This is a genomic window from Polaromonas sp. P4_F6 (genome assembly GCF_056401275.1).
The window spans coordinates 57672-111690 of sequence record NZ_JBFUJQ010000012.1; the positions used below are offsets into that span (position 1 = coordinate 57672).

Here is a 54019-nt window from a genome sequence, read left to right on the forward strand (position 1 = left end):
AGGCCGCCAGCGACAGAAAAGCCACCTTGGCCGCGTCGCCCAGGCCGAACCACACCGAGATCAGCGGTATCCAGGCGAACAGCGAGATCTGCTTGAGCGTGTGAAAGCTCGGCCCCACGAGGTTTTCAAACAGGCGCGACAGGCCCAGCGCCGTGCCGAACACCAGGCCCGCGCTGGCGCCTATGGCAAAGCCGGCGAGGTCGCGCCACAGGCTGGCGCGCAGCGCGTCCCAAAGCTGGCCGGTGACGGCCTGGTCCAGCGCCGTGGCCCAGACTTTTTCCACCGGCACCAGCAGCGGCGAGCGCGACCAGCCAAAGCGCACCGCGGCCCACCACAGGGCCAGCAGCAACAGCGGCAGCACCCAGCCGCGCAGGGCGCGCGGCACAAAGTGGCTGCGACGCGCTGCCGCGGGCACTGCATTGGAAGAGGAAGATGCGTCTGCCATATCGCTCCTCACAGCCCCACGCGGCGCCAACGCAACAGGCGCGACTCAACCAGCGCCAGCAGCTTGTCGAGCACAAAGCCGACCAGGCCCACCACCACCACGGCCGCCATCACCACGTCGAGCTGGAACAACTGGCGGCCGTAGACAATCATGAAGCCCAGTCCTTCCGAAGAGGCCAGCAGCTCCACCACCACCAGGGCCAGCCAGGCGTGCGTGAGGCCGTAGCGTATGCCGTTCCAGATCGGCGCGAGCGCGGCCGGGAACACCACCTTGCGCAGCATCTGCCAGCGCGTGAAGCCAAACACCCTGGCCACCTCCACATACTGCGAGGGCACGTTCTGTATGCCCTTGTAGGTGTTCAGCGCAATCGGCACCAGCGCGGCCTTGGAGATCAGGATGACCTTGAGCGCCTCGTCAATCCCCACCAGCAGCATGAGCAGCGGCAGCCAGCCCAGCACCGGCACCTGGCTGAAGGCCTTGAACAGCGGATAGACGTAATCCTTGAAGGTGGGCGACAGCCCCATGGCCACGCCCAGCAGCAAACCACCCGCCGCGCCCACACCGAAACCGGCCAGCACGCGCCACAGGCTGATGCGCAGGTTGTCCGCCAGCTCGCCGCTGTTGAACAGCTCGGCAAAGGTCGCGGCCACCACCTGGGGCGCGGGCAACACCTGGGGCGCCACCCATTCGTAGCGGGCCGCCAGCCACCACAGCAGCAGCACGGCCAGCGGCACCGGCCAGGCCAGCAGCACGCGCAGCCCATGGCCGCGCCAGGCCGGGGGCGGCCGGGAGCCGCCGCTGGCGGGACGGCCGGGGCGGGGCGCAGCCGAGGGTTGCACGGCCGGGGCCTGGCCGCCTTCGGCCGGTGCCAGGCGCAATGCGGTGATGCTGCTTTGGGGCATGGCCTGGGTCCTCACGCCAGGGTCTGCCGGCCCTGCGGGTCGAGCCGGGGCCAGAAGTTTTCGAGTTTTTGCGCCTGGAGCGCACGCTTCAGGTAGCCGCGCCCTATCCAGCCGTCCACGTCGACCTCGCGGCGCGCGAGCTTGTATTTCACGAGCTGGCGCGAAGCGTCCTTGTAGAGCCAGACCAGCAGCGGGTCGAACTCCGGCGCCAGCCGCACCTTGAGCGGCTGGCCCAGCAGGTCCTCGCGCCAGGCTTCATAAGGCGTGCCGGCCTTGCTCCACTGGCGCAGCACGTCCTCGCGGTTGTTTTCATCCGAGCCCCAGCGCGCGCTTTTGACCAGCACGTCGACCACGCGCTGCACCGTCTCGGGCCTGGCCTTGTCGAAGTCCTCGGTCACCAGCACATGGTTTTGCCGCGTGAAGATGGGCGAGTCGTCGCGGCTGGTGTAGAGGATTTTCGCCACGCCCTGCTCGCGCAGCCTGAGCAACTCGATGCCGCCGAAGGCCGCGTCGATATCGCGCGTGGCCAGCGCGGTCTGCATGCTTGCGTAGTCGAGGTTGTAGGCCTTGAGGTCTTTTTCGGCGAGGCCGTTTTTCTCGAGCAGGCGGTTTGTCGGCAGCTGGCCGCTGGTGCCCTTGAACAGCGCCACCCGCTGGCCGCGCAGCTGGGCGATGCTGCGCAGGGGCGAGTCGGGCGGCACCGCCACATACAGGTTGTTGCGGCTTCCCGAGGACATCAGCAAACGCGTCTTCAGGCCGCTGGCGCGCGCCAGGATGGCCGGCAGATCGCCCTGGAAGGCGAAGTCCAGCTGCCGGTTGATCAAGGCCTCGTTGACCGCCGGGCCGGCGCCGCGGAAGAAAAACCACTCGATGCGCACGCCGTCTTTCCTGAATTCCTCGTCCAGCCAGCCCTTCCAGTGCGCGATGGAGCCGGCATTGCCGGCCGAGACCGGCGGGTTGCCCACGGGCGCGGCCGAAACACCGAAGCGGATCACCTCCAGCTTCTGCGCGCGGGCGCCCAGCGAGGCCATGGCCAGGCCAGCGCCCAGCGCAGCGCCGGCCGCGCTGCGCAGCCAGCCGCGGCGAGCCGGGGTCAATGGGAAATTCATGGTGCGTGCACTTCTCAAAAGAACTCAGGCCGCGGCCAGCGCCGAGGCGGCCTGCGTGTAGCGGTTGGCGGGGCGCGGCAGGCCCAGGTTTTCGCGCAAGGTGCTGCCCTCGTACTCGGTGCGGAACAAGCCTCGCCGCTGCAGTTCCGGCACGACATGGTTGGCGAAATCCTCCAGCCCGCCCGGCAGCCAGGGCGGCATCACGTTGAAGCCGTCGGCCGCGCCGTTTTCAAACCATTCCTGCAGCTGGTCGGCAACCTGCGAGGCCGTGCCGTAAATCGACCAGTGGCCGCGCGCCGTGCCTATGCGCTGGTAGAGCTGGCGTATCGTGAGCTTCTCGGTCCTCGCGAGCTCGGTCACCAGCCTGAAGCGGCTCTTGGGGCCGTTGGGTTCCGGCAGGTCGTCGGGCAGCGGGCCGTCCACCGGGTAGGCCGACAGGTCCACGCCGCCTATCACCGTGGACAGCAGCGAGACACCGACGTCGGGATGGATCAGTTCCTGCAGCTGTTCGAATTTTTCTTTCGCATGGGCCTCGCTGTCGCCCACCACGGCGAACACGCCCGGCAGGATCTTGAGGTCATCCGGCCGGCGGCCGTATTTGGCCAGCCGCGCTTTCAAGCCCGCATAAAAGGCCTGCGCGCCGGCCAGCGACTGCTGGGCGGTGAAGATGACCTCGGCCGTGCGCGCGGCCAGCTCCTGCCCGGGCTCGGACGAGCCCGCCTGCACGATGACCGGATAGCCCTGCGGCGCGCGCGCCACATTGAGCGGGCCGCGCACCTGGAAGTGTTTGCCCTTGTGGTTGAGCACATGCAGTTTGGCCGCGTCGAAGTACTCGCCGCTTTTCTTGTCGCGCAGGAAAGCGTCGTCCTCCCAGCTGTCCCACAGGCCGGTCGCCACGTCAACGAACTCGCCGGCGCGGTCGTAGCGCAGCGCATGCTCGGGATGCCTGTCGAGGTTGAAATTGAGCGCTTCGGCCTCGTTGGACGAGGTCACCACGTTCCAGCCGGCGCGCCCAGCGCTCAGGTGGTCCAGCGAGGCGAACTTGCGCGCCACGGTATAGGGCTCGTTGTAGGTGGTGGACACGGTGGCGATCAGGCCCAGCTTGCTGGTCACGGCCGACAGCGCCGACAGCAGGGTGAGCGGCTCGAAGCCGGCCACACGCGCCGTGCGGTGCAGGGTGCGCGAGGTCGCCGCGTCGCGTATGCCCACGCTGTCGGCCAGGAAGACCGCGTCAAACTTCGCGGCCTCCGCCGTCTGGGCGAGTTTTTTGTAGCTCTCAAAACTCAGCGCCGCATCGGCGGGCACGCCCGGGTGGCGCCAGGCGGCGACGTGGTGGCCGGTGGCCATCAGGAAGGCGTTGAGGCGAATCTGCCGCTTGGTGTCCGGCTTGGTGGTGTTGCTCATGGTGTCAGGCTCCGAGGATTTTTCCGTTGGCCTCGAACACCGGCCAGTAGTTTTCAAGCTTGAGTTCGCGCAGCGCCGCGTTGAGGAAGCGGCGGTCTATCCATTTGTCCGCGTCGAATTTCGCGCGGGTCAGCTTGAACTTGTAGGCCTGCTCCACCGCATCGCGGTAGCGGGCGGTCAGGAAGGGATCGAACTGCGGGTTGAAGCGTATGCGTAGCGGCTCGCCCTCGTAGTCCTCCTTCCATACCTCGTACGGGAAACCGGTGCGCGCCCAGATGCGGAACACCTCGTCGCGATTCAGGTCGTCCGAGGCCCAGCGCGCGGTGCGCACCACCGCCTTGGCCACGCGCGTGGTCAGTTCGGGGAATTTTTCGGCGAACTCGTCGGTCACCAGCACATGGCCCTGGCGCGTGAAGATGGGCGAGTCGCCCTTGCTGCTGTAAACGATTTTGGCCGTGCCGTTCAGGCGCAGCTGGATCAGGTCCAGCCCGCCGAAGGCGGCGTCGATGTCCTTGGTCACCAGCGCCGCCTTGGACGTGGCGGTGTCCAGGTTGATCAGCTTGACGTCTTTCTCGCTGAGGCCGTGGGCCTCGAGCAGGCGGTTGATGGGCAGCTGCGCATTCGTGCCCTTGAAGATGGCCACGCGCTTGCCGCGCAAATCCTTGACCGACTGGATGGGCGAATCGGGCGGCGCCGCCAGGTAGATGTTGGAGCGCACGCCGGTGGCCAGCACCAGCCGCGTCTTCAAGCCCGCGGCCCGGCCCACGATTGCCGGCAGGTCGCCCTGGAAGGCGAAGTCGAGCTGGCGGTTGGTCAGCGCCTCATTGACGGCCGGGCCCGCGCCCTTGAAGAAGAACCACTCGATCTTGATGTTGTCTTTTTTGAACTCGTCCTCTATCCAGCCCTTGGCATGCGCGATGGAGACCGAGCTGCCGTAAAAGCCCGGCGGGTTGCCTATGGCCGGCTGCGCCACGCCGAAGCGGATCACGGTGGGCGGCACTGCCTGCGCCCGCGCCGCGGCACCGCCGGCCAGCAGGGCGCCGGCACCCAGGCCTTGAAGAAGTTGTCTGCGTTGGATGTCCATGTCCTGTTCCCCTTGAAAGAAAAGCCGGTACCCAGCACCTCCCAATCCCCAGGAGACACGACCACCCCATGTTTCGGTGCCTTGACGGGTACCGGCTTTCAAAAAATGCCCGCTTGCGCTCAGGCAGTGCATGCAGGTTAGCGGCCGCCCCCGCGCCGTACAACGACCAAGATCGCCTAAAGATATGTAGAAAACTTTTCCCGCGCAGCACATGCGGCGCACGCATGCGGGGAACGCGGGCAGGCGCATAAGCACATGCGGAAAAAATTCCGCGCGCACGCCTGAAGCAGGGGACACTTCGCGTCTTCACCATCCCAATACTTCACCGCCCCAGGAGCGTCCCATGTCCCACGTCATCAGCGCGGAACGCGCTTTGGCCTCGCCGCAGTTTTATGTGCTGGACGTGCGCGACAAGGCCGCCTACGAAGCAGGGCACTGGCCGGGCGCGTACTGGCTGGACATCCGTTCCTGGGAAGCATTGGCCAGGTCGGATGAAGGCGCGCTGGAACGCACCGAAGCCTGGGAAGCGGCCATAGGCGCGCTCGGGATAGACGGCACGCGCGAGGTGCTGGTATATGACGACGGCCGCATGACCGAAGCCGCGCGCGCCTGGTTCATCCTGCAGTGGCACGGTGTGGCCGTGCGGGTGCTGGACGGCGGCTGGCCCGAGGCGCTGCGGCTGGCGGGCTTCGTGCTTTCGCGGCAAACGCACGAGCCCGCGGCCGCGCGCTATGCAAGGCCCGCGGGCCACCTGCCGGCCGCCGGGCTGGCCGGCCGTGACGCGCTCAAGCGGCAACTGGGCGGCCAGGTGCAGGTGCTGGACGTGCGCACAGCGGCCGAGTACCGCGGCGAAGACCTGCGCGCCAACACCCGCGGCGGCCACCTTCCCGGCGCGCGCTCGCTGCCGCACGCCGGCCTGCTGGGTGGGCGGGGCCGGCTCAAGTCCGCCGGGGAATTACGCGAGCAGTTCACGCAGGCCGGACTGGACGCGGACCGGCCGCTGGTCACCCACTGCGACGCCGGCGGCCGCGCGGCCCTGGCGGCGCTGGCCGCGGTGCAGGCCGGGCTGCCGGATGTGTCGGCCTATTACCTCAGCTTTTCGGATTGGGCCAAGGACGACAGCTGCAGCGTCGTCAGGCCCTGAGCCGCGCGACGGGCGGCAAGCAGGGCTGCTACACCGCTTTCCAAGCCCGCAGCGGCACGCAAGTCTGTAGCCGCGTCACCGCCTGGTCCATCAGCGCCGGATGCAGCTCATGGCCCAGCGAGCGGGCCACGTCCAGGGTTGCGTCGGCGCCCAGCTCCATCAGGTGGTCAAAGTCGCTGCGTGTGCGCGCCAGCGGCACGATCTCGTCGTTCTGGCCGTGCAGCAAATGCAGGGTGGTCAGCGCGGGCGCGCGGGCCGGCCAGACCTGGTAGCCGCCGCCAAAGGACAGCAGGCGGCCCGCCAGGCCGTCATGCGCATCGCTGAGCGCCAGCGCCAGGCTGGCGCCCGCGCCAAAGCCGGCCAGCGCGGTGTCCGACTGCAGCACCTCAAAGCGCTGCTGCTGCGCGCGCAAATAGGCGGCCAGCACTTCCACGCGCGCGGCCAGGGCTGCCGCATCGTCCAGGCCAGCCGCGGCGGCACCGGCCGCATCGGCATGCGGGCCCGTCAGGCCTTCGGGGATCAGCACGGCGGCCTCTGGAAAAGCGCCGCCCAGCAGATTGCCCAGCTCCAGCATGTCGGCGGCCGAGCCGCCCGCGTCGTGCAGCAGCACAAACAGCTGGCGCGGTGTGGCGCCGGCAGGCAGCAGTTCAATGGTGACGGTGTCCAGGGGATTCATGGCGGGGCAGGGCGGTTAAAGAGGCTGAAAAGGGGCTGAAAAAAGGCACTTGGGGCCTTCGCGGCGGCTTTCAACCACTTTAGCCGAGCCCGCTATGCCGGGGCCGTTTCGCCGCTGTGCGCGTCCTGCATCACCAGCGAGGCATGCAGGCCTATGCCGGCCGCCACGCCGCTCGCGCAGGCAAAAGTGATGCTGTGCGGCACGCGGGCCATGTCGCCGCCCGCATAGACACCGGCCACGCTGGTCTGGCCCCAGGCATCGACACGCACCACGGGCCCCATGGGCGTGTCGTCAAAGGCGCAGCCCAGCGCCGCGGCCAGCGGGCAGGCCATGCGCACCTGGGCGCCCACCAGCAGCGCCTTGAGCGGCAGCCGGCGGCCGTCCTTCAGCAGCACACCGTCCAGCGCGGGCGCGGCACCCTGCAATTCGGTGATGGGCGAAGCCTCGACCTTCACCTTGCGCGCGGCCAGCGAGGCCCTGTCTTCGGGCGACAGCTGCACCAGGCCTTGCGTGAACAGCGTCACCTCGCCCCAGTCGGCAAACAGCAGCGCCTGGTGCACCGACATGGGCCCGGCGCCCAGCACGCCCACCGCGCCACCGCCGATTTCATAGCCATGGCAATAAGGGCAGTGCACCACGGTCTTGCCCCAGCGTTCCTGCAGCCCGGGTATCTCGGGCAGCACGTCGGCCACGCCGGTGGCCAGCAGCAGGCGGCGACCGGTGAACCAGCGCATGCCCTCATCGGCTTCCACCACAAAACCGGTCTCGCCGCTGTCCACGCGGCTCACGCGGCCGCTGAAGAGTTTCACCGTCGGGTAGCCCTGCAGCTGCTGCCTGGCCTCGGCCAGGACCTGCGCGCCCGGCTTGCCGTCATGGCCCAGCACGCCGTGCGATTCGGCGGCAAAACGGTTGCGCGGCAGGCCCGCGTCTATCACCAGCACCTGCCGCCTGGCACGCGCCAGCTGCAGCGCGGCGGACAGCCCGGCAAAGCTGCCGCCCACAATGATGGCGTCATGCAGCATGGGGGGCCTCCGGCGAGGGATGGCGCGCCGCATGAGCGGCCATGGCACGGTTGAAGTCGGCCGACAGGTCGGCCAGCGTGACCTCGCCCAGGCGCTTCATCAGCAAGGCCTCGGCCTCGCGCAGGCTGCCGGCCAGCGCACGCTGCACCGACTGCTCGATGACGCAGCCGTCGGCATGCGGGCCGTCGCCATCCGCCGCGCCGCCGGCATCACCAACGGCCATCTGCACATCAAGCAAGGTGACCGATGCCAGGTCGCGCGCCAGCACCCAGCCGCCGCCGTGGCCGCGCTCGGACACCACAAAACCCGCCTCGCGCAGGCCGGCCATGGTGCGCCGCACCACCACCGCGTGCGTGCGCAGGCAGGCCGCGAGTTCCTCCGAAGTCATGGGCCCGCCGCGGTGGGCCATGTGCAGCAGGGCATGCAGCACGGCCGAAAGCCGGCCTTTGGATTTCATGTAACTTATCATGTTGCATGATTCTAGGGATGCGGCCGGCAAGCGCCGGCCGGGACGCCCCAAAGCCCCACGCGGCCTGGGGCCAATGCCGCCGAATCCGGTGCCGTCCGGCCCGCCGGCGCCGGCTGGGCGAAAATCAGCGCTTTTATGCACGGGACATGCATCCCGGATACCCGGAAAAACACCATGAAAATCGCAAAAGACACCGCCGTCACACTTAGCTACAAGGTGGCGGACGCCCAGGGCAAGCTGGTTGAGCAAAGCAACGCGCCCATGGTTTACCTGCACGGCGGCTACGGCAACACCCTGCCCAAGATCGAAGAAGCGCTGGACGGCAAGGAGCCGGGCTTCCAGACCGTGCTGGCGCTGGAGCCGCAGGACGCTTTTGGCCTGCGCGACGAAAGCCTGGTGCAGACCATCCCGCGCACGCAGTTCCCGCCCGGGGTCAAGGTCGGCGGCCAGCTCGAGGGCCGCGGCGAGGACGGCCGCCGGCATGTCTTTAACGTCACCAAGATCAAGGGCGACACCGTCATGCTGGACGGCAACCACCCGCTGGCCGGCAAGGCCCTGCGCTTTACCCTCAAGGTGACCGACGTGCGCGCCGCCTCCGAAGAGGAAATCGCCCACCGCCACGTCCACGGCGAGCACGGCCACCACCACTGATATTTACAAATCGCCACTGGTCGCCGCCAGCCAACCGGCCGGCGGATGGAGGCCGGTAATATTGCCCGCGTTACCCGTAGTTACGGCTAAAAGACGGCCGTTGTCCTAAAGTGGGACTCAGCCTACACATCCCGAAGGAGCCCGACGACAGGTAGGGCGCGGGATGGCGGCTAACTTCATGGATTAACTTCGGGGGCTCCATGGTCATCAACGCGTTTCTTGTCGAAGACAAGCCGGAAATACGCAATACCCTGGTCGAGGCCATGGAAGAAATCGCGCCGCTGCGCTTTGTCGGCCATGCTGATTCCGAGACCGGCGCACGACAGTGGTTAGGCTCTCACCAGGATTGGGACCTGGCCATCGTCGACCTGTTCCTCACCGAAGGCTCAGGCTTCGGCGTCCTCAAGGACTGCCAGCGCCGCAAGCCCAGCCAGAAGGTCGTGGTGCTGACCAGCCACAACCAGGAGAACCTCATGATTCGTTGCCGTGAGCTCGGGGCGGATGAGATTTTTGACAAGTCGCATGATGTGGAGAAGCTGGTGAGGTTTTGTCAGCGGCACGCTGACAGCCTCGATGGGGTCTTGCCGCCTACGCAGTGAGCCGGGTCTTGCTCCAGCGGGGCGCTCCCCCTCTGACTCCTGCTGGCCGGGAGTGGCCCGGCGGCCAGTAACTTTCTTTTGCTTCGCCAAAAGAAAGTCACCAAAGAAAAGGCGACCCGCAGTCTGGGTCCCTCCGCTGCGCTGCGGGCAACCTGCGCTGCTCGACTGCGGAGGGGGTCTGGCTAAACTCGCTACGCTGCGCTTCGCTCAGACAACGCCAGCCCTTATCCCTCCTCCGTCTGCGCTGCTCGGCCCAGCCAGGACGGGGCAATCGGGATCGGGAACCGAATACCAAAAGACAAAGAAGACCAATACAAACAAGGACACGCCATGGCGTGTCCTTGTGGTTTTAGGTATTGGTATTTTTCTCCCACCCCTTGAGGATGCGCCGAGGAGCGCAGGGCCAGACGGATCAGGGCTGGCGTTGTCTGAGCGGAGTGAAACGCAGCGAGTTTAGCCAGACCCCGGCTGGACCGAGCACCGCAGGTTGCCCGCAGCGAAGCGGAGGGACGCAGCAACCAGGGTCGCCTTTCTTTTGCTTACTTTTCTTTGGCGAAGCAAAGAAAAGTGAGTTGCCGCCGGGCAACCCCCGGCCAGCAAGCCCATGCAGTGGGCACGCTGCCGGCGCAGCCAAGTCTTCAATCAGCAATCGTCACAACGTTATTGGCAAAGCTGATCCGGTCCGCCTCACCGGGCACCAACTGGATCGGTGGTACGTTGGCAAGCGTGATCGGGTTGGCCACGCCGCCAACCTGACCACGCTGAACCGTCCGCACGACCTGGCTCCCCGGCAGCGGCGCACCGCTCTTCAAATGCGCATACATCATGTCCATGGCCTGGATGAAATAGCGGTGCAGCGGCACCAGGCGCGCGCCATAGCCCGGAAATCCCAGGAAGGCGTCGAAGTGCTGGGCGTTGGTGACTTCGATGTAGGAGAGCTTGCTGGCTTGGCCCTCGGCCATTTTGTTGAGGCCGAAGTAGGGCCGCGAAGTCAGTGCCACCGGCACCAGGGTGTCGGAGCGGCCGTGCACGATGAGGGCCGGCTTGCCTTGCAGGTTGGCGGTGCGCAGCACCTGCTGTATGCCTTCGCGCACGCGCAGGCTTGCGGGGCTGTTGCCGGCCACCAGGGCGCGCAGGCACAGCGCGCCCTGGCTGTTGTAGTCCTGCACATTGCCGGCCGACACCGAGGCTGCGTCGAGCAGCGGGCCGCCCACGCTGAGGTTGTTGACGATACTGACGCCGGCCGTGGGCGGCACGCCGTTGCCGGTGCCGAAGGAAGTCGCCAGCGCGGCGGGGGACACCGGCACCGGTACATTGGGTGTGGGCGAGGTGGCCGGGGCGGTGGCGGCAAAGCTGTAGCCGCAGAGGTTGTCCTGCACGCCGAAACGGCCATAAGCATTGGCATAGGTCAGCGCCACCGGCAAGGTGGCGAATGAATAGTGCGAGGCCTGCAGGTCATTGCTTTCGGGCTGCCAGCCCGCGGCCTGCAGCACCGCCATGGCGCCGGCCGCCTGCTCGGCCGGGGTGTTGCCGTTGACAATGCCCTGGGCCTTGAGCGTCGCGCAGCGGTTCGCGGCAATCGCCGGGTTGATGGTGTTAAACACATTGGTGGCGGGCGAGAGCAGCGCGGCGCAGGGCTGCAGCAGATTGGCCAGCGTGGTGTAGTCGTACAGCGGCCGGCCGGTGCCGGCCAGCGTGACGTTGCCGTGCCGCACGCTGAGCCGGTTGTCGGGCACCAGCTGCACCTGCGGCTCGCCGACCGCCACGCCGCTGATCAATCCCCGCGTGTCGAGTTCGGCCGCGGCCAGCGCCGCGCCCGCGCCGTTGGACACGCTGGAGGCGATCACGATCGTGTTGGCCGGTGTCAGCGTGCGCAGGCGCGACACGCCGTCGCGCGCCGGCGCGCCATAACGCTCGTTAAGCACATAGTAGGCAAACTCCACCGCCTGCAAGGTAAAGCGGCCCCAGTCTTTTTCGGAGTTCTGCTGCGAATGCGCATGCTTGACGGCGAAGCGATTCGGCGTGGCCGCGTTGAAGGCCGTGCGCTCGGCCGGGCTGATGGCGGCCGTGAAGTTGGAAGTGATGCCGGCCGCCACCGCATCGGCGCGCAGGCCGTTCTGCAAATGCACCGTGTTGTTCTGCAGGTCGTGCATGCCGCTGCCCGTGCCCTTGTCGGTATAGGCCACGGCGCAGCCGTTCTTCAAACCCCATTCGCCCGAGGAGCCTATCGCGCCGTAAACGCCGCGCGAGCCGCTGGAGGTGCCGGTGACGATGCAGGCGCTGGCCGGGTTGAAGCTGGCCGGCACCTGCACCATCATGGTCACATTGTGGCGGCCGCTGCCGTCGTCAGAGTAGGCGATGTATTCGCTGCCGGGGATCTTGCCTTCGCCGGTGGTGACGACGCCGCGCGCATCCACATTCGGGCCGTAGAGCGTGCCGTAGCCGCCGGCCGGCGAGATGTCGAGGATGGCGCGGTAGTTGTTGTAGATCGCAATGCGCCGCAGCTCGGCCGGCGTCGGCTTCAGCGGGTCCGCCGGCTGCGGCGCCGCGCCGCCCAAGCCGGTCTTGCCCAGGCCCGCGGTCAGCAGGTCGTCATTGCCGCCGTCATACACACCGACGCTGATGGGGCCCAGAAAGGCCGGCTTGGTGTTCTTGGGTTCGCCCGCGCCGCTGCCGCAGCCGGCCAGCAAGGCGGCCGCCGTGAGCAGGCCCAGGCCTGTGGTGATGGTGTTTTGCATCTCGTCCTCCGTGGTGTTGTCCGGCTGCTGCCGCGACCATCATCATCGGGTCAAGCGCCGTGATTTGCACGACGGGGACGATTTGATTTGTAAGGGTTTTGCCTCTATCCCCGCCAAGGCCTGTTTGGTGCAGCCATGTCCACAGACGTCTTGTTTTCAATCTGCGTAATCTGACGATCAAGAAATTCATCCACAGATTACGCAGATTTACGCAGATGAAGACATCGGGATGTCACTATGCAAAGTCGTGTGGCCACCTATGGGATGGATAAAGTCGGGAGTAAATTCTTCTCTTTAATCTGTGTAAATCTGCGTAATCTGCGGATAAACCAGCGGCCGCCGAATCCTACTTCGCGTCGCTATACACCGTAGCCCGCGACACCCCCATGTGCGCAGCCGCGATCTCCGCGCCGCGGCGTATCTCCAGGTAGCCGGCTTTCTTCAGGTCCTGCACCAGCTGCTTGCGGTCCGCCGGCCGCAGCGAGCGCGCGGTGGTGGCGCGCGCGGCGGCGAAGTCGTCTATGCACTGCTGGATGCGGTCGGCGTTCGCCGCGTCCAGCGTCTCGGTCACGGCGCTGCTTTCAATCGCGGTGAACTGGCCCATCGCGGCCTGGAAGCCGTTGAACAGGGTCAGGTCCACATTGAGGCAGATGGCGGCCACATAGTCGCCTTCCTCATTGCGTATGCCCACCGAGGTGCTTTTGACCTTGCGGCCGTCGGCGAACTGGTTGGCGTAGTTGGCGATCACCGCCGGGTAGTCCGGGTCCTGGATGCGCGCCAGGCCCAGCTCGGTCGCGGGCTGGCCCACGCGCCGGCCGCTCAGATTGTTTTCAATCGCGAGGATGGCGTTTTTGGGATGCGTGAGGTCGTGCACCACCACCTCGCAAAAGGGCGCAAAGGTCTTGCCCAGGCCTTCGGCGATGTTTTTCAGCTCGGCGAGCAGGTGCTTGTTGCTGGGCTTGCTGGCGGGCTGGGGGGGCTTGGCGGGTGCTTTGGGCATGGCGGTGGTTTTCAGAATTCAGACAAATTGTCTGGTGGCCCATCGTATCCGAGTGTGTGGATTTGCAGGTCGCTGCCCCCCACCCCCGCCCTCCCCCAGCGGGGGAGGGAGTGAGAGCAGGTGTTTGACGATTTGTCTAGTACTGGATATATTATCCAGAAACTGGACTTTGTTTCAAGCACCTGAAAGCCCCCCCATGCAAGCCCACTACCTAGACCCCCGCACCGGCAAACACTACCCGCTGACTGACCGCCGCTGGCGCTCCGACGCCGGCAACCCGCTGATGCTGAGCGCGCTGCCCGGCATCAGCCGTGACGACGTCGACACCCGCGAGCGCTCGCTCTGGCGCTACCGTGCCGCCCTGCCGCTGGCCATAGACAGCCGCGCCAGCATGGGCGAGGGCTGCACGCCCCTGGTCGAAAAATCTTGGGGCGGGCTTTCGCCCTTGTTCAAGCTCGAATGGTTTAACCCCACCAGCAGTTTTAAAGACCGCGGCGCCAGCGTGATGGTGTCCTTCCTCAAGCAGCTGGGCATCAACCACATCCTCGAAGACAGCTCGGGCAACGGCGGCGCGGCGATTGCGGCCGCGGGCGCGGCGGCCGGCATGCAGGTCAAGATCCTCGCGCCCAGCTACACGCCTAGCCCTAAGGTCGCGCAGATACGCGCTTTCGGCGCCGAGGTGCAGCTGGTCGAGGGCCCACGCGAGGAGTCCGAGTACGAGGCGATTCGCCAGTCGGAAAACATCTTCTACGCCAGCCACAACTGGCACCCTTTCTTTTTACAGGGCACCAAGTCCATCGCCTATGAACTCTGGGAAGACCTGGGCTTCAAGGCGCCCGACAACGTCATCATCCCGGCGGGCGCCGGCAGCAATGTGCTGGGCTGCCATATCGGTTTCAGCGAGCTGTTGGCCTCGGGCCAGATCAGCAAGCTGCCCAGACTCTTTGCGGCCCAGCCGCTCAACTGCTCGCCCATAGACGCGAGCTTCAAGGCCGGCAGCGATGGCCCCGTGGAGCGCGCCGTCAAACCCACGATTGCCGAAGGCACGGCCATCAAGCGGCCTATCCGCCTGCCGGAACTGCTCAAGGCGATTCGCGAATCGGGCGGCGGCACCTTGGCGCTGGCAGAAGCGCAGATCGCCGCGGCCGTGCGCCGCCTGGCCGGCATGGGCCTGTATGCCGAGCCCACCAGTTCCTCGGCTGCCGCGGCGCTGGAGCTCTTGCAGGCCTCGGGGGCGATCAAGGCGAGTGAGACCACGGTGGTGCTGCTGACCGGCACGGGGCTGAAGTCCACGCAGTTCATGACGGAGCTGTTTGGCGGCTAACGGCCCCGGAAAAACCCCTCCACCCCAGACTCCAATTCCCCCCCATAATTTCCCTGTCTACTAAAGGACTACAAATGCCAGCACGGGCCCAGGCCGCGCGGCAATGACAACAACACCATTTCCTTGGAGGGAAAGAACCATGATGACTTTGGGATTGAAGGCGCTCGTCGCCAGGCTGGCGCTGGGCATGTTTGTTCTGTTTGCCGGCGGCCAGGCCATGGCCGCGGGCTCGCTGGCCATCGATTCGCTGCAGGGCGAAAAATACGGCTTCTCGTTTAACCACCCCAGCACCGACCAGGCCGACGCGCGCGCCATGCGCGAATGCGGCAGCGACTGCGCCGTGGTGCTGCGCTTTGGCGGGGGCCAATGCGGCGCCTATGCCGCCGACCAGGCCAAGGGCTCCAACGCCTATGGCTGGGGCACGGCCGCCAACAGTTCCAACGCCCAGGCTCGCGCCATGTCTGAATGCCGCGAAAGAGGCGGCTCCAGCTGCAAGGTGCGCTCCTGGGGTTGTGATGCCACCAAGACCTCGGCCGAGGCAGCGCCCACACCCCAGGGCAGCGGCAACAGCAATAACACCAGCAAACCGGCCGCCGGCGGCTTCGCCATGCTGGGCGAATGGCTGGTGGACTATGTCTCGCCCACCGGCTACACCGCCAACGGCAGCCTGCGCGTGATCCAGAGCACCGGCAACGGCAGCTACCGCGGCGTGCTGGTGCTGGCTTTTGTCAACACCGAAGGTATCGCCAAACGCGTGCAGCAGGATGCGGCCATCACCGTGCAAGGCAACAGCGTCATCATCAACGGCAGCAACCCCGTCTACCTGCAGGGCACAGGCGTCTACAACGCCGACAACTACACGCTGACCATAGGCAGCAACAACCTGCTGCGCGGCAATAACTCGGATTCCAAGGGTGTGGGTGGCGCGGTAGTAATCAGCCGAAAGTAGGCGTTTAAGCAGTTCCCCGTTTCACTCCCTCCCCCGCTGGGGGAGGGTGGGGTGGGGGCCGGTGGCCTCTAATTCAACGCAGCGATATAGTGGCAACTCACCCAAAGGAAACCGCCATGCTGTTGCTGCTAACCGAAGTCTCCTGGCTGCTGTTTATCCTCACCTCGCTGGTCGTGATCATCACGCCCGGGCAAGACATGGTGCTGGTCATGTCACGCTCCGTCGCACAGGGCTCCGCGGCCGGCGTGGCCACCGCCGCGGGTGTCAGCGTCGGCCTCATAGGCCACACCGTGCTGGCCACCCTGGGCCTGGGCGCGATCTTGCGCACCTCGGAATGGCTGTTTGTCGCGCTCAAACTGGTGGGCGCCGCTTACCTGATTTACATCGGCATAGGCCTGCTGCGCAGCAAGGACAGCACGCTGCAGGTCGAAGGCGCGGTACCGCGCTCCATGGGCCGGTTGTTCCTGGACGGCGCGCTGTCCAATGTCTCCAACCCCAAGGTCGCAGTCTTTTATTTTGCGTTTTTGCCGCAGTTTGTGACCCCCGGCGCCAGCCACCCCACACTCGCCGTCTTTGCGCTGGGCCTGAGTTTTGCCATCCTGACCTTTGTCGTCAAAGGCCCGGTCGGCTACGGCGCCGGCAGGCTTTCGGGCTGGCTGCGTACCCGGCCCGCGGTGCTCAAATGGGTGTACCGCAGCAGCGGCGCCATCCTGGTCGGGCTGGGACTCAAGCTGGCGTTTGAGCGCCGGCCTTAAACGCCACCCCGCGATTTGCGAAAAAAGTCTTAAAAAAAGCCGTCGCGCACGCGCAACAAACCGCCGCAACAACCAGCAAACGCAACTGCGCTTTTGCCCCTCTTGAAATTCGCGGGCGAATTCCTAATTCCTCCATCCGGGCGCCGAGCCGCCGGTCCGGCGCCATTCATGACCATGTTCAACCTGAATGGAGGTAATCGCCATGTTTCGATCCCTGTTTCCCTACGACATGTTCGGGGAGATGGACCGCCTGCAACGCGAGATTCAGCAGGCGCTTGAGCTGTCTCCCAACATACGCGGCTTCGGCCGCGGCGGCTTTCCCGCCCTCAACATAGGCGGCACGCCGCAGACGGTGGAGGTCTATGCCTTCGCCCCCGGCGTAGACCCCAAAACCCTGGAAATTGACCTGGAGCGCGGCATGCTCACCATCGCCGGCGAGCGCAAGTCCGAGCTGCCCCAGGCCCAGGCCGGCGCGCAGTCCACGCTGCACATCAACGAGCGTTTTGCCGGCAGCTTCCGCCGCGTGATCAGCCTGCCCGAAGACGCCGACCCCGACGCCGTCGAGGCCAGCTTCAAGGACGGCCTGGTCCACATCAGCATCCGGCGCCGCGCGGCCGCACAACCGCGCCGCATCACCATCCACTAACTGACACAGATTGGCAAACAAGGAAAGGAGGCCAAGCATGTTCGGCAGCAAATCCACCCAAACCACCAGCAACACCACCAACACCACCAACCCCGCCAACAGCGGCTACGGCAACGCAGCCATGCAAAACGGCGACCCGTCCACCGAGCTCGCGCGGCAGTCGCAACAGCGAGGCCGGCAGCCGGCGCGTTATGCCAACGCCACGCTCACGCCGCCCGTCGACGTGGTCGAAGACAGCACCGGCATCACCCTGTATGCCGACCTTCCCGGCGTGCCCAAGGAGAACCTCAAGCTGCAGGTCGAGGCCGACACCCTGACCATTGAGGCCGACTCCGCCCTGGCCGCGCCCGAAGGCCTGCAGTCCAGCCACACCGAGGTGGGCCTGGGACGGTTTCACCGCGTCTTCAACCTCAGCAAGGAGCTGGACACCGAGAACGTGACGGCCGAGCTCGCCCAGGGCGTGCTCAAGCTGCGCATCCCCAAGGCCGCGCACGCGCAGCCGCGGCGTATCAACGTCAAGGTGGCTTAAGCGGGGTCAGTAGAGGCGCAACCCTCACCCTGAACTTATTCCCTCTCCCCCTGGGAGAGGGTTAGGGTGAGGGCTAGCGGCCTTCAAGCCAACACGGCGAGGGGGCACACCACCAGCCCCACCTTCCCCCAGCTAAGGCTTCTTGGCCCCAGCCTCAGCCAGCGGGTCCGCATGCCGGTGCACCAGCTTCCAGGCATCGCCCTCCAGCCGAAACACCTCGGTCACCCGCAAGGTCATGGGAATGGTTTTGGCCTGGCCCTTCATATGGGCCTGCGCTTTTTGGTAGCCCGTCCAGTAGGCGACGGTGTCACCCGCCGCCATGTCCAAAATTTCAAACTCCGTCGTACTGCCCGGCTCAAACAGCTGGGCATCGTGCTCATAACGCGACCACACCGCGTCCGCGCCCTGCACGGTACCGCCGCCCGGCCCCATAAAGGTGGCCGGCGATGCATGCGCAACCACACGCGCAAGCGGCGCGGCATTGCCGCTGACATAGGCGCTTGCGGCATGCTGGCGCGCCTTCATAAAGGATTGGAAGTCCTGGTGCTGGCTCATGGCTTGTCCCCTTAAAGGGAACAAGGTAAGCCGGGCGCGCGGGGCGTGGCGTAGGACAAGGGAGGAGGGGGAAAGCGGAGAAGTCGGACGGGAGCGGGGTTTTGGTGAATATTCACCTGCGAGATGGGTGCGTTTTGGTTATCGGAACCGCAGAAGCACCCTAGCTGAGACACGACTTCAGGTTCATGATGGTTGTCACAAAGTGTTAGTGAGACCAAGCTCGGCAACTATGAAGGGAGTTAACTCATGGAGATCTATAAAAATTTGAATAGAGACTCTGGTGTCTCGCGCTATGAAATAAGAGCGGACTCTATTGCCGTTGAATTTATCAAAGGAAGAAAAGTCTACGTATACAGCTATGCAAGCGCGGGGACTGCAAATGTCGAGCGGATGAAGTTGTTGGCTTCAGCAGGCAGAGGGCTAAACACATTCATCATGAATAACGTGCGCCTTCAGTATGTGCGTTAAGCATACATGCTGGAGTGACCGCGCTTAGGTGGCTATTCACCAAATATTAAAACGAGAAGCATTAAATGGAAAACACTGCTCATAACCCCGATCAGCACATGTTTGGGTTGCGACAGATCGCAACAAACGGCAAAAAGCGAATTGGACTTTTAATCGGTGCGGGGGCGCCGGTGAGTATTGATGTTGGAACTAACGGTGAGTGGGAGCCGCTTATTCCGAACATAGCCGGCCTGGAGGCCATCGTCCTGGCGAAGTTAAGCGCTCCTCATAAAAAAGTGTATGAGCTAATAAAAGAATCCATCACAAATCCAAATTTAGAAAAGATACTTTCCAAAACTCGGATGCTTGCTGAAGTCGTGGGAACGAGCAAGATCTTCGATTACAGCTCGGCAGATTTCCTGGATCTATCAAAGTGCGTCTGCGGCGTAATACGTGATGTGGTGAGCAAAGATCTCCCCATGCCACCTAACCCCTATTCCGAGGTCGTCTCTTGGATCAATGGAATAAGCCGCAAGTACGGCGTAGAGATCTTTACAACTAACTACGACCTACTTTTTGAGACCGCGCTGGAAAGAGCCAAAACGCCATACTTCGATGGCTTCAGTGGATCAAAGAACGCATTCTTTGATCCATCAAGTATTTCCAAAAATGATTTGCCACCCCGATGGGTGAGACTGTGGAAACTTCATGGATCCATAGGCTGGGAAAGCAATGATATTGGTGAAGTAGTGCGCGTCCCCAACTCTACAAACGCCAATATGGTTTATCCGTCACACATTAAGTATGACCAAACACAGGCTGCGCCTTTTTCCTCACTCTTTGAACGCCTCAAGGATTTTTTAATGGCGCCGGACACATTTTTGCTGACAAGCGGATTCTCATTTGCCGATGCTCACATATCTTCCAAATTACTTGAATGTCTTCTAGCAAATCCATCCTCTGCTCTTTTCGCATTTCAGTTTGGAACTCTTGAAAATGAGAAGAACGTTACTGAATTGGCAATGAAGTGCCCTGGTATTAGCGTATTTTGTAGCGACGGCGCAATCATTAACGGCATTCAAGCCAAATGGAAGATCGGCACTCCGCCGACAAAGAATTGGCACGAAATAAGGGCTGAATACTACAAAGACAACAAATTTCTGCTTGGTGATTTTAAGAAGCTCGCTCGATTCCTTGCCACTGCGGGAAGCGATATCTCGCAGGATGCAATTGCCGAAGAAGACGTGGCGCCAGCGAAATGATTAATCAACCTACTCTGCTGGGAATAGTCACTGGAGTGTCCAGTTCATCGGTTTCCGTCGATCTCGCCATTTCTGTCGAGTCGGGAATAGTAGTGCTTGAAGGGCGAAACTATCGAATTGGGCAAGTAGGAAGTTTCGTAAAAATCCCCCTCGGATACAACCACCTGTATGGCGTCATTTCTGAATCAAACGAGTCGTCGACCGTCGACACCGAGATAGGTATTTCCAAGGATCGGAAATGGATCAAGGTGGAACTGGTTGGGGAGTCGCTAGGCGATTCTTTTGATCGCGGCATTAGCGAATATCCAAGCATCGGCGACCAGGTTCATTTTGTCGTGGACAGTGACCTTAAGAACATCTTTAGAAGAACCTCTGGAAACCAGTTCAATGTCGGACGACTTTCTAGTTCAGAGGGTATCGGAGTAAGCCTTGATCTAGATAAACTGGTTGCAAGGCATTCGGCCATTCTCGGCTCGACTGGTTCCGGAAAATCCACAAGCACAGCTAGTTTGCTGCGGTCAATGGTTTTGCGCGGCGAGGAAGCCACTCTCCCTTCCGCGAGAATTCTTCTCATTGATATACATGGTGAATATGCGCCCGCGTTAAAGGATGTGGCAAAAGTCTTTTCAGTATTGCCTTCTGACGAAAATCAACTCTATATCCCGTACTGGTGCATCTCACCGGACAAGCTTCTTGAATTTCTATGTAACAGCCCAAACGAATCACAAAAAGCTCAATTTCTGGACAAAACCGTAGAGGAGAAAAAACTCTCAATACAAAAAAATGGTATTCCAGATATCGATCAAACTAAGGTGACTAGCAGCACTCCATTGCCATACCGCATAAAGAAGATGTGGTACGACCTGTCTTATGAAGATACCGTAAATTGGTCGGACCTGAATATGACCATCCCTGCATACGCGGTTGATGGCATGGGAGATTTTTCAAAATTAATTGCACCGAAATTTCAGCCACCGGGATCGGGTCCGGCTCTACCAAAAAAGGGCGGCTCGGGGATCATGAAGAGACAACTGGACATGATGAAATCCCGTCTGGTTGACACTCAATATTCATTTTTGCTTGACCCAGGGCCGTGGAGTCCGGATGCGGATGGAAAAATCGAGCAAGACTTGGATGCCTTGATTGAAGATTGGATCGGCCATGACAAGCCAATCACAATTTTTGATCTCTCAGGGATGCCATCTGCAAGGCTTAGTCTGTTGCTAGGTGCTGTGCTCGACATAATTTTCGAAGCTGCAATTTGGGGAAGAAGCCTGAAAGAGGGGATGCGCGAGCGGCCACTTTTAGTAGTGCTGGAGGAGGCTCATCGGTATTTGGGTAGAGCGGAGCCCGGGCTGGCGAAAGAAATGGTCCAACGAATAGCCAAAGAAGGTAGAAAATTTGGTGTTGGAGCGATGATAGTAAGTCAACGCCCTTCCGAGATCGACGAAACTATTTTGTCGCAATGCGGGACGATTATTTCCCTAAGGATCAACAACTCCACTGATCGTGGAATCGTTAAAGCTGCAATGTCCGAAGGGCTTGCAGGAATAATTGACTCCCTACCAGTGCTGCGAACTGGTGAGGCAATTATTGTGGGTGAAGCGGCACAGCTTCCCACCCGCTGCCGCTTCAACATGCTCCCAGAAGATAGATATCCAAACAGCAGCGATCCCAAGATTGCTGAGCGTTGGAGCGAACCGCTAGGGGAAGAAATATATGCGGACTTAATAGCCGCGTGGCGCAACCAAGAAACCAAACCGAAGGATTAATATGCAACGAAATCCGGTGAGTTCTTCAAATTTGGCGTCCGTTGGCTATGAGCCATCCAGCTCAACTCTAGAAATTGAATTTAATACGGGGCGTGTCTATCAATATTTTGATGTCCCGGAGCATGTCTACCAAGAATTGATTTCCGCAGCATCAGTTGGCTCATACTTCGCTAGATCAATAAAAAATTCCTTCGCTTGTTCGGAGGTGTAATTTCGACGTGGCTTGCCACAGCTTTACTGAACTCCATTGGAATACCCATCACACCTCGGCAAAGTTCCCCACGCCGTCTCCCGCCTACGCACAGCCCGTCTGGCGCGCGCCTCCAAACCTTTTTTAGCCCGCGGCGGGCCGCGCAATGTGCGTTGTGCCGGTTGCCGGCTGGTGCCCAGCCATTGCATGTGTGCCCTGCGGCCGGTGACGCCTGGCGTCAATGCCGGTGTCTGCCTGGTGATGGCGGATATCGAGGCGCTCAAGCCCAGCAACACGGGCTGGCTGATTGCCGATGTGGTGGCCGACACGTTTGCCTTTGGCTGGGCGCGCACCGAGGTGGAGCCCGGCTTGCTGGCTTTGCTGGCGGACCCGCAGTGGCAACCCTATTTAGTCTTTCCCGGCGAGTTTGTAGCGGCGGAGCGGGTGGTGACCGAGTTGCCAACCATCGCGCCAGCCGATGGCAGCAACAACAAACACCAAGCCAAACGCCCGCTGTTTGTGCTGCTGGACGCAACCTGGCCCGAGGCGCGAAAGATGTTTCGCAAAAGCCCTTACCTCAACCATTTGCCGGTGCTGAGTTTGCAAAGCGAGCAGCTGTCCCGCTACAAGCTCAGGCGCTCGCAACGCGATGAGCATTTCTGCACCTCGGAAGTCGCGGCTTTGTGTTTTGCGCTGGCCGGTGAGGCGCAGGTGGCCGAGACGCTGGAGGCTTATCTGGATGTTTTCACGAACCACTACTTAAAAGCCAAGCAGCAACAGCCTTTGGATTTGGAAGACGCGGCGCACCGGCGTTTAAGCGGGCTGCAATCAGGGGCAACACCGTTGCCTCCCGCAGGTGCGTCCTGATGTGCAGCCCCCTGGTCCTGCTGCATGCCTTGTCCCTCATCGGGCTGGTGGGCGCGTTCATCGGTGGGGCGCTGCACGACGGAAAGCTGCAATCCCATTTCGAACAAAAGCATCCCGAGGTGTGGGCGGACCTGGCCCAGCGCAAGCTCTGGTTTGTGGAGGGTGACATGCAGAGCGCTGCCATGCAGCAGTACCTGTGGCGAGGTGAGCATAAGAAGCTCCAGGATGCAGAGCTCGACTCCATGGTTTTCAGAGGCTGGCTATGGGCCGCGCTTTTTCTTGGCAGCGCGGTGGCCTTGATGTTTGTTCAAGACCGGGTATCCACGGACACCTACCGCGCTTGCCTGGGCCTTCTCTAGGCAAACGCAACTGCCATATATTTACTGACCCAACTTCACCAGACTGCCCATGCACCCACGCCTTCAGCTTCTGAACACCACGCTTGCCACTTTCACCCTCTGCCTGCTGCCGCTGGCCGCCGCGCAGGCGCTGACCGAGGCCGAGAAGCCCTATGTGGGCGGCTACACCCAGGGCTCGGTGGATTCGCGGGCGCAGCTGATGCTGCTGGATGACAACACCTTTTGTTTTGCTTTTATGGGCGGCTCGCTGGACATGCTGGCGGGCGGACGCTGGAAGGCCGAGGGCAATGGAGTGCGCCTGGAGGAAGTGCGGCAAATCGGCTCTGTCTTCCCCGCCTTTGGCCGCGCGGCGGCTGAGCAGAAGGCGAGCGTGGCGTTTGACTTTCATGGCAGCTCGCTTTCTGACGCAACGTCACCGGTGTTTGCCACCTCGGGCGACGAGGCGCTGCCCACCACGATGCGTCCGCTGTTCAACGCCGACCACAACGGCTGGTCTTCAAGCTACAAGCTGCCGCCCATGCCGGCGGCGCAGGTGCGCTACTTCTACATGGGCGACGTGGAAGGCGATGACATGCGCCAACCCAAGCGGCTGCGCGTGGTGCAGTACCGGCGTGGCGATGTGAACATGCTGCGCGTGGGCTACAACCGCGCGTTTGGCAGCCCGCCGCTGGACTTGCGCGCCACACTGAAAGACGACGAGGTGCTGCATGTGGACGGCCGCCGCTTTGGCGTGCGCAAGGAACTGCCGGAAAAAGCGCTGCAAAGGATTCGCACCGCCTGCATACAGCCAGCGCTGGCTGAACCCAAACGCCCCAGCGAGGAAGAAGCCGCAGAGATAGCGGCCGGACGCGCGACCTCCGTGAAACCGCCGCCGCTGGTGCCGGTAAAAACTTTTTATCTGCCACTGACGGCGATACAGGGCGCGCCTTACTTTCCTGACGGGGACAAGTAACACCCGGCCGGGCCGGTGAGCCTGGAGCCCGCCGTTTTTTTACGCGTTGACCAAGCCCAGGAAGGACGCCGGATAACGCAAGCCGGCAGCAGCATCAGGCGGGAAAGCCTTGTCCAGCTCGGCGAGTTCTGCGGTGCTCAGCTCCACGTCGAGTGCCGCGATATTCTGGTCCAGATAGGTGCGGCGCTTGGTGCCGGGAATCGGGATGATGTCTTCGCCCTGGGCCAGCACCCAGGCCAGTGCGATTTGCGAAGCGGTCACGCCCTTGGCGGCGGCCAGGCTTTTGACGGCGTCTACGAGGGCCAGGTTGCGCTTGAAGTTCTCTTCGGCAAAACGCGGCGAGAACTTGCGGCGGTAGTCGTCGGCGGGCAGGTCTTCGGGTTTGCTGAAGGCGCCGGTCAAAAAGCCGCGGCCCAGCGGCGAGTAGGCGACAAAGGCCACGCCGTTTTCGCGGCAGGCGGCCAGGGTGCCTGTGGCTTCGGGGTCGCGTGTCCACAGCGAGTATTCGCTTTGCAGCGCGGCAATCGGGTGGACCTTGCAGGCGCGCGTGATCGTCTCGGCCGAGGCTTCCGACAAGCCCAGGTAACGCACCTTGCCGGCGCGCACCAGCTCGGCCATGGCGCCCACTGTCTCTTCAATCGGCACGGTTTTGTCGACGCGGTGCTGGTAATAGAGGTCTATCTGCTCTATGCCAAGGCGCTTGAGGCTGGCCTCGCAGGCGGCTTTCACGTACTCGGGCCGGCCGTTGACGCCGCGCACTGCGTCATTGGCCGGATCGCGGGTGATGCCGAACTTGGTGGCAATGAACACGTCCTTGCGGCGGCCGGCGATGGCCTTGCCTATCAGTAGCTCGTTGGTGTGCGGGCCGTAGATGTCGGAGGTGTCGAGAAAGTTGAGGCCTTTGTCCAGCGCATGGTGGATGGTGGCAATGGATTCGGTGTCGTCGCGGTTCGCATAAAACTCGCTCATGCCCATGCAGCCCAGGCCGATGGCGGAAATTTGCGGGCCTTTGCGGCCCAGGGTACGGGTTTTGATCATGGTGTTTGTCCTTTGAGTGGGTTGGAGGATGAATGGGGTTATGGGGTTCAGGCGCGTTTGGCGAGCTTGGCGGATTGGGGCTGGTCGCGCATCTCTTCATAGAGGCGGATTTTTTTGCGTATATAGGCCAGGGTCTCGCGCTGGGTGCGTATCTCGGCCTCGAGGCGCTCGGCGTGGGCCTCCAGCAGGGCCTGGCGCTCGGACATGCTGGCGGCGGAAGAATTGCCTATGCGCAGCAGCTGGGCATAACGCTGCATGTCGCGCATGGACATGCCGGTGGCGCGCAGGCGCACCAGAAAGTCCAGCCAGCGCATGTCGGCATCGTTGTAGCGGCGCGCGCCGCTGCGCCTGTCTATGGGGGCGATCAGGCCTATCTGCTCGTAATAGCGCAGGGTGTAGGCGCTCAGGCCCGAGGCCTGGGCGGCTTCGGCGATGGTCAGGGAAACGGTGGGTGCATCAGTCATGGCTTGACTTTAAGACTTCGAGCGCGCTCTAAGTCAAGCGGGTCCGCCGAAAAAACCCTGTTGGCATTGTTGGGTCGTTGTGCCGAGGCCTGTGCCTTGAATGCAGGCCCTTAATTTGAATTTATCCGCAGATTACGCAGATTTACACAGATGAAGACATCCGACCACAGGATAAAAAAAGCTTTGAAAATCTTGCCGGCATTGTTGGGCCACCTTGCCAAGACTTCCGTCTTGAATGCGGATCCCTTGTTTTTAATCTGTGTAAATCTGCGTCATCTGCGGATTTGAAATCTGCGGACCCGAATTCATCCGCAGATGACGCAGATGAACGCAGATAAAGACATCCTGAGCAACAGGATCAAAAAGACTTTGATCTGTCTCGCTCGCCGGCGCTCAGCGGGTAATCACCACCAGCACACTGCAGGGCGCATGCGCGATCAGTGATTTGGAGACCGAGCCGCGCCACCAGCGGGCGGCCCAGCCTTCGAGGTGCTTGTGGCCGACGACGATGAGGTCGGCGTCCATCTGTTTGGCGTAGTTCGCGATTTCATCGACGGTTTCGCCGTAGAGCACTTCGCCCTTGGCCTCATGGCCGGCTTCTATGAGCCGGCGCAAGCCGTCGTTGAGGATGCCCTGGTATCTTTGTTTGTCTTCCTCGATGATGCTTTGTTCGTAGATCACGCCTTCGGCGGCGACCACGCGCCGCTGCAGGGACATCACGGCGACCAGCGTCAGGGAGGCCCCGCTCCACTGCGCGATCTCGCGGCAGTCCAGCAAGGCTTTCTGGCCGGGTGTGGAACCGTCGTAAGCCAGCAAAATTCGTTTGTACATGATGTGTCTCCCGAATGAAGTGACTGGGCGATTCCAGAATAGGCCTGCCGTGGGTGCCGGTCAAATGATCGCCCCTGCGCCAGCAGGGTCGCCGCACTGGCGGTGGGGAATTACACAGGCGACAATCGGAACTCAGCCCCGATTTTTCCGACGACTTCCCCGACCCCACAAAGCAGCCCATGACCCAAGACCCCCAGCGCGAACAGGAACTCAAGAAGATGGAACTTTGCGATTCCTGCGCGGGCATACAGCGCCACTGGCGCAAGGCGCCCGGCCACCCGGAGCTGGTGCAGGGCGACCCGCGCCATGAAACGCGCCGCCATGGCCTGATCACCATCACACGCTACAAATGCGACCGCTGCGGCACGGCCTGGGAATACGAGAACGACAAGACCAACCAGAAGGCCGGCTGGTCGGTGGTGGGGCGGTAGGACCGCCCGGGTTCGGCTGGCTTAAGCCCGCGCGAACGGAATTTCAGCACGCAGATTAATCTGTGCACTCGCAGATCATTGAGTTGGCCGTCGGATCTGGTACGGCAGGTGTGGCGCTTGGCTGCACCACCTTCTCAAGATCGAAAGGACGATACAGAAGCAAGAGGTCCCTCACCAGGTATCGCAATGCAGCTTCGTCGCTGAACGAGGTTTTTAGGGACTTGGCAACCCAGATGATCAATGCATTCCACAGCACTGCACTCAGTACCTGTACGCCTATAAATACGACGAAAACTAGTGCTGTGATGGTCAACACACCGCCCAACAATTGATGAACGTCTTGGCTATCCAAGGCTTCAAAAATGGTGGGTAAGTCTCCGATTTTTAGGGTTAGCGCGGTAAACACGGTTAGCCCGGCTAAAAACACGGCCAGTAAGCGTTGTTTTGAGTCTGGATCGTAGAATTTTCTAAAAATGAGGCCCCAATCAATCTCACTAGGCCTGCGGAACTTCTTTCGCATATCAATAAGGCTGCTGATCTCGTTGGCGACTCGAAGAAATTCGTCTGGCGATACAGCGAGATATTCACAGAGAAGTTTGCTCCGGAATGCCTCCAAGTCGGACGAGTTGACTTTCTGACCTGGTGGCACGCCAAACAACGCGGCATCCTTCCGGCTTGATATCCAGCCACCCACGAGAATGAGGGCAAGCTCTAACGCGATTACCAAGGCAAACTGCCAACTCAAAATATTGGGAACCCTCTGGAAAGTCCACACCAATGAGGCCACCCACGCAACAGCAAGCGTCATCCATGCCCACATCCACGGCTCGCGCGGGCCTGGATATAGATGCCAGCCTTCCACATGCCGGAAGTAGTTCTGGGCTACTTTGTAATAAGCATTCACGATTCGTCCTCTCTTAAAGTCTGCGGTGGAGAAGTATGGGGTAGAGCGTGGAGATGAAGCAGAGACTGCTTTTTATGCGCGTCGTATTGCCAAAGATGCCGCCCTGACTAATGGCCGCACGGCAACAGGTCGCAGACGCGCGTGCTGGCCAGCGGAGCGGGTGGGGTCGATTCCGGCCGCAGCCGCTTCTCGAACTCTTATAGATGGAGATATCAGGCGCTATCGGTTTCGACCAGAGCCAGCAAACCCTCAAAACTGGGCGCAATGCGTTGAACGCTGCCTTCTGGGTCGATGGGGTCAAAGCAAACAACCGGCCACTGCCCGGGGATACGCAGATCGAAGGCAAGCAAATCACCGCCTCCATTGCCTCCAAAGACAAAAACGCCTTCCATCGTGTACGTGCCACTGCGCCAGTAGCCAAGAGCAGATTCTGCCGGCTCCAGGCAGAAAACCAGTGGATCAACGCAAAGGCCAACCTCCCCGCCATTGCCCATACGGAGAAGCTCCAGATAAGCTGCAGGCAATGGCCCAACGGCGGTCTCAAGTTCCCGGAGTACTTCGGGAGCGGCGCCCACAGAAAACAGCCAGTTGGGAATGTCCGTATTCATAACGGTCACACACCACGAAGCGCTTCCTGGATGGACGACTTCATGACTTCTTCATCCTCAACCAGCTGTCGATAGAGTTCGAACGGCAGCTGGCCATCATTCACCTGCGCCTCAATGAACCGGGCCAGCCTCCACTCGTCCGGATGCGGTTTGTCAAAGTCGAAATCCACGCCTCCGGCGTCCGGTGTTTTAAAAACATGAACTCCGATCCCGTGTGGGCGAACAAACCAGCAAGTGTTTGGGATCTGTTGAAAGTGCCTGTTCGGGGCCCGCAGTATGTCTTGCGGATCTTTGAGGTTGAAGGAACGCACGAGGAGCTCCTTGGCCCACGCAACATTTGCGTACCAAAGGGGGATAGCGCTTCGAGCGAGTTCAACTGGCGATGAGTTCATGATGTCGAAGGTTGGCGTTGGGCGGCCGAAGCTGTCTTTAGATGACAGCGCTGAGGAATCATAGGGGATGAACGCAGGAACCCGCTAATTGCGCGGTTCAGCCGGCGACAGGGCGGCACACGCTGGGAATACGAAAACGACAAAACCAACCAGAAGGCCGGGGCGCTGAAGGACCCCTGCTTTACGCAAGTTTCACGCGATTGCGGCATTGGCTGACGCCGGAAACTCCGGATGCGGTGCAGCATCGAAGGGATGATGAAAGCCCTCGACCCACAACACTCACTGCAACGGCGCCGCTTATTGGCTGCCACCACACGCCTGGCCATAGGCGGCGCGGCCTGGTTCGCGCTGTCTGGCGCGCGCGCCCAGCCCAGCTACACGGTAACGACGGCGCAGCTGCAGGACGCGATTGCCAAACGCTTTCCGCTGCGCAAGCGCGCTGAGGGCATCCTGGACATCACGGTGCAGGCGCCGCAGCTGCGCATGATGCCCGAGCTGAACCGGCTGGGCGCGGTAATGGCCGTCGAAGCCGGCGGCCCAGCGCTGCGGCGCGCCTACCCCGGTACCTTTGACCTGGACTTCGCGCTGCGTTATGAGGCCAGCGACATGACCATACGCGCGCACGAGCTGCGCGTGAACACGCTGCAATTCGAGGGCGTGCCGCCCGAGGTCTCCCTGCTGCTGGCCAGCTACGGGCCGCAGCTGGCCGAGCAGGCTCTGCAAGGCGCGGTGCTGCACACCCTCAAACCGCAAGACCTGGCGCTGCCCGACAGCATGGGCGTGCAGCCGGGCAGCATCACGGTGACGGCCAGGGGGCTGGTGATAGCGTTTGTGAACAAGCCCGTGAGCTGAGTCCCCGTTTTTTTAAAACTCAAAGCGCGGTGAGGCCCGGCTTAGCAGTTGCACCCTGGGCTCGGTGGGCCAGACGGCCGTCAGTTCCTGCGCCAGGGTGCTGAGCAGCCGCGCCACATCTTCGGCCGCCGAGGCATGCAGGGCTTCAGCCACGATGAGCACGGCGCGTGTGCCCGCGCTCACGGCGGACAGGCCGCTTTGCCGGTTCGTCCAGCGGCGCGCATGGGCGTTGGGAAGCGGTTCGGCGGCGTCGGCGAATATCACCTCGCCGGGTTCGGGGTGTTCGATCTCGCCGCCAAAGCTCAGATAGTTCTCCGCGCCTGTGGCGTAGCGCACTTCAAGCTGTTGCGCCACCCTGGCGATGTCAAACACGGCAACCGGGATCGCAAAGGCCAGCGAGATAGCGTTGCACAAATCGACCAGCGGATGCAGCGGGGGCAAAGCATTCTCCTTGCGAAAGCGCCGCAGCAGCGACTCGGAGGCGCAGCGGTATTGCGTGGGCTTGAGGCCCATGCTGGAAAACACCCGCCGCCAGGCCTGCACTTCGGGAAACTCGCTTTCCGGGCCGGCGGCCAGCCGGGCTTGCGCGATGGCGTTGAAGCGGGCGACCTGCGGGGCGACGTCCACATTCGCGCTGATGCCGCCGGCATGCAGCACGCCGGGCACCAGGTTGGGGTAGTCGGCCCAGAGGGCGTCTGAATGGCGAAAGAACATGTACGGCGCTCCGGTGGTCTGTGAGGAGGAGAAACACCGCGCAGGCTGGCCGCGCGTGCCGTGGCCGCGGTCGCCTGTTGCCAGGCGCCGGGCGTGAAGCCGAACTGGCGCGTGAAGAGGCGCGTCATATGGCTCTGGTCGGCAAAGCCGCAGGCGGCGGCCGCCTGGGCCAGGCCGGCGCCGCCGCGTATCAGGCTGCGCGCGCGCTCGGCGCGCTGCTGCAGCAGCCAGGCGTGGGGCGTGAGGCCAAAGGCTTTTTCAAAATGCCGCAGCAGCTGGAAGCGGCTCAGGCCCGCCATGCTTGCCATCTCGGCCAGGGTGGGTGGCGCGAGCAGGTCGGCGGCGATGCGCTCGCGCACCTGGTGGATGTGCGGGCTAATGGCCGCGACAGCCGTGACAGGTTTGGCGGGACGCTCAGCGGCCAGGGTGTGGCGTTGCGTGAGCAGTTCACAGACGCGCGCCAGCGACTCTTCGCAGGCGAGTGCATCGATGCCGGCACTGCCGCCGCTCCATTGCTGCAGGCGCAGCAGCAGCTGCTCCAGCGCCAGCCTGAGCCGCGCATCCTGGGCGACGGGGCGGGTCAGCTCCAGCGCGGCCGCATATTGCACGCCCATCGCGGCGGCCATGGCGGCGGGCTCCAGGTACAGCATGCGCCAGCGCCGCGAAGGCCCGCCCAGCGGCTGGCCGTCATGCACCTCGCCGGGGTTGCACATCAGGATGTCACCGGCATAAGCCTCAACCTGGCCGCGGCCGCTGGCCGATGTTTGCGCGCCCTGCTGCAGCCAGCCCACACCAAAGACGGCATGCGAATGGCGGCGGTAGTGGCGCGCGCTGTCGATGTGCGTGCCATACACGCCGTCCCAGGGCGTGGCCAGGACGCGGCATTGGTGCGAGGGCGGGGCGGGCATGAAGGGGATGATGCCACCGGCCAGGCCGGTGCGCCATGCCTTGCGCGGCCGCGGCTTCAGTGCCGCTGGAGCTGCTCCAGCGCCCCGTGCCAGTCTTCCACGTGGTAGCTCAGCACGATTTTGTTGTCCTCGACGGTGTGGATGTCGATGGCCATGATCTCGAAGCCGCGGCCCGTGAAGGGCGCCCCCATGAAGGGCGCGACGGGCGTGGCGGTGGCACGGCCGCGAACCACAAAACGATTGCCGGCCTGCAGGATTTCCTCGACCTTCCAGCTCAGGTTGGGGAGGGCGCCGCCCACCCGCTGCAGCTGCGCGAGGAACTGGTCGCGCGTCTTCACCGGGCTCGCGTAGTCGCCTATGCTTTGCCAGCCAGGCGAGAGCACCCTGGCCATGCGTGCCGGCAGGTCGGGGCTGGTGGTGCCGCTCAGCACTTCGCTGTAGAGCGCCAGGACCACATCCCGGTCGGCGGCCTGGACCGCGCCGGCGAGGCCGCTTGCCAAGGCAAGGGCCGTGAGGGCTTTTTTCATGTGTTGACTCCGTGTTGTGGGTAAACAAGCCGTTCAGTGCGATGCCCGCACGATGACCTTGCCGCGGGCATGGCCGCCCGCCACCTGTTCCAGGGCGGCGCGCGCGTCGTCGAGTGGGTGGATCGTGTCCAGCACGATTTGCAGCTGCTTGGCCTTGAAGGTCTCCAGAATGCCGGACAGGGCCTCGGCATCGTGCTGGAAGAACACAAAGGTGCCCGCCTGCTTGCCGCGGGGCTTGACGGCGAAATCGACGGTGCTCACCACCGCGCCCCGGGGCGCGAGCACCTGCCATGAACGCTCTAGCGTGTCGCCGCCCACTGTGTCGAGGACCAGGTCCACCCCGCGCAGCAGGCCGGCGAAGTCCTGGCGCTGGTAGTCGATCACCTCGTGGGCGCCCAGCTCCCCGGCCAGGCCCAGGTTGCGCGCCGAGGCGGTGGCGATGACATGCGCCCCGGCCTGCCTGGCGAATTGCAGGGCGAAGCTGCCGACACCGCCCGCTGCCGCATGGACGAGCACGCGTTGCCCGGCTTGCAGCTTGCCGGCGCCGAACAGGGCCAGCCAGGCCGTGCCCGCGGCGGTCGGCAACGCGGCGGCCTGCTCGAAACTCATGTCGGCCGGCATGGGGCTCAAGGCCTGCGCGGGGACGACGGCCGCCTGCGCAAACGCACCGCCGGCGATGGGCTCCAGGCGGCCCACCACGCGGTCGCCGGGTTTGAACCGGGCCACGCCGGGGCCCGCCTGCAGGACCACACCGGCCAGGTCGGTGCCCAGCGTGTAGGGCAGGTTCACCGGGAACACCTGGTGCATATGGCCGGCCAGCATCTTGAGGTCCAGCGGGTTCACGCTGGCGGCTTCAATGCGCAGGGACACCTGGCCTGGGCCGGGTTCGGCCGGCGGCAGGTCTTCGAGCACGGCCAGGCTGGGGTTGCCGAATTCGTGGATGCGCAGCGCTTTCATGGCGTGTCCTCGGTGGCTTGCTTATCAAGTGCCGGAAAGGCGCCCAGCTGCTGGAACAGGCCGAACCAGTCCTCCATATGCCAGGTCCGCTTGATGCGCTCGCCCTCGAATTCGTGGAACTCATGGATGCGAAAGCTGACCTTCCTGCCGGTGGCCGCGATGCCGAAGAGGGGCCCCAGGTGGGTGCCGGTGATCTCGGCGCGCACCGCGGCGCGGCCCTGGTCCATTAGCACGTCGTGGGCCGTGATGCGCACGTCGGGCAGCGCTTCGATGAAGCCGCGGATGATGGGCTTGAGGCCTTCGGGCCCGGGGCCCTGGCCGGGCGCCAGGGGAATGTCGTCCCAGTCGGCGGTGACAGCGTCATCCATCAGGTCGGGGTTCTGGTCGCTGAACGCGCGGTACAGCAGGTCTATGGACTGGCGCCGGGCGTGCTCCTGCGCGCTGCGGTTGCCGGGGTTTGAATGGCTCATGAAGTGATCCTTGTTGGGGTGGTGAAGTGGTGAGGCAATGGCGGAATTCTGGGCACCGCGCTACCATCTGTCCAACAAATGATCTGTATAAATGAGTATTTGATTTATGGATTTTCATGGGATAGACCTGAACCTGCTCGCGGCCTTTGACGCGTTGGTGGAGGAGCGCAACGTGACCCGCGCCGCGGTGCGCATGGGCGTGAGCCAGCCGGCGATGAGCGCCGCGCTGTCGCGCCTGCGCACGCTGTTTGAAGACCCCTTGTTTCTGCGCAGCGCCGAAGGCCTGCTGCCCACGCCGCGCGCCAGGGACCTCGCCGGGCCCGTGTCGGATGCGCTGCGGCGGCTGGAGGCGGCCCTGGTGAAAAAGCCCGAGTTCGACCCGGCCCAGGTGACCATGGATTTCACCCTGGGCCTGTCGGACTACCCCGCCTTCGTGCTGCTGCCCGCGCTGTTGAATGCGCTGGAGAAAAAAGCGCCCGGCATCTCGCTGAGCGTGCGCAGCTTCAGCAGCCGGGACAGCGCGGTCGACCTGCTGGACGCCGGCTTGATCGATGCGGCGGTCGGCGTGCCGCCCACGCAGGCGGAAAGCCGGATACTGACCCGCCCCATCCTGTACGACGACTTCGTCACCCTCGTGCGCCGCGACCATCCCGACGCGCGGCGCGGCATGAGCCTGAAAACCTTTTTGTCGCTGCCGCATGTGCTGGCCTCGCCCGAAGGCGATCGCCATGGCCTGGTGGACGAAGCGCTGGCGCAGCTCGGCAAGCGCCGCAAGCTGGCGCTGAGCCTGCCGCAGATGTTCGCGGTGCCGGCGGTGGTCGCCCAGACCCGGATGACCGCCACGGTCATGAAGCGGGTGGCCCTGCATTCGCCGGCCCGGCGCATGCTGGTGCTGTTTCCGCCGCCCGTCGCGCTGCCGCAAGTGCAGTTCGACCTTATCTGGCACCGGCGCAGCGAAGCCAACCCGGCCCAGGCGTGGCTCAGGGCATTGATGGAGTCGCTGGCGAAGGCCTTGTAGCCTTGCGCCTTGCCCCGCGGGGGGAAGGCAGGGATGGGGGCCGGCGGCCGGCGGCGCAAAGCTATGATCCAGCGCAGAGGGGGCGCACCGCCACAGGCCAGGCCTGCGGTGCGCCGGAGGGCAAGTGAAGCAGGACCCGGGCGGCCGGGCTGGCCACAACACAAGAACCATGATGAAAAGAAACACCAAACTGGCCCTGGGGGCCGCGGGGGCCGTGCTGCTGCTGGCGGTTGCGACGGCCGTGCTGATCAGTGTGGACAGCCGGGCCTGGCGCGGCAAGCAGGACAAGGCGATGGCAGCCGCCGTGGCGACTGCCGTCACCGCGCCGCCGGACACCAGCAAAATCCTCGCGGGCATGCAGGAGGTGCTGGCCGGCTACCGCAAGATCATTGTGCTGTTTGCCGATGAAAAAAGCCTGGGCGTGAACGAGCGCGCCATGGCCAACCAGGTGGGCCAGGGCCTGTTCCATGAAAACCGCGAGCGTGTGGCCGCTCTGGAGGCGCAGATGGCGGCGCTGGCCGCCTCGGGTAACGCGCAGCGCTTTGACGCGATGGCCGGGCTGCTGGACTACATCGAGAGCGACAAATCCCTGTTCGATGCGGACCGCCTGGCCTTTCGCGAACTGCTGCGCAGCCTGCAGGCCGCGGTGGCGGCGGACTCTTCACTGCCGGCGATCAAGCTGCACAAGCGCATAGGCGAGGACCTGGACGCGCTGCTGGAGATAGAGCGCAATTACGAGAAAGAAATCCGCCTGGTGTTCGGCCGCTTTGAGCCGCGCGCGATCGAGCTGAAACGCGAGCGCTGGGAAGACTATGTGGCCAGCCTCAAGAAGCTGTACACGCGCGCGCAGATTTTGAAAGACTTCGGTGTGGTGATGCCTTACCCGGCACCCAAGGCGCCCACGCGCAAGGCCAAGGGCGAGGAAGAGGGCGAGGTCTTCGGCTACAGCCTGCCGCCCAAGACCGTGGTGCTGACCTTTGACGACGGCCCGCACGGCGTGTACACGGCGGAGATCGCGGCGATTCTCAAGCAGTATGGCGCGCCGGCCATCTTCTTCCAGGTGGGCAGCAACCTGGGCACGGTGGGGGCCGACGGCAAGACCAAACTCGGCCCGCGCGCCGAGGTGAGCCGCAAGCTGCTGGAGGCGGGCCACACCCTGGCCAACCACAGCATGACGCATGCGCAGCTTTCCAAGCTCAAGGGCGACGGGCTCAAGTCGGAGGTGCTGGGCACCGACGAGCTGCTCAAGGCGGTGGATGCGCGGCGCTCGCCGCTGTTTCGCTTTCCGTACGGCGCGCGCAATGACGAGGGCCTGGACCTGCTGTCGGGCGCGCAGCTGCGCTCGGTGATGTGGAACATCGATTCGCTGGACTGGGCCGACCCGGTGCCCAGCTCGATTGTGGAGCGGGTGCTGCGCACGGTGGAGAAGGAAGGCCGCGGCATCATCCTGTTCCACGACATCCATGAGCGCACGGTCAAAGCCCTGCCGGCCATCCTGGACCGGCTGGTGGCCGAGGGCTACCAGTTCGCGAACTGGGACGGCAGCGGTTTCAGCGTTGCCAAGGGCGCGGCGGCGGCGGCGGCCCCTGTGGCGGCCAACCCGGGCTACAGCGACTCATGGGCCGTGGTGATAGGCATTGACGACTATGCCCACTGGCCCAAGCTGCAGTACGCGGTGCGCGACGCGCGGGCGATTCGCGAGACGCTGGTGCAGCGCTTCGGCTTCAGCGCCGAGCATGTGCTGTCGCTGGAAAACCGCGAAGCGACGCGGGCCGGCATACTCGCGGCCTTTAACGACAAGCTGGCGCGCAGCGGCATGAAAAAGAACGACAGGCTGTTTGTGTTCTTCGCGGGCCACGGCGCGACGCGCCAGCTGAGCTCGGGCCGCGACCTGGGCTACATCATCCCGGCCGATTCGGACCCGAACAAACTCGCGACCGACGCGGTGCCCATGACGGAGCTGCAGAACATCGCCGAAAGCGTGACGGCCAAGCATGTGCTGTTTGTGATGGACGCCTGCTATAGCGGCCTGGGGCTGACGCGCGGCGCGGGCAGCAGCAACTTCTTGCGCGACAACGCCAAGCGCCTGGGCCGGCAGATGCTGACGGCCGGCGGCGCCGACCAGCTGGTGGCCGACGGCGGGCCCAACGGGCATTCGGTGTTTACCTGGACGCTGCTGCAGGCGCTGGCCGGCAAGGCCGACCTCAACGGCGACGGCCTGATCACCGCGACCGAGCTGGCCGCTTATGTGGCGCCGGCGGTGTCGGCCGTGTCGCGCCAGACGCCGGCCTTCGGCAGCCTGCCGGGTTCGGAAGGCGGTGACTTTGTGTTCGCGCTGCCGGTGGAGGCGGAGTTTTTGAGCGCGCAGACCAGCCAGCTGTCGGGGGACGCGATTGCGCTGAACAGCAAGCTGGATGCGACGCGGCCGGCTGTGCCGGCACCGGCACCCGCTGCCGAGAGCCCCGCCGCGCTGCCGGTATCGGCCACGGTGGTGGTGAAGGATTTGCAGGGCGGCGAGCAGAAGATCGTCACGCCGCTGGCCGTGCCGAGCTCGGCGCGCCAACTCGCGCAGCGCGCCAACGACCGCGGCCTTCAGCTCTACAAGGAAAAGCTGTATGCCGAGGCCGAGGCGCAGTTCACCGAGGCGTTGAAGCTGCGGCCGGATTTTGCGCTGGCTGCCAACAACCTGGGCTTTGTTTACTTCAAGCAGGACAAGTTCAAGGAAGCGGCGCGCTGGTTTGAGAACACGGTGAAGATGGACCCTTCACGCGCGATTGCCTACCTGAACCTGGGCGATGCCCATGTGAAGGCCGGCGACGGCGAGAAGGCGAAGAAAGCCTTTCGCGCCTACCTGGAGCTGGCACCCACGGGGCCGGGCGCGGGCCATGCGAAGCAGGAGCTGGAGAAGGGTTGAGCCGCGACAGGCCAGGCGGAAAAACAAAAAGGGGCAGCTGAAACAGCTGCCCCTTTTTTTGCGCGCTTGCTTACTTGCTTGCGGCGGCTTTCACGTCGGTCTTGGCTTCTGCCTTGACAGCGTTGGTGTCGAGCTTGGCCTTGGCCTTGTCGGCGCCGGTTTCCACTTTCAGCGAGTCGACCTTGGCGTTGGCGTCAACCTTGGTGGAAGCGGCTTTGGCATCTGCCTTGATGCCGGTCTTTTCAGCCTTGGCGTTGGCCTTGGCCTGGTCGTCAGCGTCGGCCTTGGCAGCTTTGGCTTCGGCCTTGGCTTTCACCTTGGCAGCCTTGGCATCGGCCTTGGCGGTTTTTGCGGCCGCGGCTTTTTCAGCCTTGGCGACCTTGGCGTCTGCCTTGGCATCAACCTTGGCTTCGCTCTTCACGGCGCCGGCGACGGCCTTGTCGGCCTTGGCTTCCGCCTTGACTTCAGCTTTGGTAGCGGCCGGAGCGGCAGGTGCGGTGGGGGCGGGGGTTTGTGCGAAAGCGATGCCAACGAACAGGGTGGCGATCAGGGTAGCGAGCAGTTTGTTCATGAGAGAGAGTCCTTTGGATATGGAAGGTTGAATCGTTGATATCACGTAGCCTCGTGTTCAACGGCATGGCGCCGCGCGCTGTTGACCCCGCACACACACCGTTGCACTTGAGGGCTTGCGCTTAACCTTTTTTGTCGCTGTGCGGCGACAAGTGCGTGGCCAGCATGGCCGCCATGTAGGATGTGGCGCATCGAGACTGCAGGACAAAAGCGAACGGCATGCGCAACACAACACCCTCCCAAAAAATCGTCATCGCGGGCGGCGGCGTGATCGGCAGCGCGATCGCCTACTTTCTTGCAAGCCATCCGCGCTTTGCCGGCGAGGTCACGGTGATAGAGCGCGACCCGACTTATGCGCAGGCCTCGTCGGCGCTGTCGGCCAGCTCGATACGCCAGCAGTTCTCGCAACCGGTAAACATCGCGGTCTCGCAGTTCGGCATTGAATTCCTGCGCAACATTCACCAGCACCTGGCCGTTGACGGCAGCGTGCCCGAGATCGGCCTGGCCGAACGCGGCTATCTTTATCTGGCAACCGATGCCGGCGCGGCCACCTTGCACGAGAACCATGCGACGCAGCGCGCCATGGGCGTGGAGGTCGCGCTGCTGGAGCCCGCGCAATTGCGGCAGCGCTTTCCCTGGCTCAATGTGGACGACCTCGCGCTGGGTTCTTTGGGCCTGGCGGGCGAGGGCTGGTTTGACGGCTACGGCCTGCTGATGGCCTTTAAACAAAAAGCGCGCAGCCTGGGCGTGCAGTATGTGAAGGCCGAGGCCACGGGCTTTGTGCACAACGCGGGCCGCGTGACGGCGGTGAGCTTGCAGGACGGCGCGCAACTGCCCTGCGACTGGGCGGTGAACGCGGCGGGCGCCTGGGCGCGGCCGTTGATGGCAGGCACCGGGCTGGACCTGCCGGTGTATGGGCGCAGGCGCTGTGTCTATGCCTTTGCCAGCCCCGCGAAGACGCCGGGCTGCCCGCTGGTGATAGACACCAGCGGCCTGTGGTTCCGGCCCGAGGGCGATATCTGGATTTGCGGCCTGCCGCCTGCCGAGGGCAATGACGACAACGATGCACCGCTGGACGTGGACCACGAACTCTTCGACCAGGCCTGGCTGACGCTGGCGCACCGCGTGCCGGGTTTTGAGGCGCTGCGCCTGCAGCGCGCCTGGGCCGGCTATTACGAATACAACACGCTGGACCACAACGCGCTGCTGGGGCCGCACCCGCTGCTGCCGAATTTGCTGCTGGCCAATGGCTTCAGCGGCCACGGCCTGCAGCAGTCGCCGGCCGTGGGGCGCGGCCTGGCGGAATGGATCAGCGAGGGGGCTTACACCAGCCTGGATTTGTCGCCGCTGGCGGCCGGGCGGCTGGTAAGCGGTGAAGCCCTGGTTGAGAAGAATGTGATCTAAGCCAGGCCGCCGGTTCACACCGCGAACAACTTGCCGCTGAACACCCAATGCAGGGTACGCACCGAGAGCACGGCCAGCACCAAGGTCATCACCACCCGCAGCAAAGTGGCGGAAAAGGCAGGTTTGCGGGGGAAAAGGCCGAGATTGAGGCGTATTTTGATAAATACGCCTCATTTTTTGATGCGTATTTGCTAAAATACGTCTCATGGCCTCCCAAACCTCGTTTCCCAAGCCGGCCTATGTGTGGCAACAGTCAGGCTGGCCGGCGCTGGTGTTTGACGCCAGCGCTCTTGAGCATGACCTGAACATTGCGCGCCTGGAGCAAGGCCGGTTGCTGGGACAAATGCAGGCTATCGGGTTGGCGGACGCGCAGGCGATCACCGGCGAATTGTGGGTGCAGGAAGCCATGGCCACGGCAGCTATTGAGGGTGAAAAACTCAACCTGGACGCGGTGCGGTCCTCCGTGTGCCGGCGGCTGGGACTGGCGGACCTCCCTACGCAGGACCGTCACGTGGAAGGCTTGATCGAGCTGATGCAGGACGCGACGGATGGCTATCAATCAGCGCTGGATGAAGACCGCTTGTGCCGCTGGCAGTCGGCCCTGTTCCCCGGCGGCACATCGGGCCTGCGCAGAGTCGCTGTGGGGCGCTACCGCGACCATGCGGACGAAATGCAAATCGTCAGCGGCCCGCTGGGACGGGAGAAGGTGCATTACATCGCGCCGGCATCGGGCGACGTCGCGGCGCAAATGCAGCTGTTTCTGGCTTGGTTTGAAGACACACGCCCCGCGCAGCGCACGGCGACCCAGTCCGTCGTCCCTTCCATCAACGGCATCGCCCGCGCCGCCATCGCGCACCTGTGGTTCGAGTCGATACACCCGTTTGAAGACGGCAACGGCCGGGTCGGACGGGCCATCGTCGACATGGCGATCGCCCAGGACATCGGCTCATCGGCGCGCCTGTTCGGGCTCTCGCGGCAGATGTTCGAGTCAAGGGAGGCGTACTACGACGCACTGAATCAGGCGCAACGGGGCGGGCTGGACGTCACGCCCTGGGTCCAGTGGTTTGTGCGCGCCTTCACGGCCTGCTGCCTCAGATCGCAGGCCGTGGTGACACAGGCGCTGCAAAAGACGGCGTTCCGCCTGCGCGCCTCCGGCTTGTCCCTGAATGAGCGGCAGAGCAAGATATTGGCTCGCCTGCTGGAGGCGGGCGACGGCGGCTTCCTGGGCGGCATGACGACCGACAAATACAGCAAGATCACGGGCACCTCCAAAGCGACGGCAAACCGCGACCTCACGGAGTTGCTGCAGCATGGCTTGCTCATGGTGACCGGCGTTGGCAAGGCAACACGCTACGCCGTCAATGTGGAAGGCTGGAATCAGGACAAGGCGCCGGCCTGACCTCAGGCCTGGAGCCGTTCTTCTTCTCTTCTTACTTCTCGCTGTCCAAATGCGCCATATGTTCAGCGGCATAGCGCGTGCCGGCCACGGCATCAGCGGGCAGCGCAGCTTCAATACGCTGGAGCTCTTCGCCGCCCAGCGAGAGCTTGAGCGCACCCAGCGATTCGTCGAGCTGCTTCAAGGTGCGCGAACCGACCAGCGCCACCATGTCCACGCCCAGGGCCTTGCCGCGCGCGAGCACCCAGGCAATCGCGACCTGCGAAGCCGTGGCGCCCAGGCCGGCGGCGAGTTGCTGCAGCACATTGACGAGCTGCTGGTTTTTGGCGGCGTTGTCGCCGGTGAAGCGCGGCAGGTGGGTGCGGAAGTCATTCGGCCCAGTCGGCTTGGAGCCCGAGAGCAGGCCACGTGAGAGCACGCCGTAGGCCGTGACGCCTATGCCCAGCTGCTTGAGCACGGGAAAGATGTCGGCCTCGGGCCCGCGGCTGAGCAGCGAGTATTCGATCTGCAGGTCGGTGATCGGGTGCACCGCGTGGGCTTTTTTGATGGTGTCGGCGCCGACTTCGCTCAGGCCGATGTGGCGCACAAAACCGGCTTTGACCATGTCGGCGATGGCGCCAATCGTGTCTTCAATCGGCACATTCGGGTCCAGCCGCGCGATGCGGTAGATGTCGATGTGGCCGGTGCCCAGGCGCTGCAGGCTGTAGGCCAGGAAGTTCTTGACGGCGGCGGGCCGACCGTCCATGCCGATCCAGCCGGCGCTGGGGTCGCGCATCGCGCCGAACTTGACGGAGACCAGCGCCTCATCGCGCCGGCCTTTGAGCGCGCGGCCCAGCAACATCTCGTTGTGGCCCATGCCGTAGAAGTCGCCGGTGTCTATCAGGTTGATGCCGGCGTCGAGCGCGGCATGGACGGTGGCGATGCTTTGCGCCTCGTCACTGGCGCCGTACATGCCGGACATGCCCATGGCGCCCAGGCCTATGGCGGAAACGGATTGCGGGCCTTTGGCGCCCAGACGGGTTTGGGCAAGGGTGGTGGTGTTCATGGGGAGCCTTTCGTTGAATTCGGAGTCAGTGCATGGATGCTTGGGTAGAAGGACTGTATTGATTTCAATTACAGGAATAAACTGCCAACTACTGAAATAACTGTTACCCAATTCAAGAACAATAAGGTTGGATTCATGAGTGTTGACCGCTACAAAGCGATGGAAGTGTTTAACCGCGTGGTCGAGCTGGGCAGCTTTACCGCGGCGGCCACGGCGCTGCACATGCCCAAGGCGCGCGTGACGACGACGGTGCAGGAACTGGAAGCCCATCTGGGCGTGCGCCTGCTGAACCGCACCACACGCCGGCTGAGCCTGACGGACGACGGCGCGCTGTACCACCAGCGCGCGCTGGCCATGCTGCAGGACATGGGCGAGCTCGAAGGCGCGCTGCGCCGCTCTGTGGCCACGCCGGCGGGTCGGCTGCGCGTGGATGTGCCGGCCGCCGTGGGCCGGCATGTGATCTCGCCGGCGCTGCCGGAATTTTTCAAGCGCTACCCGGACATGGTGCTGGAGCTGGGCAGCAGCGACAGGCCGGTGGACCTGGTGGCCGAGGGCGTGGACTGCGTGATTCGCGGCGGCCTGCTGCACGACGAGACCCTGGTGGCTCGGCCGCTGGGCCGGCTCAAGGTGGTGACCTGCGCCGCGCCCTCTTACCTGGCGCAGTACGGCACGCCGAAAACCCTGGAGGACCTGGAGCAGCACCGCTTCGTGAACTTCCATTCGGCCAAGACCGGCAAGATCTTTCCATTCGAGTTCTCAAAGGACGGCGAGCTGCGGCAAATCAACCGCCCGCACTGGGTGACCTGCAACGACGCCGACAGCCATATGAGCGCGGTGCTGGCCGGCCTGGGCCTGTCGCAGCCACCGCTGACCCGGCGTACCTGCGCGCTGCTGGCCAGCGGCGCGCTGGTGCGCGTGCTGCCCGACTGGCAACCCGAAGACCTGCCCATAGTGGTGATGTACCCGCGCAACCGCCACCTGACGGCCAAGGTGCGGGCCTTTGCCGACTGGGTGGCGGAGGTGTTCAAGGCGGAGTTCGCGGCAGGCGCCAAGCTGTACCCGCAGTAGCGGCGCAGCCTCAGGCGACCGCGCGGCTCAGCTTGACGGGCGCGAAATCGACCGGCACCGCAAACGCCACGTTGACGTAGTTGGTGAAGAGGTTGAGCGCCACATGCGCGAGGATCTCGACCAGCTGCTCATCGCTGAAGCCGGCCTTGCGAAGGGCCTGCACGTCGGCCTCGGACACGTTGCCGCGTTCGTTCACGAGCTTGAGCGCAAACGCGAGCGCCGCGGCGGTGGCCGGGTCGGCGGATTCGCCGCGCTGCGCGGCGGCTATGGCTTCAGCGCTGACGCCGGCCTTGCGGCCCAGCGCGGTGTGGGCGGCCAGGCAGTATTCGCAGGCGTTGCGGTCGGCGACCGCGACGGCAATCTGCTCGCCGAGTTTGGCATCAATCACACCGCCACCCAAGGCGCCGAAGGAGCCCCACATGCTTTTGAGCGCGGCCGGCGAATTGGCAACGGCCTTGAACATATTGGGCGTGGCGCCGAAGGCCTGGTGGACCTGGTCGAGCAGGGTTTTGCGCTCGGCGGTGGTGGCGCTGCGGTCTATCAATGGGATGCGTGACATGGTGGAGTCCTTGAAGGGTTGGAAGTGAAGGGCTGAACATTTCGTGCGGCGGGCCTGAAGGCCTTGGCGGCACGGGATGCAGTTTCCCGCGACAATCTGGACTGATTGGATCAATTAATCCATCAAATCATCCTTATCATCCAGACATGCCCAACGCAAGCCTCCCCATGAACCCAGGACTGGACCGGCTTTCTGCCCTGATGGACCGCTTTCGCGTGCGGGCCCACATGTTCCACAACGGGCCGCTGTGCGGCGTCACGCATTTCACGCCCGAGGCCGGGCTGGGTTTTTTGCATGTGATGCGGCGCGGGACCATGGTGGTGACGCACCGCGCGGGCACAGGCGCGCCGCGCCGCGTGGAGGTGACCGAGCCCAGCCTGGTGTTTTACCCAAGGCCTTTGGCACACGACTTTCACAATGCGCCGGTGGAAGGCGCGGACTTCACTTGCGCGACGCTGGCTTTTGACGGCGGCGCCGGCCACCCGCTTGCGCGCGCCTTGCCGGCGCTGGTGGTGCTGCCGCTGGCGCGCGTGCAGGGGCTGGAGCACACGCTGGCGCTGCTGTTTGCCGAAACGCAGCAGGTGCGCTGCGGCCAGCGCCTGCTGGCCGACAGGCTGTTTGAGGTGTTGCTGCTGCAGATGCTGCGCTGGCTGCTGGACCATCCACCGGAAGGCGGCGCGCCCGAGGGCCTGCTGGCCGGCCTGGCCGAACCGCGCCTGGCGCGCGCGCTGGCCGCGGTGCATGAAAAGCCCGGTGAGGCCTGGAGCCTGGAGCGCCTGGCGCAAGCCGCCGGCATGTCGCGCAGCGCCTTCGCGCTGCTATTCAAGCAGAAGGTCGGGCAAACGCCGGCGGACTACCTGGCCACCTGGCGGCTGGCGATTGCCCAGGCCGAGCTGCGCGGCGGCCAATCCCTCAAGGCGATTGCCGTGCAGCTGGGTTATGCCAACGCCTCGGCGCTGTCGCGCCTGTTTGTGCAGAAGACGAGGGTCTCACCGCGTGAATGGGCCAAGGGAGCCAAGGCGATTTCCTAGCGGCCCTGCGGCACCAAGGCCAGCAGCACAAAACCGCCGGCCAGCGCGAGGTTCTTGAAGAAGTGCAGGACCTGGTTGCGCAGCGCTTGCGGCGTCGCGGCCCAGAAGTTGTGGGCGATGAAAGCATCGGCCAGCAAAAAGGTCGCGGCGGCCAACGCGAACCAGCGCACCTGCCAGCCGAAGGCGAGCGCCAGGCCGGCAGCGACCTCGACCGCGCCGATGGCGGCGCCCATGTAGTTGCGCTGCTTTGCCGAATCGAGGAAGTGTGAGGCACCGGGGCCTATGAAGGCCAGGGCCATCAGTGTCCGGGCCAAGGCCGCGATGAGAGCGGGGTTCATGGTGTGCTTTCTGAAGAGATTTGAGTGAGGGGCGGGGTGCGGCTTGCGCCACCCGCCCCGGCACGAGTCTCAAGCCGCCCGGCGCACCGCAGGCTTGAGCATGTCGGCGATGCCTATGCGCCGGGCGAATTCCTCGCGTACACGTTCGGCCACCACCGTGACTTCAGCGGCGCCGTCGTCGATGAAGTCGGTGACCGAGCGGAAGGGCCGCGTGCCGGCGGGCAGGCCGACGATGCGGGTGATGTCGTCGGCCACGGCCTGCGGGTCGGCATGCTCGGGGCTGAGGGCCGAGAGGCGCTCGCCGACTTTGTCCATCACCCCGTCATAGCGGGCATAGGCGGCTGTCGTCGCTTCATCGGCCGGCTTGCCGGCGCTGGGGAAGTGGTCCGTGCCTTTGGTGAAAGCACCCGGCACGACGATGGAGGTCTCTATGCCGAAGCGGGCGAGCTCGTAGGACATCGTGACCGCCATCGAATCCATCGCGGCCTTGGCGGCGGCATAGGGGCCAAGGAAGGGCGGGAAGCCGCCGCGCACCGTGCTGCTGCTGACCCACAGCACCAGGCCCGCTTCCGCCTTGCGCATGACCGGCAGCGCGGCGCGGTTCACGCGCTGGCTGCCCAGGAAGTTGGTGTCCAGCACCTTGATGATTTCTTCGGGCGTATAGGCCTCGGCGGGGCCGACGACCAGGTGGCCGGCGTTGTGCACGATGACGTCGAGGCGGCCTTGCTCGGCCACGATGTGCGCCACGGCGGCGTCGGCAGACGGCTGCGAGAGCACGTCGAGTTCAACGGCGCGCAAGTCAAAGCCATTGGCAAAACTCCAGTCGCGCAGCTCGCGCACCTTGGGCGCGTTGCGGCCCTGGATGTCGCGCATGCTGGCATACACGGTGTGGCCGGCTTGTGCGAGCGAACGGGCGCTGAGGTGGCCGATACCGGTGCCTGCACCGGTGACGAGGATGACGGATTTCATGATGCGTGTCTTTCTGAAGGTGGATTGGAATTTTGAAAAGGTGTTTGTGGACTGGCGAAAGGGCGCGCAGATTTCGTAGCGAGCGGCCCGAGGTCAGGTCGAGCACCGGAGCCGTACACCCGTACGGCGAGGAGCGCAAGCCTGAGATCGGGGCGCGCAGTAGAAAGCTGCCCCCCTTTCAAACCACGCCTCCGTTGGCGCGCAAGGTCTGGCCGTTCACCCACGCAGAGTTCTCGCTCACAAGGAAAGCGACCGCACTCGCGATGTCCTCCGGCGTCCCCAGGCGTTCCAGCGGCGCCATCCTGGACATGCGCTCCACCGTCTCGGGCGTCTTGCCGTTGAGGAAGAGGGCGGTGGCCGTGGGGCCGGGGGCGATCGCGTTGATGCGGATGTTCTTGCCGCGCAGCTCTTTGGCCATGATGTTGGTAAAGGTTTCTACCGCGCTCTTGGTGGCGCCATAGACCGCATAGCCGGGCAAGGCCAGGCCGATCACGCTGGTCGAGAAATTGACGATGCGGCCGCCGGACTGCAGGCGCTTTGCGGCTTCACGCAGGGTGTTGAACGTGCCTTTGACATTGACGGCAAAGAGGCGGTCAAAGGTGTCGTCGTCGGTATCGGCCAGCGCCGGCAGCGTGGGCGGCATGATGCCGGCGTTGTTGATGAGCACGTCGACGCGGCCGAAGGCCTTGATGCTCTCGTCAAACAGCTGCTTCACAGCCGCAGGGCTGGCCACATCGGCCTGCACGGCGACGGCTTTGCCACCGGCGGACGTGATGGACTGCACCACGGCCTGGGCTTCGCCGGCCTGGCCGGCGTAGTTAACGACGACGGCGTAGCCCTCTTGCGCAAGGCGCTGGGCGACGGCCGCGCCTATGCCGCGCGAGGCGCCGGTGACGATGGCAACTTGGGGGGATGCGGAAGCGGTCATTTGGAACTCCTGGGTTGATGGGTTGGTTTGCTCTGACTGCCCGCGGCGCTTTGTTTGTTTGAGCGATTTGGTGAGCCAGTGACGCCATTGTTCTATTCAATCCACATGCCATAAATACCGTAAACTTGCCTTCACTATTCAATTTACGCCAACAATCAGGCTACGATCCATGGACCGTTTTAGTTCGATGCAGCTCTTTACCCGCATCGTGGAGCTGGGCAGTTTTACGAAGGCGGCCGACGACCTGGGCCTGCCGCGCGCGACCGTGACGCATGCGGTGCAGCAGCTGGAAAAACGCCTGGGCGCGCGGCTCTTGCACCGCACGACGCGCCACGTAAGCCCCACGCAGGACGGCGCGGCCTATTACGAGCGCTGCCTGCGCCTGCTGACGGACCTGGAAGAGGCCGAGTCGGCGTTTGTGAACGTGGGCAGCAAACCGCGCGGCAAACTGCGCGTGGACTTGCACGGCACGCTGGCTAAGCATTTTTTGCTGCCGGTGATCGGCGATTTTTTTGCGCGCTACCCGGACATCGAACTCGAAATCGGCATGGGTGACCGGCTGGTGGACCTGGTGCGCGAGGGCGTGGACTGCGTGCTGCGCGTGGGCGAGCTGGCCGAGTCCAGCATGGTGGGGCGGCGCGTGGCCTTGCTTGAACAGGTGACCTGCGCGAGCCGCGAATACATTGCCAAACACGGCAAGCCCGACACGCTGGAGGCGCTGCGCGGGCACCGCGCGGTGAATTTTTTATCCAGCCGTACGGGCAAGGCGCTGCCTTTTGATTTCATCGTGGACGGCATGCCGCGCCAGGTGCAGCTCAAGGGCTCGGTGGCGGTGACAGACGCCGACGCCTACAAGGCCTGCTGCGCCGCGCACCTGGGTTTTATCCAGGTGCCGCGCTACCACCTGGCCGGCCAGCTGGAGGCGGGCGCACTGGTGGAAGTGCTGGCGCAATTCAGGCCGGCGCCCATGCCGGTGTCAGTGCTGTATCCGCACCACCGGCAGCTCTCACCGCGCGTGCGGGTATTCGTAGATTGGGTGGCCGACGTCATGGCCCACGCGCGCTGAGAACTCAACGCGCCAGTGGCAGCGCATAAGCGCGCACATAGTCACCCGCGCGCGTGCCCAGCGAGCCGTGGCCGCCGGCCACCACGAGCACAAACTGCCGGCCGTCGGCGACGGCATAGCTCATGGGTGTGGCCTGGCCGCCGGCAGGCAGGCGGGACTTCCAGAGTTCGTCGCCGTTGTTGACGTCGTAGGCGCGCACATAGTCGTCCACCGTGCCGGAGAGGAAGGCAACGCCGCCGGCCGTGGCGAGCGGGCCGCCCAGGTTGGGCACGCCCATGCGAAACGGCAGCGGCAGGGGGGTGAGGTCGCGCACCGTGCCGTTTTTGTGCTGCCAGGCGACGGCGCCGGTGACGAGGTCGGCGCCGGCCACATAGCCCCAGGGCGGCGCCTGGCAGGGGATGCCCAGCGGCGACAAAAAGGCGCTGAGCTTGACGGCAAAGGGCGCGCCGAAGTTTTCATTGAGCGAGGGCAGGCTGCCTTCGGGCCGCTGCTTGCCCTGGACCATCAGTGTCGTGTCGTCAGTACGCGGCACCAGCTTTGAAACAAAGGCCAGGTAGGTCGGCGTAGTGAACACCATCTGCCGCACCGGGTCCACGGCCACGCCGCCCCAGTTGAAGACGCCGAAGTTGCCGGGGTAGACCAGCGTGCCCTGGGTGGACGGCGGCGTGAAACGGCCCTCATAACGCAGGCGGTGAAAAGCGATGCGGCAATACAGCTGGTCGAACATGGTGGCGCCCCACATGTCGCGGTCGGTCAGCGGCGGCGGGTTAAAAGACAGCGCCGACTTCGGCTGCGTGGGCGCGCTGCGGTCGCCCTGCGCGGCACCCTGCGGCGCGGGGACTTCGGTAACGGGCAGCAGCGGCGTGCCGGTGCGGCGGTCCAGCACAAAGATCTCGCCCTGCTTGGTGGGCTGCACGAGGGCGGGCACCTTGTTGCCGCCTATGTTGAGGTCCAGCAGGCTGGGCTGGGCCGGCACGTCGTAGTCCCAGAGGTCGTGGTGCACCGTCTGGAAATTCCAGCGCACCTTGCCGGTGGCCAGGTCCAGCGCGACGACGGAGGAGGAATAGGTTTCCACCGCCGGGCTGCGATTACCGCCCCACTGGTCGGGCGGCTGGTTGCCCAGGGGCACGTAGACCATGCCCAGCGCCTCGTCGACGCTGGAGATGGACCAGCTGTTGGGCGAATTGGCGGTGTAGGTCTGGCCGGGCGCGAGTGGTGCGCTGCTGCCCGGCCGGCCCGAATCCCAGGCCCACACCAGGGCGCCGGTGTTGATGTCGAAAGCGCGTATGACACCGGACTGCTCCTGGGTGGAGACGTTGTCGAGCACGGTGCCGCCGACGATGATGAGGCGCGAAGTCACGACCACGGGCGAGGTCGAGTAATAGGCGCCGGGCTTGCGGTTGGGCATGCCGGCCCAGAGGTCGATTTGCCCGGTGCCGCCGCCAAAGGCGGTGCAGGGTTTGCCGGTCTCGGGGCTCAGCGCGATCACGCGCCCGTCGGCCGTGGGCATAAAAAGTTTGGCCGTGCAGCCGTCGGCGGCCGGGGGTTTAGGCGCGGTGGCCGGCGGCTGGTAGGACAGGCCGCGGCAGGTCAGGTGCTGCAGCGCAAGCTTGTCCTGGATCTCGGGGTTGAAGCGCCAGGCCTCGGCGCCGGTGGTGGCGTCCAGCGCGATCACCGACTGGTGCGGTGTGCAGAAGAACAGCCGGTTGCCGACCTTGAGCGGGGTCACCTCGAAGGTGGTTTCCTGCGGGTCGCCGGGGCGGCCGCGCATGTCGCCGGTGCGGTACTGCCAGGCCAGCTCCAGGCTCTTGACGTTGTCGGGCGTGATCTGCGCCAGCGGCGAATAACGCTGGCCCAGGCCGCTGCGGCCGTAGGCATGCCATTCATCGGCCGGCACGGTGTCGGCCGGTTGCGCAGCGGCGCTGGCGCCCATGGGCGGCAGGGGCAGCATGCCCACTACGCGGTTGTCATCGTGAAACCAGGTCACGACTGCCGCGACCAGGAAGGCGCCCAGCGCCGAACCGAGGGCCCAGCGCCCGCCGCGCGCACCGAGAAAGCCCTCGTGGCCGATGGCGTGGATGGGCCAGGTGCGGGCGACCCGCGGCGTCAGCAGGAAAAGTCCGATGAGAAACACCACGCCGCCGCGCGCCGCCAGCGGCCACCAGTCCAGCCCGGCCTCCCACAGCGCCCAGGCCAGTGTGCCGCCGACCACCAGGGCGAACACCCACAGGCCGGACGGGCTGCGGCGTGCCAGCAGCACGCCCGCCAGCACAAAGCCCAGGCCCGCGAGCAGGTAGTAGGAGCTGCCGCCCAGCACGACGAGCCAGCACCCGGCAAGCAGCAGGGGCACACCGAGCACCAGCAGGACCAGGCCCGCCGCCCAGGCCGTGCGGCGTTTGAGCGGGTCGACAGGCTTGAGCGCGGGGTTGACAGGGGAGGGGTTGTAAGTCGGCATTTTTGTTCTTCGTGTTTTTGTGTTCTTGTGTTCTTGTGTTCTTTGGACCGCGCGGTTCAGCCATGGGCCTGGCATGGAGGCGTCAAAAAAACACAGCGGCTGTGGAACCAATCTAGTCCGCACGCGCCGCCACGCGCGTCAGCCTCGGGCTGAGATGTCTGTAGGAAGGCCCTGGCCCCAACCCGGTTCTGTGCGCCAGCGAACAGACCCGCGCGCCGAATGCGCGCCTGCTGGGGGGCACGGCATGCGTCATCGTGGAGTCCTGCGGGTTCGCATGGCGGCAACCCAGGGGAACACCAAAAATGAAAGCACTTGTTTACGGCGGGCCGGGCCTCAAGGCCCTTGAAGACCGCCCCAAGCCGGAGGTCCAGGCGCCCGGCGACGCGGTCGTGAAGATCACCAAAACCACGATTTGCGGCACCGACCTGCACATCCTCAAGGGCGATGTTTCCACCTGCGCGCCGGGGCGCATCCTGGGGCACGAGGGCGTGGGCGTGGTCGATTCGGTGGGCGCGGGCGTGACGGCGTTTCGCCCCGGCGACCGGGTGCTGATTTCCTGCATCTCGTCCTGCGGCAAGTGCGAGTACTGCCGCCTCAGCATGTATTCGCACTGCACCACCGGCGGCTGGATCCTGGGCAACCAGATCGACGGCACGCAGGCCGAGTACGTGCGCACGCCGCATGCCGATACCAGCCTGTACCCTATCCCGGCCGGCGCGGACGAGGAGGCGCTGGTGATGCTCAGCGACATCCTGCCCACGGGTTTTGAATGCGGCGTGCTCAACGGCAAGGTGGTGCCGGGCTCCGCGATCGCGATTGTGGGCTCGGGACCCATAGGGCTGGCGGCGCTGCTGACGGCGCAGTTCTACACGCCGGCGCGCATCATCATGGTGGACGTGGACGAGCACCGGCTGGCCGTGGCCAGGCGCTTTGGCGCCAGCGACACGGTCAACAGCCAGAACGGCGATGCGGCCCGGCAGATCATGGCGCTGACGGCCGGGCGCGGCGTGGACACGGCCATCGAGGCTGTGGGGATTCCCGCGACCTTTGAACTCTGCGAGGACATCGTGGCCGCGGGCGGCACGATTGCCAACGTGGGCGTGCATGGCAGCAAGGTGGACCTGCACCTGGAAAGGCTGTGGTCGCACAACGTGACCATCACCACGGGGCTGGTCGACACCATGTCCATCCCCATGCTGCTCAAGACCGTGCAGTCCAAAGGCATCGATGCCGGGCTACTGATCACCCACCGCTTCAAGCTCGGTGAGATCCTGAAGGCCTATGAGACCTTCAGCCAGGCCGCCGACACCAAGGCGCTGAAGGTGATCATCGAGGTGTGATGCCGGCGGCACTTTCCTGATCGAGCAGGGCCGGCTGATGGCCAACGACGTCAAGGGCGTGGTGCTGAAAGGCTCAAGCCACTGGCTAATGGAAGATGCACCCGAGCAGGTGTTTTCTGAACTGCCGCAGTTCCTGGACTGAGCGCAGGCGCGCCAAGCCGGCAAGCTGGTTTCCTCCTCCGGTTGGAGGATGCGAGGGTTGGGCCTGGCGCGCTATAACCGTCAAGCCTACCTGTTCCGGGCCGCACCCGCTTGCAGCCCTTTCGATGTCGAAAGGAACCGCCATGCCTGTCTTTCGAAACCTCGTTCACGCCGGAGTTTTCTTCAGCCTTGCAGCGCTTCAATTTGCGATGCCTGTTCATGGGCAAACCGCGGACAAGGCCAAGGCTTCCAAGACCCCTGAACTCCTGACCAAGGAAAGCCTTTTTACGGGGACCAGCCTCTCCGCGGAGAACCAGAACATTGTTCTGGGAAATCTGTTGAAGCACTACGACCAGCGCATCCTCATCCCGAAGGAAGCGAGCATGAAAATCCCGGAATCCAAACCCGGGATTTTTCCGGACCTCAAAGTCTTCGGCAAGGAGACCCCGGACCCCTGCGCAAGCAATGCAGACGCCAAACAACTGGCCGCCATGCACCAGTTGCTGGCCACAACGCTGTCGGCCAGGCCTAAAGACGTCAAGGAATTCAACGAGAGCACACCCAAGGGCTGCGACCTGAGCCGGCTGCGCTACTACCTTTCCGTGACGGCAAAACTGTTTCCGGAGGAGAACAAAAAATGAAACTCTCCAGAATTTTCTTTCTTGTTTTTTTCTGCATGGCTTTGTCGTCCTCCGGCCGTGCACAGGACACCGGGATCAACTTCAAGGAAGTCGCGGCGCAGGCCAGCACGACCGCGGCGCCACAGGGTGTTCCGGCAAACACGGGCAATGAGGCGGCCGCGGCCGAGGCACTGAAAAAATACTATGCCTACCTCGCCTGGCAGCACGAGTTCGCGCAGCGCTCCTGGAACTGGCATTTCTACTCAACTGTTTTGATGTTTGGCATCGTGCTGGCCATCGTCGGCTTCGGCTTGTGGATGACCTATCTGCAATTCAACCGGGACTACGGGCTGCAGCAAGTTCATCGCCGCAGAAAGGAAAAAGGCGCGGCGGTTGCCGCCGACGGCGCGGGGCAACAAGCCGTCCCGGCGCCCCTCGCCGGCACGATGAAAATTTCCGCCGCGGGCATGGAGCTCAGCTCGCAGATCATCGGCCTGTTCGTGCTGGGTTTCTCCTTGGCGTTCTTCTACCTCTACGTCAAAGAGGTCTACCCGGTACAGGTGCTTAATCTGAGCGAGTCCGCCTCTTCGCCGGCCGTCGAAAGCAAAACCCCTCCCGCCAAACCTTAGCCGCGGGACTCAAGCCGCACGTTTTTTCTTTGCTGCGGCCTGGGTGCCCTTCGTCGCGGCCCTGCCGGGCATTCGCAGCTCATGCGGCTCCAGGAAAAACTGCGTGTTGCCCACCAAGCGCTCCACCGCCAGGTCGATAAAGGCGCGCGCCCGTGCCGGCTGTGCGTTGCGGCTGCCGTAGTAGACGTGCAGGCCCAGGTGCTCGGTGACGTGCTGCGTGAGCAGCGGCACCAGCAGGCCGGCGCGCACCAGCGGCGCGGCGGTCGCGCCTATGAGCTGGCCTATGGCCTGGCCGGCGACGACGGCGCGGGCTTCGAGGTCCACGTCGTTGCTCAGGAAGGAGGTCGCGACGGTGCGGGCCACCACCTCTTCCCCCACCTTGAATTCCCAGGGCATGGTCTTGCCGGTGCCCGTGTGGTGAAAGCCGGTGCAGCGATGCTGGGCCAGGTCTTCAATGGTCTGGGGTGCACCGTTCCGCGCGATGTAGGCCGGTGAGGCGCAGACGACGAGCTGCAACGGCAGGATGCGCCGCGAGATGATGCCGCCCTCGGGCGGCGAGCCGGCGCGAAAGCCGACGTCGACGCGGTCCTCGACCCAGTTACCAATACGGTCGTCCATCTGGATGTCGGGCTCGACCTGCGGATGGCGGCGGCAGTATTCCTCGAGCACCGGCCACAGCACCTCCAGCATGATGGATCGCGGCGCGGCAATGCGCAGCAGCCCGGCGATCTCTTCGCGGCCGCGGCGCGCGCCGTGCAGGGCGCGCTGCAGGGTGGACAGCCCGGGCTGCGCGGCCTGCAGAAACTGCTGGCCCTCTTCGGTCAGGCTCAGGCTGCGCGTGGTGCGGTGGAACAGGCGCACGCCCAGGTGGCGCTCCAGCTGCACCAGCGCCTGGCTGGCGGCCTGCGGCGTGATGGCCTGGGCCGCGGCGGCCTGGCGCAGGCTGCCGAGTTCGGCCGCCTTGACGAAGGTGGCGATGGCGCGCAGTTCGTTCAGTGCCATGGCGGCTCTCCTGGGGCTGGGACGACAATTATCACGATTTGCTTGATTATGAACCCAGCGACTGCCAGCTATTCAACACGCAATCGAAAACCTACATTGCCCTCCTCAACTACTTTTTTTCAAGGGGCAAGGCCATGAATGCAAAGACGGATTTCAAACGGGTGTGGATGATCACCGGCGCGGCGCGCGGCATAGGCGCGCGCATCACCGAAGCGGCGCTGGCGCGCGGCGAGGCGGTGGTGGCGACCTCGCGCGACGCGGCTTCGGTGCAAAAGCGCTTTCCTGCCAGCGACGCGCTGCTGGCGCTGCCGCTGGACGTGACCGATGAAGCCCAGGCTGCCACGGCGGTGCAGGCCGCGCTGGCGCGCTTCGGCCGCATCGACGTGCTGGTCAACAACGCGGGTTACGGCCTGCTGGGCGCGGTGGAAGAAGCCACGGCCGACGAGGTGCGGCGCCTGTATGACACCAATGTGTTCGGCCTGCTCAACGTGACGCGCGCCGTGCTGCCGGCCATGCGCGCGCGCCGCCGCGGCCACGTCATCAACATCTCCTCGCTGGGCGGCTACCAGTCGGGCCCGGG

57 protein-coding genes and 1 pseudogene (2 of these 58 only partly in view) are annotated in these 54019 nt (G+C 64.1%); 28 read left to right on the forward strand and 30 right to left on the reverse strand.

Features of this window, described 5'->3' with window-relative positions:
- The 5 genes in view from AC1DUN_RS21800 to AC1DUN_RS21820 are tightly spaced (at most 24 nt apart) and all read right to left on the reverse strand, a layout consistent with a single transcriptional unit that may run on beyond the window.
- A protein-coding gene (locus tag AC1DUN_RS21800; protein ID WP_477715810.1) for an ABC transporter permease crosses the window boundary here: on the reverse strand, positions 1–445 show its 5' portion. It extends 383 nt beyond the left edge of the window; only the first 445 of its 828 coding nucleotides appear in the window; it begins with the start codon at positions 443–445; its stop codon lies off the left edge, out of view.
- An 8-nt stretch (positions 446–453) separates the two neighbouring features.
- Positions 454–1347 (reverse strand): ABC transporter permease, encoded by an 894-nt coding sequence (locus tag AC1DUN_RS21805; protein ID WP_477715811.1) that lies wholly within the window; start codon positions 1345–1347, stop codon positions 454–456.
- 11 nt (positions 1348–1358) lie between these two features.
- Complete coding sequence (locus AC1DUN_RS21810; protein WP_477715812.1) at positions 1359–2456, reverse strand: ABC transporter substrate-binding protein; 1098 nt, start codon at positions 2454–2456, stop codon at positions 1359–1361.
- Between the two features lie 24 nt (positions 2457–2480).
- Positions 2481–3860 (reverse strand): LLM class flavin-dependent oxidoreductase, encoded by a 1380-nt coding sequence (locus AC1DUN_RS21815; protein ID WP_477715813.1) that lies wholly within the window; start codon positions 3858–3860, stop codon positions 2481–2483.
- A gap of 4 nt (positions 3861–3864) precedes the next feature.
- Entirely contained in the window at positions 3865–4944 is a 1080-nt protein-coding gene (locus AC1DUN_RS21820) for an ABC transporter substrate-binding protein (protein ID WP_477715814.1), read from the reverse strand.
- A gap of 343 nt (positions 4945–5287) precedes the next feature.
- On the opposite strand from AC1DUN_RS21820, the gene AC1DUN_RS21825 reads away from it, so the two are divergent.
- Positions 5288–6088 (forward strand): sulfurtransferase, encoded by an 801-nt coding sequence (locus AC1DUN_RS21825; protein WP_477715815.1) that lies wholly within the window; start codon positions 5288–5290, stop codon positions 6086–6088.
- 28 nt (positions 6089–6116) lie between these two features.
- On the opposite strand, the gene ypfH is transcribed toward AC1DUN_RS21825, so the two are convergent.
- From ypfH to AC1DUN_RS21840, 3 genes are all read right to left on the reverse strand, one after another.
- A complete protein-coding gene (ypfH, locus tag AC1DUN_RS21830) occupies positions 6117–6764 on the reverse strand; it encodes an esterase (protein WP_477715816.1) in 648 nt (215 codons plus the stop codon).
- 92 nt (positions 6765–6856) lie between these two features.
- A complete protein-coding gene (locus AC1DUN_RS21835) occupies positions 6857–7786 on the reverse strand; it encodes an NAD(P)/FAD-dependent oxidoreductase (RefSeq protein ID WP_477715817.1) in 930 nt (309 codons plus the stop codon).
- On the reverse strand, positions 7776–8243 hold the full coding sequence (locus tag AC1DUN_RS21840) for an Rrf2 family transcriptional regulator (RefSeq protein ID WP_477715818.1): 468 nt from the start codon (positions 8241–8243) through the stop codon (positions 7776–7778). Before AC1DUN_RS21840 ends, AC1DUN_RS21835 begins: the two co-directional genes overlap by 11 nt.
- 186 nt (positions 8244–8429) lie before the next feature.
- On the opposite strand from AC1DUN_RS21840, the gene AC1DUN_RS21845 reads away from it, so the two are divergent.
- Positions 8430–8906 (forward strand): FKBP-type peptidyl-prolyl cis-trans isomerase, encoded by a 477-nt coding sequence (locus AC1DUN_RS21845; protein WP_413326419.1) that lies wholly within the window; start codon positions 8430–8432, stop codon positions 8904–8906.
- 200 nt (positions 8907–9106) lie between these two features.
- Positions 9107–9505, forward strand: coding sequence for a response regulator (locus tag AC1DUN_RS21850; RefSeq protein WP_477715819.1), 399 nt, complete (start codon positions 9107–9109; stop codon positions 9503–9505).
- Between the two features lie 638 nt (positions 9506–10143).
- Here the strand turns inward: AC1DUN_RS21850 and AC1DUN_RS21855 are convergent.
- Complete coding sequence (locus tag AC1DUN_RS21855; RefSeq protein WP_477715820.1) at positions 10144–12243, reverse strand: D-(-)-3-hydroxybutyrate oligomer hydrolase; 2100 nt, start codon at positions 12241–12243, stop codon at positions 10144–10146.
- Between the two features lie 346 nt (positions 12244–12589).
- Positions 12590–13243, reverse strand: coding sequence for a helix-turn-helix transcriptional regulator (locus AC1DUN_RS21860; RefSeq protein ID WP_477715821.1), 654 nt, complete (start codon positions 13241–13243; stop codon positions 12590–12592).
- Positions 13244–13439: 196 nt separating this feature from the next.
- Between AC1DUN_RS21860 and AC1DUN_RS21865 the strand changes: the two genes are divergently transcribed.
- The 5 genes from AC1DUN_RS21865 (at position 13440) to AC1DUN_RS21885 (ending at position 17446) form a co-directional block, all read left to right on the forward strand.
- A complete protein-coding gene (locus AC1DUN_RS21865) occupies positions 13440–14567 on the forward strand; it encodes a threonine synthase (protein WP_477715822.1) in 1128 nt (375 codons plus the stop codon).
- 139 nt (positions 14568–14706) lie between these two features.
- Positions 14707–15516, forward strand: a complete 810-nt coding sequence (locus tag AC1DUN_RS21870) for a DUF4189 domain-containing protein (protein ID WP_477715823.1) — start codon at positions 14707–14709, stop codon at positions 15514–15516.
- A 116-nt stretch (positions 15517–15632) separates the two neighbouring features.
- Positions 15633–16271 (forward strand): LysE family translocator, encoded by a 639-nt coding sequence (locus AC1DUN_RS21875; protein ID WP_477715824.1) that lies wholly within the window; start codon positions 15633–15635, stop codon positions 16269–16271.
- 202 nt (positions 16272–16473) lie between these two features.
- Positions 16474–16917, forward strand: a complete 444-nt coding sequence (locus AC1DUN_RS21880; protein ID WP_477715825.1) for an Hsp20/alpha crystallin family protein — start codon at positions 16474–16476, stop codon at positions 16915–16917.
- A gap of 37 nt (positions 16918–16954) precedes the next feature.
- Positions 16955–17446 carry an Hsp20/alpha crystallin family protein gene (locus tag AC1DUN_RS21885; protein ID WP_477715826.1) on the forward strand — a complete coding sequence of 164 codons (492 nt, stop codon included), beginning with the start codon at positions 16955–16957 and terminating at the stop codon, positions 17444–17446.
- Positions 17447–17578: 132 nt separating this feature from the next.
- Here the strand turns inward: AC1DUN_RS21885 and AC1DUN_RS21890 are convergent, their stop codons facing one another.
- Complete coding sequence (locus AC1DUN_RS21890) at positions 17579–18001, reverse strand: YybH family protein (RefSeq protein ID WP_477715827.1); 423 nt, start codon at positions 17999–18001, stop codon at positions 17579–17581.
- 246 nt (positions 18002–18247) lie between these two features.
- On the opposite strand from AC1DUN_RS21890, the gene AC1DUN_RS21895 reads away from it, so the two are divergent.
- The 7 genes from AC1DUN_RS21895 to AC1DUN_RS21925 all read left to right on the forward strand — a co-directional run bounded on the left by AC1DUN_RS21895 (position 18248) and on the right by AC1DUN_RS21925 (position 23850).
- On the forward strand, positions 18248–18469 hold the full coding sequence (locus AC1DUN_RS21895; RefSeq protein WP_477715828.1) for a hypothetical protein: 222 nt from the start codon (positions 18248–18250) through the stop codon (positions 18467–18469).
- Between the two features lie 65 nt (positions 18470–18534).
- Positions 18535–19710 (forward strand): SIR2 family protein, encoded by a 1176-nt coding sequence (locus tag AC1DUN_RS21900; protein ID WP_477715829.1) that lies wholly within the window; start codon positions 18535–18537, stop codon positions 19708–19710.
- Entirely contained in the window at positions 19707–21482 is a 1776-nt protein-coding gene (locus AC1DUN_RS21905; RefSeq protein WP_477715830.1) for an ATP-binding protein, read from the forward strand. The genes AC1DUN_RS21900 and AC1DUN_RS21905 overlap by 4 nt, the downstream gene beginning before the upstream one ends.
- A 1-nt stretch (position 21483) precedes the next feature.
- On the forward strand, positions 21484–21693 hold the full coding sequence (locus tag AC1DUN_RS21910) for a KTSC domain-containing protein (RefSeq protein ID WP_477715831.1): 210 nt from the start codon (positions 21484–21486) through the stop codon (positions 21691–21693).
- Positions 21694–21729: 36 nt separating this feature from the next.
- Positions 21730–22539, forward strand: coding sequence for a tRNA-uridine aminocarboxypropyltransferase (locus AC1DUN_RS21915; RefSeq protein WP_477715832.1), 810 nt, complete (start codon positions 21730–21732; stop codon positions 22537–22539).
- Positions 22539–22898, forward strand: coding sequence for a hypothetical protein (locus AC1DUN_RS21920; protein ID WP_477715833.1), 360 nt, complete (start codon positions 22539–22541; stop codon positions 22896–22898). Before AC1DUN_RS21915 ends, AC1DUN_RS21920 begins: the two co-directional genes overlap by 1 nt.
- Positions 22899–22947: 49 nt before the next feature.
- Positions 22948–23850, forward strand: a complete 903-nt coding sequence (locus AC1DUN_RS21925; protein WP_477715834.1) for a hypothetical protein — start codon at positions 22948–22950, stop codon at positions 23848–23850.
- 39 nt (positions 23851–23889) lie between these two features.
- Here the strand turns inward: AC1DUN_RS21925 and AC1DUN_RS21930 are convergent, their stop codons facing one another.
- From AC1DUN_RS21930 to AC1DUN_RS21940, 3 genes are all read right to left on the reverse strand, one after another.
- Positions 23890–24888: an aldo/keto reductase gene (locus AC1DUN_RS21930; RefSeq protein WP_477715835.1), complete on the reverse strand. Its 999-nt coding sequence runs from the start codon at positions 24886–24888 to the stop codon at positions 23890–23892.
- A gap of 47 nt (positions 24889–24935) precedes the next feature.
- The gene (locus AC1DUN_RS21935) at positions 24936–25352 is read right to left on the reverse strand and encodes a MerR family transcriptional regulator (RefSeq protein WP_477715836.1); all 417 of its coding nucleotides are present in this window, start codon (positions 25350–25352) and stop codon (positions 24936–24938) included.
- 393 nt (positions 25353–25745) lie between these two features.
- A complete protein-coding gene (locus AC1DUN_RS21940; RefSeq protein WP_477715837.1) occupies positions 25746–26183 on the reverse strand; it encodes a universal stress protein in 438 nt (145 codons plus the stop codon).
- A 179-nt stretch (positions 26184–26362) separates the two neighbouring features.
- Between AC1DUN_RS21940 and AC1DUN_RS21945 the strand changes: the two genes are divergently transcribed.
- Positions 26363–26614, forward strand: coding sequence for a hypothetical protein (locus AC1DUN_RS21945; protein ID WP_477715838.1), 252 nt, complete (start codon positions 26363–26365; stop codon positions 26612–26614).
- 55 nt (positions 26615–26669) lie between these two features.
- Here AC1DUN_RS21945 and AC1DUN_RS21950 read toward each other — a convergent pair whose 3' ends face one another.
- The 3 genes from AC1DUN_RS21950 to AC1DUN_RS21960 all read right to left on the reverse strand — a co-directional run bounded on the left by AC1DUN_RS21950 (position 26670) and on the right by AC1DUN_RS21960 (position 28518).
- The gene (locus tag AC1DUN_RS21950; protein ID WP_477715839.1) at positions 26670–27518 is read right to left on the reverse strand and encodes a hypothetical protein; all 849 of its coding nucleotides are present in this window, start codon (positions 27516–27518) and stop codon (positions 26670–26672) included.
- Between the two features lie 212 nt (positions 27519–27730).
- Positions 27731–28126: an SMI1/KNR4 family protein gene (locus tag AC1DUN_RS21955; RefSeq protein ID WP_477715840.1), complete on the reverse strand. Its 396-nt coding sequence runs from the start codon at positions 28124–28126 to the stop codon at positions 27731–27733.
- A gap of 5 nt (positions 28127–28131) precedes the next feature.
- A complete protein-coding gene (locus AC1DUN_RS21960; protein WP_477715841.1) occupies positions 28132–28518 on the reverse strand; it encodes a DUF6896 domain-containing protein in 387 nt (128 codons plus the stop codon).
- 252 nt (positions 28519–28770) lie between these two features.
- On the opposite strand from AC1DUN_RS21960, the gene AC1DUN_RS21965 reads away from it, so the two are divergent.
- Entirely contained in the window at positions 28771–29370 is a 600-nt protein-coding gene (locus AC1DUN_RS21965) for a DUF1439 domain-containing protein (RefSeq protein ID WP_477715842.1), read from the forward strand.
- A gap of 12 nt (positions 29371–29382) precedes the next feature.
- Here AC1DUN_RS21965 and AC1DUN_RS21970 read toward each other — a convergent pair whose 3' ends face one another.
- From AC1DUN_RS21970 to AC1DUN_RS21990, 5 genes and pseudogenes are all read right to left on the reverse strand, one after another.
- Entirely contained in the window at positions 29383–30084 is a 702-nt protein-coding gene (locus tag AC1DUN_RS21970) for a B3/B4 domain-containing protein (RefSeq protein WP_477715843.1), read from the reverse strand.
- A gap of 119 nt (positions 30085–30203) precedes the next feature.
- Positions 30204–30992 (reverse strand): annotated as a pseudogene (locus tag AC1DUN_RS21975) (AraC family ligand binding domain-containing protein); the annotation flags it as partial.
- A gap of 56 nt (positions 30993–31048) precedes the next feature.
- Entirely contained in the window at positions 31049–31519 is a 471-nt protein-coding gene (locus AC1DUN_RS21980; protein ID WP_477715844.1) for an ester cyclase, read from the reverse strand.
- Between the two features lie 33 nt (positions 31520–31552).
- On the reverse strand, positions 31553–32476 hold the full coding sequence (locus AC1DUN_RS21985; protein ID WP_477715845.1) for an NADP-dependent oxidoreductase: 924 nt from the start codon (positions 32474–32476) through the stop codon (positions 31553–31555).
- Positions 32473–32946, reverse strand: coding sequence for an ester cyclase (locus AC1DUN_RS21990; protein ID WP_477715846.1), 474 nt, complete (start codon positions 32944–32946; stop codon positions 32473–32475). Before AC1DUN_RS21990 ends, AC1DUN_RS21985 begins: the two co-directional genes overlap by 4 nt.
- Positions 32947–33052: 106 nt before the next feature.
- Here AC1DUN_RS21990 and AC1DUN_RS21995 point away from each other — a divergent pair, with 106 nt between their 5' ends.
- Positions 33053–33964: a LysR family transcriptional regulator gene (locus AC1DUN_RS21995; protein ID WP_477715847.1), complete on the forward strand. Its 912-nt coding sequence runs from the start codon at positions 33053–33055 to the stop codon at positions 33962–33964.
- A gap of 172 nt (positions 33965–34136) precedes the next feature.
- Complete coding sequence (locus AC1DUN_RS22000) at positions 34137–36878, forward strand: polysaccharide deacetylase family protein (RefSeq protein WP_477715848.1); 2742 nt, start codon at positions 34137–34139, stop codon at positions 36876–36878.
- A gap of 70 nt (positions 36879–36948) precedes the next feature.
- Here AC1DUN_RS22000 and AC1DUN_RS22005 read toward each other — a convergent pair whose 3' ends face one another.
- The gene (locus AC1DUN_RS22005) at positions 36949–37449 is read right to left on the reverse strand and encodes a hypothetical protein (RefSeq protein WP_477715849.1); all 501 of its coding nucleotides are present in this window, start codon (positions 37447–37449) and stop codon (positions 36949–36951) included.
- 218 nt (positions 37450–37667) lie between these two features.
- Between AC1DUN_RS22005 and AC1DUN_RS22010 the strand changes: the two genes are divergently transcribed.
- Both AC1DUN_RS22010 and AC1DUN_RS22015 read left to right on the forward strand, forming a co-directional pair.
- Positions 37668–38852, forward strand: coding sequence for an NAD(P)/FAD-dependent oxidoreductase (locus AC1DUN_RS22010; protein ID WP_477715850.1), 1185 nt, complete (start codon positions 37668–37670; stop codon positions 38850–38852).
- A 205-nt stretch (positions 38853–39057) separates the two neighbouring features.
- Positions 39058–40251, forward strand: coding sequence for a Fic family protein (locus AC1DUN_RS22015; RefSeq protein ID WP_477715851.1), 1194 nt, complete (start codon positions 39058–39060; stop codon positions 40249–40251).
- A gap of 31 nt (positions 40252–40282) precedes the next feature.
- Here AC1DUN_RS22015 and AC1DUN_RS22020 read toward each other — a convergent pair whose 3' ends face one another.
- Positions 40283–41293, reverse strand: a complete 1011-nt coding sequence (locus AC1DUN_RS22020) for an aldo/keto reductase (RefSeq protein ID WP_477715852.1) — start codon at positions 41291–41293, stop codon at positions 40283–40285.
- A 135-nt stretch (positions 41294–41428) separates the two neighbouring features.
- Between AC1DUN_RS22020 and AC1DUN_RS22025 the strand changes: the two genes are divergently transcribed.
- Positions 41429–42361 carry a LysR family transcriptional regulator gene (locus tag AC1DUN_RS22025; protein WP_477715853.1) on the forward strand — a complete coding sequence of 311 codons (933 nt, stop codon included), beginning with the start codon at positions 41429–41431 and terminating at the stop codon, positions 42359–42361.
- Between the two features lie 10 nt (positions 42362–42371).
- On the opposite strand, the gene AC1DUN_RS22030 is transcribed toward AC1DUN_RS22025, so the two are convergent.
- A complete protein-coding gene (locus tag AC1DUN_RS22030) occupies positions 42372–42920 on the reverse strand; it encodes a carboxymuconolactone decarboxylase family protein (RefSeq protein WP_477715854.1) in 549 nt (182 codons plus the stop codon).
- A gap of 167 nt (positions 42921–43087) precedes the next feature.
- Between AC1DUN_RS22030 and AC1DUN_RS22035 the strand changes: the two genes are divergently transcribed.
- Positions 43088–43951: an AraC family transcriptional regulator gene (locus AC1DUN_RS22035; protein ID WP_477715855.1), complete on the forward strand. Its 864-nt coding sequence runs from the start codon at positions 43088–43090 to the stop codon at positions 43949–43951.
- Here AC1DUN_RS22035 and AC1DUN_RS22040 read toward each other — a convergent pair.
- The 3 genes from AC1DUN_RS22040 to AC1DUN_RS22050 form a co-directional block, all read right to left on the reverse strand.
- On the reverse strand, positions 43948–44289 hold the full coding sequence (locus AC1DUN_RS22040; protein WP_477715856.1) for a hypothetical protein: 342 nt from the start codon (positions 44287–44289) through the stop codon (positions 43948–43950). The two genes, AC1DUN_RS22035 and AC1DUN_RS22040, sit on opposite strands and share 4 nt — an antisense overlap.
- A 69-nt stretch (positions 44290–44358) precedes the next feature.
- Complete coding sequence (locus AC1DUN_RS22045; protein ID WP_477715857.1) at positions 44359–45258, reverse strand: SDR family oxidoreductase; 900 nt, start codon at positions 45256–45258, stop codon at positions 44359–44361.
- A gap of 178 nt (positions 45259–45436) precedes the next feature.
- Positions 45437–46186, reverse strand: a complete 750-nt coding sequence (locus tag AC1DUN_RS22050) for a glucose 1-dehydrogenase (protein WP_477715858.1) — start codon at positions 46184–46186, stop codon at positions 45437–45439.
- Between the two features lie 169 nt (positions 46187–46355).
- Here AC1DUN_RS22050 and AC1DUN_RS22055 point away from each other — a divergent pair, with 169 nt between their 5' ends.
- Positions 46356–47252 (forward strand): LysR family transcriptional regulator, encoded by an 897-nt coding sequence (locus tag AC1DUN_RS22055; RefSeq protein WP_477715859.1) that lies wholly within the window; start codon positions 46356–46358, stop codon positions 47250–47252.
- 4 nt (positions 47253–47256) lie between these two features.
- On the opposite strand, the gene AC1DUN_RS22060 is transcribed toward AC1DUN_RS22055, so the two are convergent.
- On the reverse strand, positions 47257–49707 hold the full coding sequence (locus tag AC1DUN_RS22060) for a glucose/quinate/shikimate family membrane-bound PQQ-dependent dehydrogenase (RefSeq protein WP_477715860.1): 2451 nt from the start codon (positions 49705–49707) through the stop codon (positions 47257–47259).
- Positions 49708–50009: 302 nt separating this feature from the next.
- On the opposite strand from AC1DUN_RS22060, the gene AC1DUN_RS22065 reads away from it, so the two are divergent.
- The 3 genes from AC1DUN_RS22065 to AC1DUN_RS22075 all read left to right on the forward strand — a co-directional run bounded on the left by AC1DUN_RS22065 (position 50010) and on the right by AC1DUN_RS22075 (position 52437).
- On the forward strand, positions 50010–51047 hold the full coding sequence (locus AC1DUN_RS22065) for a zinc-dependent alcohol dehydrogenase family protein (RefSeq protein WP_477715861.1): 1038 nt from the start codon (positions 50010–50012) through the stop codon (positions 51045–51047).
- Positions 51048–51313: 266 nt separating this feature from the next.
- Positions 51314–51829 (forward strand): hypothetical protein, encoded by a 516-nt coding sequence (locus AC1DUN_RS22070; RefSeq protein WP_477715862.1) that lies wholly within the window; start codon positions 51314–51316, stop codon positions 51827–51829.
- Entirely contained in the window at positions 51826–52437 is a 612-nt protein-coding gene (locus tag AC1DUN_RS22075; RefSeq protein ID WP_477715863.1) for a hypothetical protein, read from the forward strand. The genes AC1DUN_RS22070 and AC1DUN_RS22075 overlap by 4 nt, the downstream gene beginning before the upstream one ends.
- A 9-nt stretch (positions 52438–52446) precedes the next feature.
- Here AC1DUN_RS22075 and AC1DUN_RS22080 read toward each other — a convergent pair whose 3' ends face one another.
- Entirely contained in the window at positions 52447–53439 is a 993-nt protein-coding gene (locus AC1DUN_RS22080; protein WP_477715864.1) for a LysR family transcriptional regulator, read from the reverse strand.
- Positions 53440–53573: 134 nt separating this feature from the next.
- Between AC1DUN_RS22080 and AC1DUN_RS22085 the strand changes: the two genes are divergently transcribed.
- Positions 53574–54019, forward strand: partial view of an oxidoreductase gene (locus AC1DUN_RS22085; RefSeq protein ID WP_477715865.1) — the 5' portion only. 421 nt of this gene lie beyond the right edge of the window; only the first 446 of its 867 coding nucleotides appear in the window; its start codon is at positions 53574–53576; the stop codon falls past the right edge of the window.

Bases quoted from the DNA above. Each gene is read 5' to 3' on its own strand.
- AC1DUN_RS21805 (WP_477715811.1), bottom strand. From the start codon at position 1,347: ATGCCCCAAAGCAGCATCACCGCATTGCGCCTGGCACCGGCCGAAGGC.
- AC1DUN_RS21810 (WP_477715812.1), bottom strand. From the start codon at position 2,456: ATGAATTTCCCATTGACCCCGGCTCGCCGCGGCTGGCTGCGCAGCGCG.
- AC1DUN_RS21815 (WP_477715813.1), bottom strand. From the start codon at position 3,860: ATGAGCAACACCACCAAGCCGGACACCAAGCGGCAGATTCGCCTCAAC.
- AC1DUN_RS21820 (WP_477715814.1), bottom strand. From the start codon at position 4,944: ATGGACATCCAACGCAGACAACTTCTTCAAGGCCTGGGTGCCGGCGCC.
- AC1DUN_RS21825 (WP_477715815.1), top strand. From the start codon at position 5,288: ATGTCCCACGTCATCAGCGCGGAACGCGCTTTGGCCTCGCCGCAGTTT.
- ypfH (WP_477715816.1), bottom strand. From the start codon at position 6,764: ATGAATCCCCTGGACACCGTCACCATTGAACTGCTGCCTGCCGGCGCC.
- AC1DUN_RS21835 (WP_477715817.1), bottom strand. From the start codon at position 7,786: ATGCTGCATGACGCCATCATTGTGGGCGGCAGCTTTGCCGGGCTGTCC.
- AC1DUN_RS21840 (WP_477715818.1), bottom strand. From the start codon at position 8,243: ATGAAATCCAAAGGCCGGCTTTCGGCCGTGCTGCATGCCCTGCTGCAC.
- AC1DUN_RS21845 (WP_413326419.1), top strand. From the start codon at position 8,430: ATGAAAATCGCAAAAGACACCGCCGTCACACTTAGCTACAAGGTGGCG.
- AC1DUN_RS21850 (WP_477715819.1), top strand. From the start codon at position 9,107: ATGGTCATCAACGCGTTTCTTGTCGAAGACAAGCCGGAAATACGCAAT.
- AC1DUN_RS21855 (WP_477715820.1), bottom strand. From the start codon at position 12,243: ATGCAAAACACCATCACCACAGGCCTGGGCCTGCTCACGGCGGCCGCC.
- AC1DUN_RS21860 (WP_477715821.1), bottom strand. From the start codon at position 13,243: ATGCCCAAAGCACCCGCCAAGCCCCCCCAGCCCGCCAGCAAGCCCAGC.
- AC1DUN_RS21865 (WP_477715822.1), top strand. From the start codon at position 13,440: ATGCAAGCCCACTACCTAGACCCCCGCACCGGCAAACACTACCCGCTG.
- AC1DUN_RS21870 (WP_477715823.1), top strand. From the start codon at position 14,707: ATGATGACTTTGGGATTGAAGGCGCTCGTCGCCAGGCTGGCGCTGGGC.
- AC1DUN_RS21875 (WP_477715824.1), top strand. From the start codon at position 15,633: ATGCTGTTGCTGCTAACCGAAGTCTCCTGGCTGCTGTTTATCCTCACC.
- AC1DUN_RS21880 (WP_477715825.1), top strand. From the start codon at position 16,474: ATGTTTCGATCCCTGTTTCCCTACGACATGTTCGGGGAGATGGACCGC.
- AC1DUN_RS21885 (WP_477715826.1), top strand. From the start codon at position 16,955: ATGTTCGGCAGCAAATCCACCCAAACCACCAGCAACACCACCAACACC.
- AC1DUN_RS21890 (WP_477715827.1), bottom strand. From the start codon at position 18,001: ATGAGCCAGCACCAGGACTTCCAATCCTTTATGAAGGCGCGCCAGCAT.
- AC1DUN_RS21895 (WP_477715828.1), top strand. From the start codon at position 18,248: ATGGAGATCTATAAAAATTTGAATAGAGACTCTGGTGTCTCGCGCTAT.
- AC1DUN_RS21900 (WP_477715829.1), top strand. From the start codon at position 18,535: ATGGAAAACACTGCTCATAACCCCGATCAGCACATGTTTGGGTTGCGA.
- AC1DUN_RS21905 (WP_477715830.1), top strand. From the start codon at position 19,707: ATGATTAATCAACCTACTCTGCTGGGAATAGTCACTGGAGTGTCCAGT.
- AC1DUN_RS21910 (WP_477715831.1), top strand. From the start codon at position 21,484: ATGCAACGAAATCCGGTGAGTTCTTCAAATTTGGCGTCCGTTGGCTAT.
- AC1DUN_RS21920 (WP_477715833.1), top strand. From the start codon at position 22,539: ATGTGCAGCCCCCTGGTCCTGCTGCATGCCTTGTCCCTCATCGGGCTG.
- AC1DUN_RS21925 (WP_477715834.1), top strand. From the start codon at position 22,948: ATGCACCCACGCCTTCAGCTTCTGAACACCACGCTTGCCACTTTCACC.
- AC1DUN_RS21930 (WP_477715835.1), bottom strand. From the start codon at position 24,888: ATGATCAAAACCCGTACCCTGGGCCGCAAAGGCCCGCAAATTTCCGCC.
- AC1DUN_RS21935 (WP_477715836.1), bottom strand. From the start codon at position 25,352: ATGACTGATGCACCCACCGTTTCCCTGACCATCGCCGAAGCCGCCCAG.
- AC1DUN_RS21940 (WP_477715837.1), bottom strand. From the start codon at position 26,183: ATGTACAAACGAATTTTGCTGGCTTACGACGGTTCCACACCCGGCCAG.
- AC1DUN_RS21945 (WP_477715838.1), top strand. From the start codon at position 26,363: ATGACCCAAGACCCCCAGCGCGAACAGGAACTCAAGAAGATGGAACTT.
- AC1DUN_RS21955 (WP_477715840.1), bottom strand. From the start codon at position 28,126: ATGAATACGGACATTCCCAACTGGCTGTTTTCTGTGGGCGCCGCTCCC.
- AC1DUN_RS21960 (WP_477715841.1), bottom strand. From the start codon at position 28,518: ATGAACTCATCGCCAGTTGAACTCGCTCGAAGCGCTATCCCCCTTTGG.
- AC1DUN_RS21965 (WP_477715842.1), top strand. From the start codon at position 28,771: ATGATGAAAGCCCTCGACCCACAACACTCACTGCAACGGCGCCGCTTA.
- AC1DUN_RS21970 (WP_477715843.1), bottom strand. From the start codon at position 30,084: ATGTTCTTTCGCCATTCAGACGCCCTCTGGGCCGACTACCCCAACCTG.
- AC1DUN_RS21980 (WP_477715844.1), bottom strand. From the start codon at position 31,519: ATGAAAAAAGCCCTCACGGCCCTTGCCTTGGCAAGCGGCCTCGCCGGC.
- AC1DUN_RS21985 (WP_477715845.1), bottom strand. From the start codon at position 32,476: ATGAAAGCGCTGCGCATCCACGAATTCGGCAACCCCAGCCTGGCCGTG.
- AC1DUN_RS21990 (WP_477715846.1), bottom strand. From the start codon at position 32,946: ATGAGCCATTCAAACCCCGGCAACCGCAGCGCGCAGGAGCACGCCCGG.
- AC1DUN_RS21995 (WP_477715847.1), top strand. From the start codon at position 33,053: ATGGATTTTCATGGGATAGACCTGAACCTGCTCGCGGCCTTTGACGCG.
- AC1DUN_RS22000 (WP_477715848.1), top strand. From the start codon at position 34,137: ATGAAAAGAAACACCAAACTGGCCCTGGGGGCCGCGGGGGCCGTGCTG.
- AC1DUN_RS22005 (WP_477715849.1), bottom strand. From the start codon at position 37,449: ATGAACAAACTGCTCGCTACCCTGATCGCCACCCTGTTCGTTGGCATC.
- AC1DUN_RS22010 (WP_477715850.1), top strand. From the start codon at position 37,668: ATGCGCAACACAACACCCTCCCAAAAAATCGTCATCGCGGGCGGCGGC.
- AC1DUN_RS22015 (WP_477715851.1), top strand. From the start codon at position 39,058: ATGGCCTCCCAAACCTCGTTTCCCAAGCCGGCCTATGTGTGGCAACAG.
- AC1DUN_RS22020 (WP_477715852.1), bottom strand. From the start codon at position 41,293: ATGAACACCACCACCCTTGCCCAAACCCGTCTGGGCGCCAAAGGCCCG.
- AC1DUN_RS22025 (WP_477715853.1), top strand. From the start codon at position 41,429: ATGAGTGTTGACCGCTACAAAGCGATGGAAGTGTTTAACCGCGTGGTC.
- AC1DUN_RS22030 (WP_477715854.1), bottom strand. From the start codon at position 42,920: ATGTCACGCATCCCATTGATAGACCGCAGCGCCACCACCGCCGAGCGC.
- AC1DUN_RS22035 (WP_477715855.1), top strand. From the start codon at position 43,088: ATGAACCCAGGACTGGACCGGCTTTCTGCCCTGATGGACCGCTTTCGC.
- AC1DUN_RS22040 (WP_477715856.1), bottom strand. From the start codon at position 44,289: ATGAACCCCGCTCTCATCGCGGCCTTGGCCCGGACACTGATGGCCCTG.
- AC1DUN_RS22045 (WP_477715857.1), bottom strand. From the start codon at position 45,258: ATGAAATCCGTCATCCTCGTCACCGGTGCAGGCACCGGTATCGGCCAC.
- AC1DUN_RS22050 (WP_477715858.1), bottom strand. From the start codon at position 46,186: ATGACCGCTTCCGCATCCCCCCAAGTTGCCATCGTCACCGGCGCCTCG.
- AC1DUN_RS22055 (WP_477715859.1), top strand. From the start codon at position 46,356: ATGGACCGTTTTAGTTCGATGCAGCTCTTTACCCGCATCGTGGAGCTG.
- AC1DUN_RS22060 (WP_477715860.1), bottom strand. From the start codon at position 49,707: ATGCCGACTTACAACCCCTCCCCTGTCAACCCCGCGCTCAAGCCTGTC.
- AC1DUN_RS22065 (WP_477715861.1), top strand. From the start codon at position 50,010: ATGAAAGCACTTGTTTACGGCGGGCCGGGCCTCAAGGCCCTTGAAGAC.
- AC1DUN_RS22070 (WP_477715862.1), top strand. From the start codon at position 51,314: ATGTCGAAAGGAACCGCCATGCCTGTCTTTCGAAACCTCGTTCACGCC.
- AC1DUN_RS22075 (WP_477715863.1), top strand. From the start codon at position 51,826: ATGAAACTCTCCAGAATTTTCTTTCTTGTTTTTTTCTGCATGGCTTTG.
- AC1DUN_RS22080 (WP_477715864.1), bottom strand. From the start codon at position 53,439: ATGGCACTGAACGAACTGCGCGCCATCGCCACCTTCGTCAAGGCGGCC.